The organism is Microbulbifer elongatus, from assembly GCF_021165935.1.
GTDB lineage: Bacteria > Pseudomonadota > Gammaproteobacteria > Pseudomonadales > Cellvibrionaceae > Microbulbifer > Microbulbifer elongatus.
In genome coordinates, this window is record NZ_CP088953.1 from 573,636 (window position 1) to 630,797 (window position 57,162).

Consider the following 57,162-nt stretch of genomic DNA (forward strand, 5'->3'; position numbering starts at 1 on the left):
AGGGGGTTGAAGTTTCGATGGTGATATTGCCCGGTTCGACATGCCGACGGTTTGACTGACCGCACGCAACTCTTCACAGATAAACGACTCGCTAATACGAATGACCACTCGCAAGGGCACACCGGATGCGGCAGAAGTGCCAGGCGGGGATCGTTCAACTTGAGGAGTTTGCGCCGGAGAGGCTGCGTCAGCAGCGGGGTTGGCGACTTGGCTCAGGTCTGGACTGAACAGTTAATTTGATTACTAGGCAGTATAACCGCAGTTCGGCATCCTGCAAGGCCTAATTCTTATACATTCCGGCCCTTAAAACGGCAGGCGAGGCGCCCAGGGCGCCCCGCTCGCGGAGATCAGATCTGGCTGTCGATGAATTCGGTCAGCTGTGCGCGGGACAGCGCCCCGACCTTGGTGCCTTCCACATTGCCGCCCTTGAACAGCAGCAGGGTGGGGATACCACGCACGTTGTACTTGGCGGCGGCTTCCTTGTTGGCATCCACGTCCACTTTGACGATTTTCAGCTTCTCGCCGTAGTGACCCGCCAGATCTTCCAGCACCGGTGCGATCATCTTGCAGGGGCCACACCATTGTGCCCAGAAGTCCACCAGTACCGGGCCTTCCGCCTTGAGTACTTCAGCTTCAAATTCTGCATCGGTTACGTTGACGATGTTCGCGCTCATAGTGCTTTCCTGTGATTCGGTTTCTTTAGGCCCAGCGGCTGTGCCGGCAGACATGACAGACTGCGCAGGCAATCGTGAAGCGGCCGCGCCGGAAGTCATGATAAGTACCGCCCGCAGGCCCCGCAAGGCAAATGGTCTCGTCGCCACTGGCAATTCGTCCCATTATAAGGGCGTGTTATTGCAGCAGATTGGCATTGCGCTCTATATGAGGGCCGCGGCCGCCATTTCAAGGGCCCGGTTGCACCGGTCACTCTTCCGGCAGAAATCGCTGCAGAATGTCGTCCACATAGTCATAGCCGAAGGGCGTGGTGGCGATGCTGGGCCCCAGAGGGCGGACCAGCTCCATAGCCTGAAGACGGCCCCATTCTCCGGCCAGGCTCTCCAGGGTCAGTCCGGTATAACTGGTATAGGTCTCCGCCGGCACGCCCTCTTCCAGGCGCAGGGCATTCATCAGGAATTCCAGCGGCCGCTCCGGTGACTGCACTTCTTTGACTTTCGGCAAGGGAAAGGCGTTGCCGCCCTCCCCGGTCTCGCACCCCAGTGCCAGATAATGCTGTGGCGCCCGGGTGCGCTGGGTGCGGAGGATGCGGCCGCTTTCGGGAAGAGTAAATTTGCCATGGGCGCCGGCGCCGATGCCAATATAGTCGGCAAACGACCAGTAATTCAGGTTGTGACGGGCGGCGAGCCCGGCGCGACCGTAGGCGGAGACTTCGTAACGCTGGTAGCCCTCGCTGGCGAGATAGGCCCGCCCCGCCCGCTGGATCGCGGCAATCTGTTCCGAGCCCGGGGTGACCGGTGGCGCGGAATAAAAGGCGGTGTTGGGTTCGATGGTGAGCTGGTACCAGGAAATATGCTCGACGCCCAACGCCACCGCTCGCTCCAGATCCCTCAGCGCATCCTGCTCCCCCTGCCCCGGCAGGCCGTGCATCAGGTCGATATTGATATTGTCGAAACCCGCCGCCCGGGCCTGACTGGCGGCAATCCGGGCCTCATCTCCACTATGAATCCGGCCCAGATTCTGCAGCTGCAGCGGGTCGAAGCTCTGTACGCCGATGGACAGACGGTTGACCCCGGCACGGTGATAGCCCGCAAACTTGGCCTGTTCAAAGGTGCCCGGGTTGGCCTCCAGAGTAATTTCAATGCCCTCCTCGAACCCCACCAGCGATTCCGCCAGATCGAGAATCCGGCCGATGGCGAGGGGCGAGAACAGGCTCGGGGTACCGCCGCCGAAGAAGATCGAACCCAGCTTGCGGCCCTGGATCCACGGCAACTGGCTGCGCAGATCGCGCTCCAGCTGATCCACGTATTCCGCTTCCGGCAAATGCCGCTCGCCGGCAGTCTCCCCTTGCGCGTGCTCGATCGAGCCCGCCACACTCTGTTGAGTGCCTGCGGCGAAAACATGAGAGTTGAAATCGCAATAGGGACACTTCCGCACACACCAGGGAATGTGTACATACAAGCTGAGCGGGGGTAATTGCATGGGCAGCGATGCGGCGCTTTGCGGGCTCTTCAACACGGATCAGAACAGCTTCTTGCCGGCATCGGCCTGGTGCTGCTGCGGCAATACCATTTCTCCATGCCACAGCTGCTCGAATTTCCACACTGCCAGAGCACGGTGACTGAGGCGATTTTTCACCTCCCGGGGTAACTGTGCAGAAGTGAGTTTTTCAGACGCCACGTAAAACAGCGGGTCGTAGCCGAACCCCTGATCACCGGCCGGGCGCGTGAGGATTTGTCCGCTCCAGCGGGCAGTACATATCAGGGGCACCGGGTCCTCGGCGCTGCGGACAAATGCCAGCGCGCAGTGAAAGCTCGCACCGCGCTTTTCCATGGGTACGCCGTCCAGCGCTTCGAGCAATTTCTGGTTGTTGTCCGCATCCGAGGCGCCCGCACCGGCATAGCGGGCGGAGTAAATACCCGGAGCACCGTCGAGTACATCCACTGCGAGACCGGAGTCGTCCGCCAACGCCGGGAGGCCGCTGGCTGCGCTGGCGTGACGCGCCTTGATCAGGGCATTCTCGATAAAACTGAGCCCGGTTTCTTCCGCTTCTTCCTGCAAAAAGTCCGACTGCGGCAACACCGCAATCTGCCAGCCGGAAAACAACTGGGAGAACTCTTTCAACTTGCCGGCGTTGCCGCTGGCGAGAACAATTCTATCCATGAATGCTCAGTATGATCGTTGCCGTCAGAGGCCGTCAGTTTTTATGCAACTGGCGACGAAAGGTCAGCTCCTGGGTGCTGCCGTCAGGCATGACCAGGTCAATGTTGAAAGTAAGGCTCTCTTCGTGCTCGAAGCGGAACGGTGCCAGATAGTACACCGCCCCCTGATCGCGAATTTCCTTGAATTCCAGCGCGCGGGATTGTTGAATCAGGTTGGTTGCATTGCCTGAGACCCCAGCGCTGGTACCCTGGGTTTCGCCAACTTTGCTGACGGAGATATTGACGAAGGCGCGGTCCCGGGCGCGCACCAGCTTGTAGTGCTGCGCAATTTCCGGAGAGATAAAGTCGCTGTTGAATACCGAGTAGGAGACCCGGTAATCGCCAAAGACCTTGTGGTTCTCGATGGTTTTCGCACCCTGGGCCGCGGCGGCTGTAGCCCAAAGCAACAGGGCTATGGAAATAAATGCTGCAAAATAACGTTTCACGGCGTTCTCCTGTAGATCGGCTTCTTTGGTTTCTCGGCGGCGCCAGAAACAACCTTCTGCTACCAATATTAGCGAGTCAGATGGTAAATCGCTGTTTCACCGAAGAGATTCGGCAAAAAATCCTTCAATACCCCGGATACTGTGGATTCTGAGACCACCTGGCGATGCAGTATTTTCCAGCGGTGCTGGCGACAGAGCACTTCAAAGTCTCTGAAAGTACAAAAGTGAATATTGGGTGTGTCGTACCATTCGTAGGGTAATAAGTCCGATACCGGCATACGACCGGAAACGGCCAGATGCCAGCGCGCTTTCCACTGACCAAAATTCGGGAAGGTGATAATACACTCCCGCCCTACCCGCAGCATTTCTTCCACAACCAGGTGCGGAAAGCGCAGGGTCTGCAACGCCTGGGTCATCACCACGGTATCAAAACTGTGATCGGCAAAATTTTTCAGACCGTTATCCAGGTTCTGTTCGACGACATTCACACCGCGCTCGACGCACTTCTGGATCTGCTTCGGATCAATTTCCAGGCCGTAACCGCTGACCTGTTTTTCTCTGGTCAACCGCTCAAGCAGGGTGCCATCGCCACAACCAAGGTCGAGCACGCGGGACTTTTCCGGTACCCAGTCGTAGATGATATCCAGGTCCTGACGAATCATTTGGCCACCCCACTGGTAATCTCTGCACTGTGTTCGCGGGCGACATTATTCATATAGGCCGAGAAAAACTTTTCGTAGCGCTCATTGGGTAGCAGAAAGGCGTCGTGCCCCATGGGAGATTCCACCTCTGCGTAAGTCACGGGAATATTTGCGTGCATCAGCGCATCGACAATCTCCCGCGAGCGCTCGGGGGCGAAACGCCAGTCCGAGGTGAACGAAACCAGCATAAATTTGCAACGTGCGTGGGAGAACGCTTCCACCGGGTCATCGTTGTATTCCCGCGCCAGGTCAAAATAATCCAGTGCGCGGGTCATCAGAATGTAGGTGTTCGGATCGAAGCTACCGGAGAAGGTATCGCCCTGATAGCGCAGATAACTCTGCACCTGAAATTCCACCAGTTCTTCGACGCCCTGCTCAAAAGTACCGGAGCGCAGCTCGCGACCAAACTTTTTCCCCAACCCGTCGTCGGACAAATAAGTGATATGTCCGATCATCCGCGCCACCGAGAGACCGTGGCGTGGCAGAGTTTTCTCTTCCAAATAGCGGCCATCGCGAAAATCCGGGTCCGAAGTGATCGCCTGACGGGCGGTTTCGTTGAACGCAATATTTTGTGCGGACAGTTTCATCGCCGAGGCGATTACCACACAGTGACGCAACCGGTCCGGGTACTCCAGGGACCAGCGCATGGCCTGCATTCCACCGAGGCTGCCGCCGACCACTGCAGCCCACTGCTGGATGCCGAGCAAATCCGCCAGTCGCGCCTGACTGTGCACCCAGTCCCGCGCGCGCAGTGGTGGGAAATCCGGGCCCCAGGGTTTACCGGTTTGCGGGTTGACGGAAGATGGGCCGGTGGAACCATGGCAGCCGCCGAGGTTGTTGACCGCGACCACAAAGAATTTGTTGGTGTCGATGGGTTTGCCGGGGCCGATATAGTGATCCCACCAGCCGGGGCGCTTGTCGGTTTCGCTGTGGAAGCCGGCGGCATGGTGGTGGCCGGAGAGCGCGTGGCAGATCAGGACGCCGTTGCTTTTGTCGGCGTTGAGGGTCCCATAGGTTTCATAAACGAGCGTGTATTCGTCGAGTACGCGGCCGCAGGCCAGTTTGAAGGGGCCGGGGAAGGTATGGCTTTTCGGCTCGACGATGCCGACAGAGTTTGCGGGCAATCCTGCCGGTTTTCCTGATTGGGGCGTGTGCGCTTCCGTGGTCAAAATCTTTCGCATGTGGTTACTGGGCGGGGCGCCAAGTTTACGAAAGCTGGGGGCGGGAGTACACCTGTTAACTTTTGTGGTACTTCGTCTTGTGGTATCTCGCCGCCCTGCCACCGGGTACTGCTGCGCGAGACACGAGCTAGGCGCCCCCCCCTCAACCCATCCATGGGGGGTCTTCCGCGAGGTCCCTCTCGCAGACAAAACGTAAGTTTTGGACGCCAAAGGCGCCCGCAGGGTGAGGGCAGGCACTGCCCGAATCAACGTCTCGCGCAGCAGTACCCGGCGTCAGGGCTACCCGCGAGACTTTGCAACAACTTAGGTGGTCGCCGGGGCTTTCAGTGGAGTCACGTTGTTCGCTACCGGCGCCGGTGGAATCGGCTGGGGGGCTGCGTGGGTGTGCCTGAGCAGGTCTTCCAGCGCACCGAGGGCACTGTGGTTGCGCACCAGCTCTTCTTCCAGCGCGCGCAGGTCGGTGCGTTTGCTGCGAGTTTTCTGCTTGAGCTCGGTAAGCTTGATCAGATGGCGGTTCAGCAGGTGTTTCTGGTACTGAACGTGTTGTTTCAGCGGCTCCAGAACCTGTTCGAGCCAGCCGTCCACAGAGGAGATCATCTGGCTGTACATACGCCCCACTTCGTTGGCGAGGGTCGCTACGAAGCGTTCGGTAAGACGGTTGCGACGGGCCAGCAGCAGTTGCGGTGAACGGCGCAGCTGTGCGGCCTGACGGTGCAGGCCGCGCAGGGCAGCGCGGAAGCCGGCAATATCGAAGTGCTGCTCGGCGGAGATGATGTTGTTCAGGGTGGAGCGGTCATAGATCGCGTCCACGAGACGGTTGGCCTGGTCCACTTCCCGTTCCAGATTCCCCAGCTGGTGTTCGACACCGCCCATAAAGCCGTCGATGGCGCGGGCCAGACCGAGGGGAGACCAACGTTCGTTGAGGGCGGCGCGGGTTTCGTCGATCAGCTGCTGCAATTGCTGGCTGGAGACCGGGGCCAGCAGGGAGCCTCGCTGACGGGACAGCATGCGCTGGCTGGATTTCAGGGTCAGCAACTCCTGGTGACAGTACTTGTGCTGTTCCTTGGCGGTGGTATGCAACTGCTTGAGCTCTTCAATCTGATCCGGGCTGGTGGCGCCCTGGCGCTTCAGATGATCGAGGGTTGCGCGGCCGCTGTTGAGACGGCGCTTGAGCAGATCGCGGGTATCCGCCATCAGGGTCAGCGCCTGATGCAGGGAGCGGTGGTTGGCGACCTTGTCGCGGTGCTCGAGCAGACGGTGCACCAGTAGTTGCTCGAAATCGCCAAAACGGCTCTGCTGCAGCATAACCGGATCGCGCTCGGCGCGGGCCAGCAGTGCTTTTTTCGCGGAAACGCCGACCACATTTTCCTGCGGCAGCGCCAGCAGTTTGCTCACTTCCGCGCGCATCTTACGCAGCATCTGATCCGCATCCTCGTCCGGATCGTCCCACAGCACATCGATTTTGTTCAGCAGTGCCATCACCGCGGTACCGCGGTGTTCCTTCAGCGGCACCAGGTGGGTTTCCCACATATTCAGGTCGGTACCGCTGACACCGGCGTCGGCGGAGAGCAGGAAGGCCACGGCCTGGGCACCCGGCAGGGTGGACAGGGTCAGCTCTGGTTCGTTGCCGAGGGCGTTCAGCCCCGGTGTGTCAATAATCCGCAGGCCCTGGGCCAGCAGCGGGTGCGGCAGGGAAATCAGCGCGTAGCGCCAGGCCGGGATCTGGACCAGGTTGCCGTTTCCATCCAGGTGGCGACGGTCGAAGCCGTAGCGGGCGGCCTCTTCCGGGGTGACCGCTTTGGTGGCGGCGACCTTCATCAGCGCGTCGCGGGTGGCCTCCGCATCGTCTGGGTCGAAATCAAAGTTGACCCATTTCTGCGGAATCCGCCGGAAACTCTCCAGACTGGTGTTGGTGGCCAGGGTCTCGATGGGCAGCAGGCGTACCGAGGCCTGTTCGGTGCCATCACTGAAAATTTCCGTGGGGCACATGGTGGTGCGACCGGGGCGCGACGGCAGCAGCCGCTTGCCGTAGGTGTGGGACAGCAGTGCGTTGATCAGCTCGGTCTTGCCGCGGGAAAACTCACCAACCAGGGCGACGGTGAACTGGTCTTCCACCAGCAGCTGGCGCGCCTGCTGAACGACCTGGCGGGCACCGGCGGAGTTGGGGAAGTGTTCTTCCAGCCAGTGGCTGAATTGACTGAACTGGGTGTCCAGCCCCTTCTTCCAACGGTCGTAATCGGCAATATGCTGGCGCAAGGTCGCTTCTTCCATGTTTAGTGTTCTTATTGAGTACTACTTACGGATTTAGCTGCCATTCTCCAGCAAGCCGCCATGGAGTTAAACCCTGACACCACAATTTCGCGAACTGGCGCGAACTGGATAGACAGAGAAAGAAGAAATAAAGAAGGGGAGTGAGCGGGAAGCGAAAAAGATGACAGTTAAGACAGTTCTGAGGAGTGCGATAAGAATCGCTGCAGAGCGTAGCGAGCAGGCCTGTGGTGGATTCGTCGGAGCGCATTGAGCGGAATGTACACGCAGTACATGAGCACCAATAGCACCGCCGGATTCGCCACAGGCTTGCGCAGTAGCTCTGCGGTGATTCTTAGAAGGGGATGTGCCAGAACAGGTTATACACCAACTGCGGCATATTCGCGCTCTGCGCGAATCCCACCAGCAACTTATCCACAACCGTCAGCAGGATAAACACAAAAATCGGGCTGATATCGATCACCCCCAACGGTGGAATCACCTTGCGCACCGGCGCGTAAACCGGCTCCAGCAACTGGCGCAGCAGTATCAGTGCCGGGTGGGAGCTCTGTGGTGCGATCCAGCTGACCACGATGGAAATCAGCATACCCACAAACAGGATGGCAATCAGCGTCATCAACACGCCAAGGAAGGCCCACAACAGTGCGCTCAGGGGATTGAGCATTCCAGCACCGGCCAGGAAGCCGGCGCCGATAATCATGACCCAGGCCACCAGCAGTGCCAGCACCAGGGAGGCCATATCGATACCAAACAGGCCCGGTACGATTTTGCGCAGTGGGCGCAGCAGCGGGTTAGTGACTTTGACAATGCCCTGAGAAATCGGATTGTAAAAATCCGCCCGCGCCAGCTGCAGCATAAAGCGCAGCAGCACCGCAAACAGAAACAGGATACCGATGGTGGCGAGAATAAATACGCCGATGTTGCTGAAGGTGTTGACCATCAAAAGTCCTTTCTTTGCAGTCTGTTATTTGTCGAGTTCGTTGGCCATCTCCGCGGCACGCGCCGCGCAATCGCCCATGGCCTGCTCCACCAGTTGTGGCAGGCCACCCTCCTGAAACCGTTTGATTGCACGCTCGGTGGTGCCATTGGGCGACATGACATTGCGCTTGAGTTGCGCCACATCCACATCCGCGGCCACCGCAAGTTTCGCCGCGCCCAGTGCGGTTTGCAAGGTAAGGCGTTCGGCATCCGCCCGATCCATGCCAGCCTTCTCTGCCGCATCGATCATGGATTCCATAAACTGAAAATAGTACGCCGGGCCGGAGCCGGATACCGCGATCACCTGGTCAATGCCGGATTCCTGCTCCACCCACAGAGCGATGCCCACCGCATCCGCCATCTGGGTGGCCACCGATTTGTGTTCGTCGGTAACGCCATCGCCGGCGTACAGGCCGGTCACACCGGTACCCACAAGCGCGGGTGTATTGGGCATGGCGCGCACGATGGGCACCCCGGCACCCAGCCAGCGTTGGTAAGCCGCCAGTGGAATACCTGCGGCCAGAGTGATCACCAGAGGTTTGCGGGCGCTCACTTCTTTGGCAATGGTCTCACACAGTGCCTTCATCATCTGCGGCTTGACCGACAGCACGATGACATCCGCGTCCTTGATCGCGCTCAGGTTGTCGGTACTGCCGTGTACGCCGGTGCGCTTGCAGAAAGCCTTCAGCTTCTGCTCGTCGCGACCAGTGGCAACAATCCGGTCCGCTGGGTAGCCACTGGCCACCATTCCACCAATGACCGCACCCGCCATATTGCCGGCGCCGCCGATAAAGACCATTTTGTGATCAGACATAAAATCCTCTGAATCCTGTTCCGTCATCGTTTCCGTGAACCAAAGATATCGGTGCCAATACGCACAATGGTGGCACCACTGAAGATGGCCGCTTCCATATCGCCGGACATACCCATGGACAGTGTGTCCAGCGGCTGCTCCGGCAGCTGCGTCCTAAGGTCTTTCAGCAACTCCGCCAGCTGCAGAAACGGCGTGCGCTGGTCGTCATTAGCAGCGCGGGGGGCGGGGATCGCCATCAGTCCGCGCAGTTGCAGGTTGGGCAGCACCGCCACGGCAGCCGCCAGCTCCGCCAGCTTCTCCGGGCTGACGCCGGATTTACTGTCCTCGTCATCAATATTTACTTGCAGACACACATTCAGCGGCGGCAGATCCGGCGGGCGCTGTTCCGACAATCGCCGTGCAATTTTTAGCCGATCCAGCGAGTGCAGCCAGTGAAAGTGCTCCGCCACATCCCGGGTTTTGTTGGATTGCAGCGGGCCAATGAAGTGCCAGGTGATCTCGCAGCCTTCCAGCGCCTCCTGTTTCTCCAGCGCCTCCTGCAGATAGTTTTCCCCAAAGTGGCGCTGCCCCGCGTTATACGCCACTCGCAGGTCTTCCGCCGGGCGGGTTTTCGATACCGCCAGCAGAGTGACGGTATCGGCTTGCCGGTCACAACTATCACAGGCTGTGACGATCCGCTCAGTGACGGAATTGAGGTTTTCGGGGATAGACCCTTTGCGCATATACTGGCACCCAACTTTTGCTCGGCGGGCATTCTATGCGCTCATTGCCCGCACGTCATATTGACGGTCCTATCAACAGAGCAGCGTAAGAGAAGAATAAAGGGTAGCAGTATGGACATTACAGAACTCCTCGCCTTCAGCGCCAAACAGAACGCCTCCGACTTGCACCTCTCTGCGGGCCTGCCGCCGATGATCCGGGTCGACGGCGACGTGCGCCGTATCAACCTGCCGCCCATGGAGCACAAGCAGGTGCACGGCCTGATCTACGAGATCATGAACGACAAGCAGCGCAAGGACTACGAAGAGTTCCTGGAGACCGACTTCTCTTTCGAAGTCCCCGGTGTGGCCCGCTTCCGTGTGAACGCGTTCAACCACAACCGCGGTGCCGGCGCCGTATTCCGGACCATTCCCTCCAAGGTACTCACCATGGAAGATCTGGGCATGGGACAGGTGTTCAAGCAGATCTCCGACACCCCCAGAGGCCTGGTGCTGGTGACCGGCCCCACCGGCTCCGGTAAGTCCACCTCGCTCGCGGCCATGATCGACTACATCAACGACAACAAGTACGAGCACATCCTCACCGTCGAGGACCCGATCGAATTCGTGCACGAATCCAAGAAGTGCCTGGTCAACCAGCGGGAAGTCCACCGCGACACCCACGGCTTCGCCGAAGCCCTGCGCTCGGCGCTGCGGGAAGACCCGGACATCATCCTCGTGGGTGAGATGCGGGACCTCGAGACCATCCGCCTGGCACTGACCGCCGCGGAAACCGGCCACCTGGTATTCGGCACACTGCACACCACCTCCGCCGCCAAGACCATCGACCGTGTTGTCGACGTGTTCCCCGCGGAAGAAAAAGCCATGGTGCGCTCCATGCTGTCGGAATCCCTGCAGGCGGTCATCTCCCAGACCCTGCTCAAGCGCAACGGCGGCGGCCGTGTCGCCGCCCACGAAATCATGCGCGGCACCCCGGCGATCCGGAACCTGATCCGTGAGGACAAGATCGCGCAGATGTACTCCGCCATCCAGACCGGCGCCAACGTGGGCATGCAGACCATGGACCAGTGCCTGCAGGACCTGGTCGAGAAGCGCATCATCAGCCGCGAAGTGGCGCGTGAGAAAGCAAAAATGCCGGAGAATTTCTAAACCTCCGCAAGCTGGATCCCGGTTCAAGGCCGGGATGACGAAGCCTGGTCATCCCGGACTCGATCCGGGATCCAGTGCTACGAAGTAACCACATACGATTCGAAGAAAACGACTAGCCCAGGCGGTAAATAACAAATGGAAATCGAACGACTCCTACAACTGGTCACCGAAAAAGGCGCGTCTGACCTGTTCATCACCGCCGGTGTACCCGCGTCCATCAAACTGCACGGCAAGATCGTCCCGGTCACCACCAGCCCGCTGACCCCGGAAAAAGCCCGGGAAATGGTGATCGGCATCATGAACGACCGCCAGAAAAAAGAGTTCGTTGAAAACAAAGAACTCAATTTCGCCATCTCCCTGCGCAACGTCGGCCGCTTCCGGGTATCCGCCTTCTTCCAGCGCAACCTGGTGGGCATGGTACTGCGTCGTATCGAGACCAAGATCCCCACCATCGACGGACTCGGCCTGCCGGAGCAGCTCAAAGAGCTGGCCATGACCAAGCGCGGCCTGATCATCTTTGTGGGTGCGACCGGTACCGGTAAATCCACCTCGTTGGCCTCCATGATCGGCCACCGCAACGAGAACTCGAAGGGTCACATCATCTCCATCGAGGACCCCATCGAATTTATCCACCAGCACCGCGGCTGCATCGTCACCCAGCGGGAAGTCGGCCTGGATACCGACTCCTTCGAGACCGCCCTGAAAAACACCCTGCGTCAGGCACCCGACGTGATCCTGATTGGTGAGGTGCGTTCCCGCGAAACCATGGACCACGCCATCGCCTTCGCCGAAACCGGCCACCTGTGCCTGTGTACCCTGCACGCCAACAACGCCAACCAGGCGCTGGACCGGATCATCCACTTCTTCCCGGCGGACCGTCATCAGCAACTGTGGATGGACCTGTCCCTGAACCTGCAGGCGATGGTCGCCCAGCAGCTGGTCCCCACTCCGGACGGCGACGGCCGCCGCGCCTGTCTCGAGATCATGATCAACACCCCGCTGATGTCGGACCTGATCCGCAAGGGCGAGGTGCACAAAATGAAGGAGCTGATGAAACGCTCCACCGAGCAGGGTATGCAGACCTTCGACCAGGCCCTGTACGAACTCTACGACCGCGGCGAAATCACCTACGAAGACGCCCTCGCCCACGCGGACTCCGCCAACGACCTGCGCCTGATGATCAAGCTCAAGTCCGAATCCGACGCCGAGTACCTCAACAGCGCCGCCGAGGGACTGAGCCTCGCCAGCGACACCGATACCGGCAGCGGCCCGCAGATCTATTGATCGATCCCCCGAAGAGGTACCGCTTTGACACTACTGAGTGCCCTCGCCCTGTTCAGCGCCATGGTCGTGCTGGCTGCCATTCCCGGTCCCGGGATCTTTGCGGTGATGGCGCGCTCGGCCAGTGGTGGCATGCCGCACGGTATGGCAACCTCCGCTGGTATCGTACTGGGTGACTATATTTTTATTGCGCTGTGCCTTTCGGGCCTCGCCTATGTCGCGGATATGATGGGGAGTGTATTTACCACCATCCAGTATCTCGGCGCGGCCTACCTGATCTGGCTGGGGGTTAGCCTGCTGCGGGCGCGGTCTACAAAGGCCAGGGTCGCGCCCACGTCGACAAACTCACTGGCCTCCAGTGTGTTGATCGGGCTGACCATCACCCTCGGGAATCCCAAAGCGATTCTCTTCTACCTCAGCTTCTTTCCCGCGTTTCTGCCGCTGGCGGAAATCACGCTTACCGATATGGTGATCATTTTTGCCATCACGACAGTCAGTGTGGTCGGCGTCATGCTGATATACGCGTGGATCACGGTACACGCACACTCTCGCGTACAGCAGCGCGGTGCAGGAAAGGCGCTCAATAAGGTGGGTGGAGTTTTACTGGTGGGCAGTGGCCTGTGGATGGTATTGCGCAGCCTGTAGACCGATACCGACAGCACCCGCTTATATCAGACCATTTCTTCCAGCAGGGCTTTCACCGGCCCGAGCAGACGACGGGATACCGGCGGTGTCTGCTCGGTGCCACTGAGCGTGACCACCGTTCCCGATGCCTGCTTGCGCAGACCGGTAATATACGCCACTGCAACAATCGCGCCGCGATGTACCCGCACAAAACGCTCGCCGAATTCAGCTTCCAGTTCCTTGAGGGATTCATCCAGCACCGTTTCGCCACCAGAGTGATGGGCGATGACGTACTTGTCTTCGGCGATAAAGCAGCGGATATCGTCCACATCAACCAGCTGCACACCGCGGCGGCTCACCGCCTTGATCTGGCGGCGGCCACTACTTGCGGGTGATGGTTTTGGTTCGGCTTGCAGGAGTTGCGGTTTGCTCAGTCTTCGCGCCTGGGCAATCGCCTGTGCCAGTTGCTCCACATTGACGGGCTTGAGCAGGTAACCCGATGGAGCAACCGCAAAGGCAGGGAGCGCAAACTCGTCGTGGGCGGTGCAGAATATGATCGCAGGCGGGTTGGGTCGGTTGGTGATTTGGGTGGCGAGTTGGAGCCCGTTTTCTCCGGGCATTTCGATATCCAGTAACAACAGGTCCGGGTCGAGTGAATCCAGCTGTTGTAACGCGCTTTCCCCATCGGCAGCTTCTCCCAGCAGTTGGCAACCATGAATAGTCTGCAACTGTCGGGCCAATCTGGCCCGTGCCAGCGGCTCGTCGTCGACGATCAACACACCCAGCGGGCGTTCAGAGGTACTCATTCGACCACCTCGGTAACGACTCCGCCGGAAGGCACTGCTACTGGCTCAGTTGTTCTGGCTTCTGCACGGGCGCTTAACGGCAGCCGTATTTCTACGACATATTTTCTACCTCGCTCCCCTTCGCACTCTTGTGCAGTAAAGCGAAAGCGGTCTCCGTAAAACGCACTGAGACGCTGGCGAATATTTTCCATCGCCATACCGTTGCCCACATGGGCCAAACGGTTTTTTTCCGCCTCAGTTTCTGCTTCAAAATCTGCAACAGGATTATGAATCGACAATAGCAGTTCGCGGGACGCTCTGCCAATGACATTTTGACGACGGCGAAATTTACTCGGCACGGTGATTTCACCAATAGAAATTTCGATAGTGCCGCCGCGGCGCAACCGCGCCACACCGTGCAGCACGGCGTTTTCCAGCAGGGGCTGCAACAGCATCGACGGGATCTCGGCGGGCCCCGACAATGGCTCTACATTCCACGATTGATGCAGGCGATCCCCGAGACGCAGGGATTCAATTTCCAGATAGTGTTTCGCCAACGCAATTTCCTGCTCCAGCGGCACCATTTTTGAGTCCGCCAGAGAGGCGCGGAACAGGGCGGACAGATCTTCCACCAACTTCTCCGCACGCGCCGGATCCACCGCGATCAGACTGGCGAGGCTGTTCATACTGTTGAACAGAAAGTGCGGGCGGATGCGGGACTGCAGCGCCTCGATACGCGCTCCCAGCTCCGCCTGTTGCTGGTTGTGCAACTGCTGCTGCACATAGGCGTAACGCAGCACTACCCCCGCGCAGATGGCACCGACCAGGAAATTGGCCAGTAGCGACAGCCAGTCAATCGGGCCACCAAGCATATCCGCCGCCCACCAGTGCTGCGCCACAAGCACCCCCAGCAGAACCGCAAGCACCGTCGAGTAACTGAGCGCTGCGGCAAGGTTGTGGGACAGGCGGGCGAGAAAGGGGCGCATTCGGCACAGGATGGCGGCAGACGGCAGTATCGCCCACTGCACGGTCAGGGACACCAGGCCCAGGCGCTGCCAGTTGAAGGGCGCCAGCCCGTCGGTGCCAAGCACCAGCACCAGCGCCAACAGCTCACCCATCAGCACCAGAGCGGCGACACCGGTCACGCTACACAGATTGGGGAGGAAATGGGGCGAGTCGTGGAGAGAGTGGTCATCCACGGCATTGCCAAAGCGCGGGCGCGCAGAATCTTTGCCATCGGGGGCAATTTCGCGAACTTGCTGCGCTATAATGCCCGCCGCTTGCGCGGGCCGGGAAGATGTCATACCACGTTATCTTTATTCTGGACCTGCCAATTAGGCAAAGAAGATACCGCCATCCCGGATCGACTTCCACATCACCATTCACAAACCCAATCCACTTTCGACCAGAGGCAGCATGAGCAACGATAACTCCTCCGCAAACAATGGACAGAACCCGGCAGCCAAGCTGTGGGGCGGCCGCTTCAGTGAAGCCACCGATGCGTTCGTGGAGCGCTTTACCGCCTCGGTGATGTTCGATCAGCGCATGGCACTGGAAGACATTCAGGGCTCTCTGGCCCATGCGCAGATGCTGTCGGAAGTGGGTGTACTGACCGCGGACGAGTTCAAGCAGATCGAGGGCGGCCTCAAAGCCATCGCCGAGGAGATCAAGGCCGGCGAATTCCCCTGGTCAGTGGCGCTGGAAGACGTGCACATGAACATCGAAGCACGCCTGACCGACCGCATCGGCGCCACCGGCAAGAAGCTGCACACCGGCCGCTCCCGCAACGACCAGGTGGCCACCGACATCCGCCTGTGGCTGCGCAACCGCATTGACCAGATAGCCTCTGAGCTGACGCGGTTACAGACCGGCCTGGTCGATCTGGCCGAAAAAGAGGCCGACACCATCATGCCGGGCTTCACCCACCTGCAATCCGCCCAGCCGGTCACCTTCGGCCACCACCTGCTGGCGTGGAACGAGATGCTGACCCGGGATTACGAGCGCCTGATGGACTGCCGCAAGCGCGTAAACCGCTCACCTTTAGGTGCAGCCGCACTGGCCGGTACCAGCTACCCGATCAATCGCGCGCGCACCGCCGAACTGCTGGGCTTTGATGCGCCCACCGAAAACTCGCTGGATTCCGTGAGCGATCGTGACTTCGCCATCGAATTCTGTGCCTTCAGCGCCCTGCTGCTGACGCATCTCTCCCGTGCCAGTGAGGAGCTGGTGCTGTGGACTTCCAGCCAGTTCGACTTTATCGACCTGCCGGATCGCTTCTGCACCGGCTCTTCCATCATGCCGCAGAAGAAAAACCCGGACGTCCCGGAGCTGGTACGCGGCAAGACCGGCCGCGTGAACGGCCACCTGATTTCCCTGCTGACCCTGATGAAAAGCCAGCCACTGGCCTACAACAAGGACAACCAGGAAGACAAGGAACCGCTGTTCGACGCCGCCGACACCGCACTGGACTGCCTGCGCGCCTTCGCGGACATGGCGCCGGCACTGAAGCCAAAGAAAGAAAATATGCTCGCCGCCGCGGCCAAGGGTTTCTCCACTGCCACCGATCTGGCGGATTACCTGGTACGCAAGGGCGTGGCCTTCCGCGATGCCCACGAGATCGTCGGTCAGTCCGTGGCATTTGCCATTGAGAAAGACTGCGATCTGGCGGACCTCAGCCTGGAAGAATTGCAGAAGTTTTCCGATGTGATTGGGGAAGACGTGTTTGACGTGCTGACCCTGGAAGGCTCCGTGGCCGCCCGGGATCATATTGGCGGCACCGCGCCCAATCAGGTGCGTGCGGCCTGCGAGCGTGCGCGCAAGTTGCTTGCCTCGCGCTAAGTTTTCTTGGTTTAGGCCGGGCCACGCCCGGCTGCGTGGCGAAAGCCACGCGCTGGATCCCGGCTCAAGGCCGGGATGACGAGTGAAACCTTATAGCCCCAGGGAAACCGCACTCCCCTGCTGTTCGGTCAGCACTCGATCCAACAGCGTCGGCAGGTCTTCGCCGGTGGTTGTGCATTTCCAGCCGGGCATTTCGAATTTCAGGTGGTAACCGCCGGAGCGCGCCGCCACCCACAGCTCCTGCACCGCGCTCTGGCGCGAGAGGATGACCTGGGTGCCATTGTCCTCCAGGGTGATGGTCAACACCGAGTCCGATCGCTCGTAATCCATATCCACATCGCAGTTGTCGAGGGCGTCTTCGACGGCAATCAGGGTTTCTTCGATGGCGGCGTTGTACGCGGGCTGGGAATCGGCCTGGGTCATGGGTGGTTACTACTGTTACTGTGTTTTTGGGAAGCTCGGGTCGCTATACTAGCAGGCTTTTCCGGTCTTCTCGTCCCGCTTGCACGGGGCAGGTACACTCAAGGCAACCCCGATGCGCACACCCCTGCTCTCCCTGGTCACCCTCTCCGCCATCACCCTGGCGCTGAGCGCCTGCGGCCAAAAGGGGCCGCTCTACCTGCCACAGGATCCCGCGGCCCCCTCCGCTGGCACCACTGGCACTGTTCACAGCCAGACCACGCCAGCGCAGCAAAACAGCCAGACCGGAACAGAAACCGAATCGAACACTGATCGACAAACCGAGCAACACACGGAAGCAGAAGCAGTATCCAAATGAGTGAATTCTCTTATCAGCAGGGAAGCCTGTGGGCCGAGGGCGTGAGCCTGGAGCAGATCGCCGAACAGTTCGGCACTCCCACATATGTCTACAGCCGCGCCCACTACGAGCGCCAGTATCGGGCCTACGCCGATGCGCTGGGGGACCACCCCGGGCTGATCTGCTACGCCATCAAGGCCAACAGTAACCTCGGTATTCTGTCGGTACTGGCGCAACTGGGGGCGGGTTTCGATATTGTCTCCGCCGGTGAGCTGGAGCGGGTATTGATGGCCGGTGGCGACCCGGGCAAGGTGGTGTTTTCCGGCGTGGGCAAGACTGCCGAGGAGATGCGCCGCGCCCTGTCCGTCGGCGTACACTGTTTCAATGTGGAATCCGAAGGCGAGCTGGACCGCCTGGAAGCGGTGGCCGCCGAGATGGGAGTCAGCGCCCCGGTTTCCCTGCGGGTGAACCCGGATGTGGACGCCAAGACCCACCCGTATATCTCCACCGGCCTGAAAGAGAACAAGTTCGGCATCGCCATCGAGCGTGCGCCTGCGGTGTACGCGCGCATTGCCGACTCGCAAAGCCTCAATGCAGTGGGCGTGGACTGCCACATCGGCTCCCAGCTCACCGAGATTTCTCCCTTCCTCGACGCCCTTGAGCGCCTGCTGGCGTTGATCGATGAGCTGGCCGAAGACGGCACCAAACTCAAGCATCTGGATCTGGGCGGCGGCCTGGGTGTGCGTTACCGCGGTGAAGAACCGCCGGAAGTGAGCGATTACCTCGGTGCGGTGAAAGAAAAACTTGCCGGCCGCGACCTGGGTCTGGTACTGGAGCCGGGCCGCTCCATTGCCGCCAATGGTGGCGCCCTGCTGACCCGGGTGGAATACCTGAAACGCACCGATGAGCACAACTTTGCCATCGTCGACGCCGCCATGAACGACAACCTGCGCCCGGCGCTGTACCAGGCGTGGCAGGATATTGTCGCGGTGACTCCGTCCAACGGCGAGACGGAAAGCTGGGATATTGTCGGCCCGGTGTGCGAGACCGGCGATTTCCTCGGCAAACACCGCCCGCTGGCACTGGAGCAGGGCCAACTGCTGGCCATGCTGTCGGCCGGCGCCTATGGCTTTACCATGAGCTCGAACTACAACTCTCGTACCCGCGCTGCGGAGGTACTTGTGGATGGGGACAAGACGTACCTGGTGCGCGCGCGGGAAACCCTCGCGGACCTGGTACGGGGTGAGACGACGGTGCCGGCGAAGGATTGATCATTAATAGTGGGAGTGTCACAGGCCCCACCTGGTAGCACTGGATTCCGGCCTGCGCCGGAATGACAACACCCAGCGTCATCCCGGCGGCGTCATGCCGGATTTGATCCGGTACGGGATCCAGACACGGAAGAGAAACAGAATGCGGCTTAAATTCACCAAAATGCACGGCCTTGGCAACGACTTTGTCATGGTCGACGGGATCACCCAGCGGGTGAAACTGTCGCCAGAAAAAGTCCGTCAGATCGCCGACCGCCACACCGGCATCGGCTGCGATCAGCTGTTGCTGGTGGAGGCCCCGCGCAATCCCGACGTGGACTTCCGCTACCGCATCTATAACGCCGATGGCAGTGAAGTGGAGAACTGTGGCAACGGCGCGCGCTGTTTCGCGCGCTTTGTGCGCGACCGCCGCCTCACCAGCAAAGAACAGATCCTGGTGGAAACCGCAGCCGGTGTCCTCGAGCTGAAGGTACGGGAGAAAGACCAGGTCAGCGTGGATATGGGTGAGCCAGTTCTGGAACCGGCAAAGATTCCCTTTCAGGCGGACATCCAGGCGGAGACCTACCCGCTGGACGTGGAAGGTGAAACCTACACCGTCGGCGCTGTCTCCATGGGCAACCCCCACGCGGTGCTGCTGGTGGATGATGTCACCAAGGCGCCGGTGGAAACCCTCGGTGCGGCCATCGAGTGCCACCCGCGCTTTCCCGCCCGGGTGAATGTGGGCTTCCTGCAGATCGAGGCCCGCGGCAAGGCGCGTCTGCGGGTGTTTGAACGGGGTGTGGGCGAGACCCGCGCCTGCGGTACCGGTGCCTGTGCGGCCATGGTATCCGCGCGCCTGCGCGGCCTGGTGGACGAAGAGCTGCAGATCACCCTGCCCGGGGGCACCCTGACGATCCACTGGCCGGGACCCGGCGAGCCGGTTACCATGACCGGGCCCACGGCGGCGGTGTATCACGGACAGATCGTGCTCTGAGGCCCTGCTTGCCCTCAGCGCCCCGAGCACAACCCGATAAAAACCAGAAAACGACCCGGACCATGACCGATCATAGCGACGCTCCTCTGCTCGACAGCGAAGTCGAGGCCAACCTGGACCGCCAGGAAGCCGCCGACAGCGAAAACCAGCGCAACAAAAAGCTGTTGTCGCGGCAGGTGGCCCGCTACCTGATCCAGAACCCCACCTTCTTTGCCGAAAATATGGAACTGCTGGAGACGATCCAGCTGCCCAGAGAGTCCGGCAAAACCGTGTCGCTGATGACACACCAGACCAACCTGCTGCGCGAACGCAATATCGAGATGCGCCAGCGCCTCGACCAGCTGTTGCAGGCGGCACGGGAAAACGATCAGCTGTTCAGTCACAGCCGTCAGCTGGTGCTGGCGCTGCTGGAGGCGTGCACGGTGGCAGAGGCCGGGGAAGCACTGCTGAAAAGTTTCAAAGAAGACTTCCAGGTGGAAACCACGGCACTGACGGTATTCGGGCCCCTGCCCGGCTCCGCCAGCAGACTCGGCGCCGTCCGCAGCAGCAGCCGCGCCAGTGCGGAAAATGCCATCGGCTCCATTCTGCGTAACGGCCGCACCGTGTGCGGTACGCTGCGCCCCTCGGAAACCGCCTACCTGTTTGGGGATGCCGCCGACAAGGTCGCGTCCGCGGCCGTGGTGCCGCTGGCGGACCAGCTGGGTATCCTGGCGGTCGGCTCCAGCGATCCCAATCACTACCGCTCCAGCCTCGGCACCATGTTCCTGTCGTATATCGGTGAGGTGCTCGAACGACTGTTGCCGGACCTGCTGTCACGCAGCTGATCCCGTTCGGTCTTTATCGTCAGGCTTGAGAGTGCACCCTGGAATCGGGTTTCGGGGAGGGAACTGGACCCCGGCATTCGCCGGGGTGACGGATTGCATCGCCAGGCAGCGCTCCGCGCGGAGCGCTATCCCTTGATTTTTTCGCCCTGCCGGCGGAGCCGGCACCCAGTGTTTTCCTTCGTTCAGCGCGCCTAGTCGTTCGCGACTAGATAGGCCGGCTGCCGTACTTCGGCTGCGGCTTGCGCGGAGGGTCTGCAGTTACATCCGGCGCCACCTCATCGATGGCACCACCTCTGGCGAGAAAAGCCTCGACTTCGGCACTCAGTTGGCTGCGGGCCCGCTGGCGGGAGGAAAGCGTGCGCTCTTCTGCAAAATCCTCGGTGTCTTTCGCTCGAGCACTGGATTGGTCGTCTTTCATGTCATTTACCCTGTAACTTGATACCCCTTGTTACAGAGGGAATACCCCTGCTGCCACAGCAAGCCTCTGGCGAACGTCCTGTTCCACCGGCGGGTCTTTCACTTTTCACAGTTGCTAACACATCAGCCACCGCGAAAACGGCAAATAAAATCCGCCGGGCAGAAGATTTCCTGCGGCGAAATATTTATAGGCAGTGTCCAACCAGCCTGCCAGAAAAGGTTCCCAATTCCGGTAGAGTTTTTTTGTGCGGTTTTTGCCCGATTTATTGCTGTTGGTTATGCTTTTTTGGGCGCCACACTTATGACGTCACACTCGAGGCAGAGAGGCTTTTCGCGCCTTAAAACCTGAGTCCACCGAGCGATTTATTCCGGGCACAAAAAAGCCCCGCAGAGCGGGGCCAAGGGCCTGTTCACTCTAAATTTGATGGTCGCGACGAAAACCGTTTTTTCGCAAAGCCAGGCGCAGTGAGCGCGGTGTGGTTATTCCACATAAGCGAACTGCAACGCTGCATTGCGGAAAAACGGTTTCGTCCCTCCGGGTTGCGCCCCAAACTGGGCCACCCAGCGTTGCTCGTCGTTCATTTAGCTCGCTAAACATCTCTCCTCACGCCTTGCTTGGCCCAGTTTGGGGCGGCAACGCGGCTATCAAATTTAGAATGAACAGGCCCTAGACACTGTGTCCGATTCTTTGATCAGACCGCTTCGCTGCCGGTTTCCCCGGTACGAATACGGATAACTTCTTCGAGCGCAGTGATAAAGATTTTACCGTCACCGATTTTACCGGTCTGTGCCGCTTTGGTGATGGCTTCAACGGCGCTGTCGACCATGCTGTCGTCCACCGCCAGTTCCAGTTTTACCTTGGGCAGAAAATCCACCACGTATTCGGCGCCGCGGTACAGTTCGGTGTGACCCTTCTGACGGCCGAAGCCCTTCACCTCGGTCACGGTCATGCCCTGCACGCCGACTTCGGACAGCGCGGTGCGCACGTCGTCCAGTTTGAATGGCTTAACCACAGCCGTAATCAATTTCATTCACTTATCCCCTGATTATGGTTCTTGCGGGTACCGGCCCGAAAACCGGTACCGGAAGATTATTTTGCCGCCAGCGGGGAGTGGTCCCGACACTAGCGGCTACCTATGAGCACTTATTTGCTCATAAATTCCGGATAAGCTTCCATTCCGCACTCGGCCAAGTCAATACCTTGCTGCTCTTCTTCCTCGGTAACACGGATACCGGTGATGAGCTTGAGGGCGTACCAGACCGCGAAGGAGGCGGCGAATACCCATACGAAGATGGTGGCAGCGCCAATCAGCTGGCCGCTGAAGGAGGAACCGTCGTTGGTAACCGGTACCAGCAGCAGACCCAGCAGACCAACCACACCGTGCACGGAGATGGCGCCAACAGGATCGTCGATCTTCAGCTTGTCCAGAGTCAGGATGGAGAATACCACCAGGATGCCGCCCAGGGCGCCGAACAGGGTTGCCTGCAGGGCAGTCGGGGTAGAAGGCTCAGCGGTGATCGCTACCAGGCCAGCCAGTGCGCCGTTCAGCAGCATGGTCAGGTCGGCTTTGCCGAACAGGATACGGCCGGTGATCAGAGCAGCGACAGCACCACCCGCGGCAGCGGCGTTGGTGTTCAGGAAAACCATGGCCACGGAGTGCGCGTTGGCAGCGTCGCCCAGCTTCAGCACAGAACCGCCGTTGAAACCGAACCAGCCCATCCACAGGATGAAGGTACCCAGGGTTGCCAGCGGCAGGTTGGCACCGGGGATGGCGTAGATTTCGCCGTTCGGGCCGTATTTGCCTTTCCGTGCGCCCAGCAGCAGTACCCCAGCCAGAGCAGCGGCAGCACCCGCCATGTGCACAATACCGGAACCGGCGAAGTCGGAGAAGCCCAGGTCACCCAGGTTATACAGACCGAATACTTCCGCACCGCCCCAGGTCCAGGAACCTTCCATCGGGTAGATGAAGCCGGTCATTACAACGGCAAACACCAGGAAGCTCCACAGGCGCATGCGCTCGGCAACCGCACCGGAAACGATGGACATTGCGGTAGCAACGAACACGACCTGGAAGAAGAAGTCGGAAGCACCGGAGTAAACGGAGTCACCTTCAAAACCGTTTTCGGCAGAAGCCGCCAGTACCTCATCCATGCTGAAGGCTTCGATGCCACTCAGCAGCCAGCCGCCGTCGTACATGATCGCGTAGCCACTGACCAGATACATGGTGGACGCAATCGCAAACAGCGCTACGTTTTTGGTAAGAATCTCGGTGGTGTTTTTAGAACGCACCAGGCCAGCTTCGAGCATGGCAAAGCCCGCTGCCATCCACATGACCAGTGCACCACACACGAGGAAATAAAATGTATCAATTGCGTACTGCAATTGAAAAATTTGATTTTCCATTTTTCGCTCCGTTTAACCCAAACTATCCCGAGTCGCCCCGGCAGTTATTGTCTATTGATCAAAGAATCGTTCTGGCAATCTGTTCTATTAATTAGATCGCTTCCGCGCCGGTCTCACCGGTACGGATACGGATTGCCTGCTCAAGGTTTGCAACAAAAATCTTGCCGTCGCCGATCTTGCCGCTTTGCGCCGCAGTGCCGATAGCTTCCAGCACGGCGTCAACCTGGCTGTCTTCAACGGCGATCTGCAACATGGTTTTGGGCAGAAAATCCACCACATACTCCGCTCCGCGATAGAGCTCGGTATGCCCTTTCTGACGGCCAAAACCTTTGACTTCACTCACGGTAATGCCGCTGACGCCGGCTTCAGCCAGCGCATCGCGCACTGCGTCGAGCTTGAATGGTTTAATGACTGCGGTTACCAGTTTCATGGTCTCCCCCCTTATAGGTGAGCCCACACAAGGCGGGCTCAATACGTTTTGCTGTTACCAGCTGTAAGAAGCACCTGCCAATACGGTTGGTTCGCACCAGTCGGTGTAGAAACATTCCTTGTCGCTTACGTCAGTTCCCACCAGAGAAGCACTCAGGGCCAGGCCACCAAACTCCTTGCCAACAGACACGGAGTAGTCGATGTAGGAATCAGATCCGTCCAGGAAAATTTCCTCGTCAAATAGGTTGAGGCCAGCGCTCAGGTCCAGGGAAATATCGTTGGCCAGGCTGAAGGAATAGCCGGCGCTCAGGTAATAGAAAGCACCACTTTGCAGCCAGTAGTCATCGGAATAGGCAAAGCCCAGTGACGCGTCGCCAAAGCTCAGGCTGCCGTAGACTTCCTGATAGTCTTCGTCCCAATCGCTACCGTGGTACGCGTAGTAGATATAACCAACGTCGTAGCCAACGCCACCGGCAGTTTCACCGGCATAGCCGCCGTAAAAGTCCTGTTCGAATTTGGTTTCGTCAGCGCCGTAAGCGAAATCCACCTGAGAAGCCCAGGTACCCAGGTAAACACCGTTACCCAGATCCAGGTCTAAACCACCCTGAACGGCAGGGCCGGTGTCTGTCTGAGAAATACCGCGGAAGCGATAGTCACTCACCACGCCAACGTTTGCACTGAAGCTGGGGCCTGATTCTTGCGCAGTCACAGCGCTGGAAACCGCCATGGCCAACACGCTTCCGGAAACAATCGCTGCAACTTTTTTATTGAAATTAAAATCCACTTTTTGGTTCTCCTAGATCTCTGTGTGAAGTACTCGTCTTTTTTTTATGTACTGCGGCTTCGACTTCGCCGGGGATACGGCACTCGCCGCACTCGCCCAGGCACTTCACTGAAGACCTATCCCCTGCCTGCATTGCCAGGGCGATTTGCACAGGGGTACTTGCAGAGATGGTGCCAACTTTGAAAAGACGCTGAGAATTCAACGGTTTAGGCGGGATTTACAGAACAGAGCGCAGGCATTTCAGCGAGACCGCTTGGGTCACTGCCCGATTACGGTGCGCACCAATTTGGAACCTGCACCGCAAGCGGGCACGGTAGTGGTGAGGGCAGGTCAGGGGCGAACCAATTCAGCGCACAGCGTTCACGCCTTGGTGGTCAAACCCGGCTGCGGTACTATTTACAGCTATTGAAATTGGTTTTCGTAGTGGAGAATTGCGCTTGGCAGCGGAAAAATTGCAACAGTTACTCGATGAACTGCAACAACAAGGGGCAGTTATCACCAGTGACCTGCGGGACGCATTGGAAGTGGCCCTGGGGAAATTGCCTCTGGTGAGCCAGCGGGAATTTGATGTCCAGGCCGCCAAGCTCGCCCGTGCGGAAGAAAAACTCGCACAGATGGAGACCCAGGTGCGCGAGCTGGAAAACAAGCTCGGCGACTGAATACCAGCGGGTCCACCGCAGGACCCAGAAAAGATCACGGAAGACAATTTTCAGGGAAGAAAATGAGCCTATCCATAGCCTATGCCCGCGCCCAACTGGGAGTGCAGGCGCCACTGGTGACCGTTGAGACCCATCTGGCCAACGGATTACCCGCCTTCAATATTGTTGGCCTGCCGGAAGCCGCGGTACGTGAAAGCCGCGACCGGGTGCGCAGCGCCATCGTCAACAGTCACTTTGAATTCCCCCAGCGGCGCATCACCGTCAATCTGGCCCCGGCAGACCTGCCCAAGGCCGGTGGCCGCTACGACCTGGCCATCGCCCTCGGCGTACTCGCCGCTTCCGGCCAGATTCCCGGGGAAACCCTCGAGCAGTTTGAATTTATTGGCGAGCTGGCGCTTTCGGGCAGCCTGCGCCCCATTCCCGGCGCCCTGCCCGCGGCCATCGCCTGTGGCGACAGCGGACGCACCCTGGTGATCGCGTCCGAGTCCGCCGCCGAGGCGGCGCTGATCAAGGCGCCAGTAAAAGCCGCGTCCAGCCTGTTGCAGGTGTGCGCCCAGCTACACGGGCGCGAACCGCTGCCCGACGCCCTGGTGGACGATACCCAGGAGGAAGTGCTCTGTGCCGATCTGGCGGACGTGCGCGGCCAGCTCAAGGCACGGCGGGCGCTGGAGGTCGCCGCCGCAGGCAGCCACAATCTGCTTTTTTACGGTCCACCGGGAACAGGAAAAACCATGCTCGCCAGCCGCCTGCCGGGCATACTGCCACCACTGACCGAGCGCGAGCTGATTGAAGTGGCGGCCCTCTATTCCAGCGCCGGACTCAGCCGCATTCGCCAGCGCCCGTTTCGCGCGCCCCACCATTCCGCCTCCCCCACCGCACTGGTGGGTGGGGGTAGCAACCCTCGCCCAGGGGAAATCAGCCTGGCCCATCGCGGTGTGCTGTTTCTCGATGAAATGCCGGAGTTCCCGCGCTCGGCGCTGGAGATTTTGCGGGAACCACTGGAAAACGGTGAGGTGCGCATTTCCCGCGCGCGCGCCCAGGTCACCTTCCCTGCAGACTTCCAGCTGGTCGCGGCAATGAACCCCTGCCCCTGTGGCTATCTCGGCGAAGCACGCTGCCGTTGCACGCCCGATCAGATCGACCGCTACCGCAATAAACTCTCCGGCCCGCTATTGGATCGCATTGATATGCAGGTGGAAGTGGCAAGTATGAGCGCGGCACAGTTGCAGGAAGCCCCGGCCGGGGAGAAGTCAGCGGTGGTGCGGGAGCGGGTGCGCAACGCGCGGGAAATCCAGCTGCAGCGCCAGGGAAAAATCAACGGCGAGCTGCAGGGCAGAGAACTGGATGAACACTGCCGGCTGGGTAAAACAGAAAGCGCTTTGCTGCGTGCGTCGGTGGAAAAACTCGGTCTGTCTGCGCGCAGCTATCACCGGGTGTTGAAAGTGGCGCGCACCCTGGCGGATCTGAATCAGCAGCAAGAGATTGGCACCGGGCAGATCGCCGAAGCGCTGGCCTACCGCAATCTGGATCGTAAAACTATCGTGCCGGCCTAATCAAACGACTTGTAGGAGCCTGCTTGCGACCGCCATGGATGGCGGGAATACAGATTTTGCAGGAGCGAAAAACGGTCAGGTGAACTGTCTGGAACACTTTCATAATCGCCTGCAAGGCAAGCTCCTACAGTGGGTTTCTCAGGCGATAGAGCACGTGCTCCTGCATGGAGTGTCCCTCCGGTAGCCCCGGATGCTGAAACCGTTCGCCCTGAACCATTCCCAGTTTTTCCATTACTGCACGAGAACGGACATTTCCGGGCACGGTAAAGGAAACAATTTCATCTAACCCCAATTGTTCGAACGCAACCTGCAAGCTCGCGTTGGCTGCTTCGCTGGCATAGCCTTTCCCCCATGCGGAGCTAGCCAACCGCCAGCCAATTTCCACCGCTGGTGCAAACGGCATATCGCCGGTAACATTCTTGATTCCGACAAAGCCTATAAACCGTTTGTCAGAGAGCATCTCTACCGCCCAGAACCCCCAGCCGTATCGATTGATATGTGCGATCTGCCGGTCGATACCCGCGTCGCTCTCTTCTCGGCTCAACAGTGCCGGAAAAAATTCCATCACTGCAGAATCGGCATTCATTGCGGCAAAAAGCTCGCGGTCGTCATCGCACCATTGACGTAACTGCAGGCGTGCAGTTCTTGGTTCAATCACCTTGACCATTCACACCTCCTAAGCGCTCATATCTTCATTCTGGTGCACAGGGGCCACCATGTAATGGCAGATTTCCAGACTCGGCTCAGGTTCCGGGTATTCACAGGTGCGAAAACCTAGGCTTTGATACAGCTCTTGAGCCCCAGCGTTAGATTTGAGTACAAACAATGACGCACGGGTGAGCCCCAGCTGGCGAGAGCCCTCAGCAACCAATTTTACGACCAATTGCGCACCCAGCCCTTGTCGACGGTTCCTCGGAGACACGATCAGGCGCGCCAGGTGGCAACAATCCAGACGCTTGTAGTACTGCCCAAACGCTAGCATCAGCCCGTCATCGTCTCGTAGTACATAAGTCGGCATATCCTGCCACCGGCAATCACGAGAGAACGTCTGTTGATTAAATGGGTATTGAAACCAGCTTCCAGCCCAGACTCGGCAGGCCTGTTCGCTATCGATCCACGCCATCAGCTCCGGCATATCGCTTTGCTGGAAAGGGCTCAATGTGGTTTTCATCGGCTCACCAAATCACACTATCTATTGTTTACCCGCACCAACCACCGATCCAGCTGATCCGCAAACGCCTTGCGCTCCTGCTGCCCCAGCGGCGGTGGCCCGCCGGTGTGCACACCACTGGAGCGCAGGGTCTCCATAAAGTCACGCATATTCAGGCGCGCGCGAATATTGGCTTTGGAGTACTTTTCACCGCGGGGATTGAGCGCGGTGGCGCCCTTGTCGATCACCTCTGACGCGAGGGGAATATCCGCGGTGATGATCAGGTCCCCTTCGCTGCAGCGCTGAACGATCTCGTTGTCGGCAACGTCGAAGCCGGAGGAGACCTGTAGGGCGCGAATAAACTTCGATGGGGGTACCCGCACAGGCTGGTTGGCAACGAGGGTCAATTCGGTTTCGGTGCGTTCGGCGGCGCGGAACAGGATTTCTTTGATGACGGTGGGGCAGGCATCGGCATCCACCCAGATTTTTGGCATTAATCGGATTCTCTTGATACTGAGGGTGGCTGGTGGTCGGCGGGCGCGCCCTGGTCACACTTTTTGCATTCGAGCTCAAAACCCAGCATTTCCCGGCGACCCTCCACCGTGGTCACCCAGGGGCGGTTTTGCCAGGGTGGATCGTGGCGCACGTGCTGGTTGTGACCGCAGGCCAGCTGCGCCACCCAGTGGTGTTCTTCATCCCGATGATAACCGGTAATGGCCTGCCGCATGGGGTAGAGTCTCCTGTTTTGCGCGCGCTGATCGACGGTGCAGTCAATATTATCCCACAGCGCGACGCAGCCAATTTATGTTCCGGCTGATAGAATCCGCCCTTCGTCCTTTTCCGTCTCTTCCACTGCAGTTGTACCCATGACCAAACTCAATCCGCGCCAGGCGGAAGCAGTCAAATACATCGATGGTCCCTGCCTGGTACTGGCCGGCGCCGGCTCCGGCAAGACCAGCGTAATCACACGGAAAATCGCCTATCTGATCGAACAGTGCGGCTATCAGGCACGAAATATCGCGGCCCTGACGTTTACCAACAAGGCCGCGCGGGAAATGAAAGAGCGGGTCGGCAAGCTGATCACCGGCCCCGACGGCAAAAAATCCAAGGCCTCCCACGGTCTCACCGTGTCCACCTTCCACAACCTGGGCCTGAACATCCTTCGCAAGGAATACCGCGCCGCCGGCTTCAAGCCCGGCTTCTCGATCTTCGACTCGGAAGACGCCCGTGGTCTGATCAAGGAGCTGATGCTGCGCGACGGCGATCTGGACACCGACCTGCTGGACCGGGTGCAGAATCAGATCTCCGACTGGAAGAACGATATGCTGCCCCCGAAGAAGGCCCTGGAAACCGCCCAGAGCCCGGGAGAGCAGGCCATGGCCGTGGCCTACGGGCGCTACTGCGACGCCCTCAAGGCCTACAACTCCGTCGACTTCGACGACCTGATCATGATCCCGGTGCAACTGTTCGACACCGACCCTGAACTGCTGCAGCGCTGGCGCCGCAAGATCCGCTATCTGCTGGTGGACGAGTACCAGGACACCAACAGCTCCCAGTACCTGCTGGTGAAAATGCTGGTGGGCAGCGGCGGCGGCCTCACCGTGGTGGGGGACGACGACCAGTCCATCTACGCCTGGCGCGGTGCGCGCCCGGAGAATATGAGCCAGCTGAAGCAGGATTACCCCAACCTGCGCCTGATCAAGCTGGAACAGAACTACCGCTCCACCAGCCGTATCCTCAAGGTGGCGAACCACCTGATCGCCCACAACCCCCACGAATTCGACAAGGCCCTGTGGTCCGATCGCGGCCTCGGCGACGAGATCCGCGTGCTCAAGGTGGCCAATGAGAACGAGGAAGCCGAGCGCGTCGCCAACGAAATCTTCCTGCAGAAGGCCCGCCGCGGCTGCCAGTTCAAGGACTTCGCCGTGCTCTACCGGGGCAACCACCAGGCGCGCCTGATCGAGATGAAACTGCAGGAAAACCAGATCCCCTACCAGCTCTCCGGCGGCACCAGCTTCTTCGCCCGCGCCGAGATCAAGGACGTGATGTCCTACCTGCGCCTGCTGGTCAACCCGGACGACGACAACGCCTTCCTGCGTATCATCAACACCCCGCGCCGACAGATCGGCACCAGCAGCCTGGAGGCGCTGGGCAACTACGCCAAGGGCCGCGAGATCTCCATGTTGAGCGCCTGTTCGGAACTCGGCTTCAGGGAGCACATTACCGAAGCGGGCTACGAGCGCCTCAACCGCTTCGCCCACTGGCTGGAAGGCGTGGCGCGCAACTGCCGCGACAATAGCCCGGAGTCCGCACTGCGGGAAATGCTCGACGATATCGACTACGCTGGCTGGCTGTCCCAGAACGCCAGCAGTGAGAAGGTCGCCGAGAAGCGCATGGAAAACGTTTACTGGCTGCTCGACAGCCTGATGAAAACCATGGAAGGCACCGACGACGAGCTGGAGCAGGATGTGCGCCTGGAACAGGCCATCTCCAAACTGATCCTGCGCGACATGCTCGACCGCCAGGAAGAAGAAGAAGCTACCGACAAGGTCAGCCTGATGACCCTGCACGCGTCCAAGGGTCTGGAATACCCCCATGTATTCATGATCGGCATGGAAGAAAACCTGCTGCCGCATCGCAACAGCATCGAAGACGACAATATCGAGGAAGAGCGCCGCCTCACCTACGTAGGCATCACCCGCGCCCAGAAGACCCTGACCATGACCCTGGCGGGCAAGCGCAAGATGTTCGGTGAAAACCAGGACACCACCCCCAGCCGCTTTCTCGAAGAGCTGCCGGAGGAGGACTGTATCTTTGAAGGGTTTGGCAAGGCGAGTCCGGAGCAGAATCAGGCCAAGGGGGCGGAGACGCTGGGGTCGTTGCTCAGCATGTTTGATTGACCGGGCAAATACCCACTACTGCCCGGCCATTTTCCATGATCCGTGTCACTGAGAGATCACCACCAGATCGCTCGTCTCTGGATCCAATTCAGCAACAAAGTTTGGATTATTGGCAATTGCAAACAACCGACCATCCACCCCGATCAATGCAGATAGACTATTTTGACTGAAATAAAAATCGCCATCGGGAAAGAACTTATTCTCAGATTTCAGTAAATCGAGGTCGATTTCGTAATATCGATCCCACTCAAATCTGGCGGTGAGCATCAACTTGTTGCGCACTGGATCATAGGACATGGCCGTCGCGCCAGGAAACGTTTGCCCTTCGAAATCACTCAACAGCAACTCCCGGTCGCCAGTTTCGAGATCAATTCTGTATAGCACTGCAGGATCGCCACCACTCCACTTGAGACCATAGGCATAACCTGCCTCAAAGTCCGACGCCAGGGCGCCAATGTCTTGTATCTCGTTCCCCGCCTCGTCTGAAAGAAGCGCTCGATTTCCCGTCATCAAATCAAGAGTGAGCACGCGGTTCCCATCCAGTAAAACTGCTTTGGTGCCGGCTGGATTAACTTCGATCCCCGTTGGACTAGTAATCGCCTCACAGCAACCAACTAACTCACTCGCAACAACAGTTCGATTACCCGAGATTGGATCAACTTTTTTAATCGAAGTATCGCCTTGATCGACAACGTAAATATCACCGCTGGCAGAGGTCGCAAGATGAATAAGCTGGGAGAAAGCAGGTCCCGAACCACGCTCTGGGCCAGACAATATCTGGCGATCACCGCTCTCCAAATCCACACCCATCAGCTTACCAGCGCCCATCGACCAGGGCGACGACGAGAAAGTCAGCAGCCGGTTATTTACGCTATCGTAGGCCAGTGCGTTATCGACTCTATCCCCCGATAAGGGCGGCCCCTCTCCACGGAACTCAGAGGAAACCTGGGAAACCTCTCCAGAATCCAGGTCAATCGTATACAAATGATCGGTACTTTCGCTGAGCACATACGCGAGATTGCCTAGATGGTCTATCTCAAGGCTTGCCGACTCCAAGTCCAACGAACTATCGCCATTCACGGACATATCAAAGATTTTGTCTATTTCTCCGCTGGCGAGATCAATTCGGTACAGGTGTTTGACCCAGTCCTGCGCCAGCTCAGACTTAGCAATGATGTATATATATGGCTGTGTGGGGTGTGAAGCAGCAGCGATGATGCGGGTGATCTTGTGTTCAGAAACGTACAGGTCCCTAAACAAGATTCGATCTCCAGTAGATGGATCCACTTTCAATAGCGGCGTACTGACCTCGCCAAAGCTGACTATATAGGTCAGCAAATAGATATCCTGGTCGTTGACCAGAACCTGAGACCAATTTCCGACACCCAGCCCGGTGCCCCTCACCGCCCCAGAAATGTGCTCCGTTACACCCGAGGCCGGATCCAACGCATAGATTTCACCGAGGTTATCCCAGTAGATTTTTCCAGATGCCTCATCCACTTCCAGGCCCTTGGCATATTCAACATTGACCAAAAATTCCCGGAGAATTTCGCCACTCTCTGGTGAAATTTCTACGATTTCATCGTCTATCCGCGCATACCAGTGGCTGCGCGTTGTATCGAAAACCATTTCCGATACAGTCTTGGGTGTATTTTCGTACGGGTGAAAGCTGAAGGTGCTCAGGTCAATCCGACTGGGATTAGGCCCGGCAAACAGCCTATTCCCCTGAACATCAATCGCCATTGATCCCGTGGCCCGATACCCGTGATAGGCATTAATTTTTAGCGGCGCCAGCTCTGCTGTATTTCCGTCCACATCAACGACTGAGACTTCAAACTCGGAAAAAGGCTGAGCTACCGCTACCTGCAATTGCCAATTGGCAAACTGGTCTTCCGTGTCAGCAAGCTCGCCGTTGATATAGACGGCCTCAATACCTCGGTTGTCCGACGCCACCCCCCGAATGATTACATTGGGCCGGTACACCCAAGTATCTTGCAGGACGGGAAACAGAATCGAGACCTCGGGGGTCACTTCGTCAGACCGGGTCACAACGTCAAACTGGTCGCTTATCCCGCCCACCGTAAGAGTAGCAACCGTGAGAGATTCCAAGTCTTCTGACGACTTGACCCGTATTCTGACCTCATCGTTTGTAGTGACTTGTCCTTCACCTTCGGTAAATTCACCGCTGTTAATGGAGTATTGCCCGCCTTCGACGGCGATACTTGAGGGTGAATCAATTCCGGTAATGACGACGGGTTGCGAGGTGATCAGGGTGTCGGTGGGGGCATTATCAACATCGATAATGGTAAATGTATCCGGCGTTGTATCTGGATTAGATTCTGGCAAGCTAGCCCCACTGGATCCCGAGCCTCCGCCACTACAGCCAACCAGACACAACGAGGCAATCGCAACCCAAGCCCAATTTTCAAGTTTCATTCTTATTCTCATTAAGTCATGGGCGATCAACGTGCCGCCCTTCTAGAGCAAGCTCGCACACTCCCAAGGGGTCTCACAGCGACGCTCGACGAACCACCGGTCACAAAAAAGCCGCTCAGTGAGCGGCTTTTTCGGCGAATAAGCAGTCGCTTACTTGCTGCCTTCCACCATATGGTCAACGGCAGCCTTCACCTCATCGTCAGAACAGGTCATACACAGACCTTTTGCCGGCATGGCGTTGAAGCCATTGATCGCGTGGGTGTAGAGCGTGTCCATACCTTTTGCTACGCGTGGACCCCAGGCACCGGCATCACCCATTTTCGGCGCACCAGCAGCACCTGTTGCGTGACAGGCCGCACAGTGGGCGCTGTATACGTCGCTGCCGCTGCGGGCTCCACCAGATGAGGCGGCCGCTGCGGGCGCTGCCGCTGCACACTCGTCACCCTTCATGCAGGTCTCGCCTGCCGGCGCGATGCGCTCTGCAATCTCTTCGTCTACAGAAGACTGGGCCACAGCTACTGCCGCGCCAGCCGCTACGGCCAGCGCCGCGATAAAACTCAAAACACCTTTCATCCATTCCCCCTAAAGGCCCAAGCCGGCCCGTAGATTCCGGCGAATTCGCCATAAACCTCTTCTGAACAGCCGCGCATTATAAGCATAGCGCCCGCCTCTGCGAAGGCCCGTGCACCATAACTGGACCAATCCCCCAATTTCCTTTGCCCTGCCACAGCCCTTCTGTATAATCCGCCTCCGCGTCGGGGTTCTCTAAGCCCTTGATTTGGCGCAGATTCCGCCCCTAGCTCAGCTGGGTGAGGCAAGCGCTTGCAAGGCATCGCCTTGCGCGCAGCCGAACGACACCCATCTATGATGGGTGGCCGGTCCCGAGCAAAGCGAGGGGAGCGTCGCCGGAAGCCGCAGGCTTCCCGCCCTGACTCAGGCACGACGCGAATTCAAAATCAGAGTTTTCCGCCCCTAGCTCAGCTGGATAGAGCGTCGCCCTCCGGAGGCGAAGGTCAGAGGTTCGAATCCTCTGGGGCGGGCCATATAAAAGAAAGGCCACCCAACGGGTAATGCTGTTCACTTAAGCATTGCAGCCTAAGGTGGGGCCCCGGAAAATCCGGTTTCCAGATCAGGAAACCGGATTTTTTTGTGTCTCTTCAGCAGTCTCTCTTCGATATTGATGCCCTCCAGTCCTTCTGTGACCTGAGTACCTTCACCCAGAACATTCCCGTTGAATGGGTGGATTCCGCTCTGCAGTTATCCTCGCAAGCCACTATTCGCCGCCGTCGACTTCCCGCCGATCAGGTACTCTGGCTCGTGCTGGGCATGGCCCTGTTCAGGAATGAACCGGTCTCAGAAGTTGCCCGCAGGCTCAACATCTGTGCTCAGGGGCTCGCGAACGATAGCCTGTTGGCGCCAAGCGGGGTATCAAAGGCGCGACAGCGTCTTGGTGCTAACCCCGTTCAGTGGCTATTTCAACGTACCGGGGTGCACTGGGGGCATGAGCGTTACCCAGAAGATGAATGGCAAGGATTGCAAGTTCTCGCTGTCGATGGCGCGCTGTTGCGCACTCAAGATACTCCTGAGCTGCGAGATCATTTTGGCTCCGGTAACACGAGCACAAACCGGCAAACTCCGTACCCTCTTATGCGCCTGGTTGCTCTAATGAACGTACGTTCACATGTACTTCTGAATGCAGAGCTAAGCCCTTACCGACGCAGCGAAATACGCCTGGCCGATGAGTTTATGAATCAGGTGCCGGAAGCCTCCGTAACCCTGTTTGATAAGGGTTTTTGGAGTGCAGACCTTTTGCTGCGGTGGGCGGATCAGAACACGCAACGCCACTGGCTGATCCCCGAGCGCAAAGGCCTGGTCAGTGAGACAGTGGAGGTCTACAACAAAAATGATCGACTACTGCGAATGAAGGTCTCCCCCCAGGCTCGGAAGCGCAATCCGGCCCTTCCCGAGTACTGGGAAGTTCGAGCAGTGAGCTACAAGCATAATGGCAAAAACAAAACGGTATTTACCTCGCTACCGGCAGATACTTACGGCACTAAAGCCGTCGCGAAGCTCTACCAAGAGCGCTGGGAAATCGAAATCGGCTTCCGTGACATCAAAAGTTCCATGCAGCACAACGCCGTCACCCTACGTAGCAAGACCGTGGAACTGGTTTATCAGGAAGTGTGGGGGCTACTGTTGGCGTACAACGTGATACGTCGAGAGGCAAGCCAGGCAGCGGTCGCTCACGGGGGAAACCCAGCCAGGATACGCTTTAAGTTCGCATGCCAGTATATTGCTGCGCAGCTGATTGTCATGGCCGCGGCTCAGCCATTATCAAGGACTGGAGCGCGCTTATCGGAGCTTAGGGCGGGGATTGGGAACCTGTTTTTAGAGGACCGTCCTCGGCCTTCTAGGCCGAGGACGGTAAAGATCAGCAAAACCCGCTATCCGGTGAATCGTCGTGCTGCTCCGCTTAAGTGAACAGCATTACACCCAACGGGTGGCCTTTCTTTTATATAGTCCCAATTCCCAGGTTCGACTCGCAGGCGCACAGCGCCGGAGAGCAGCGAGCCCAAAGAGCGAAGCTAATCCTCTCGGGTGCCACTTCTTTATACTGTCCCAAGCCCCAAGGTTTTGCCCAATTCCCAGGTTCGACTGTCAGGCGCACAGCGCCGAAGAGCAGCGAGACAAGAGGGCGAAGCTAATCCTCCCGCTCACTGATCCTTTCAACACTCAGATTCCAAATAGCACAAATCTCCCCAAGTTCATCCAGTGCCCTAGCTGCACAATCATCCCCTATCGTTACCGCGACACATTGTGTACAGACCACAACTTTCTCACAGCCCGCAAGCGCCGATAGCCGTTCATAAAAAATTGCCTCTTCCTCTCTACAGCGGAAAACCGGTGCGGACAGTTCAACATTCAAAACTCACCCCCTTCTCCACTACCACCAGCTCCACTTACTCAAAATTAAGCTTCTCAATATACTCTTTCAGTACACGCGCGTGATTATGTTCTTCATCCTTGGCACCGTAGAGCAGTACCAGCGGCTCACCGGAAACTTCTTCCAATTGCGCTTTGACTTCGTCTTTATTCTGTTTTAATTCAGAGAGATATTTTTTCCGAAAGCTTCCCCATTTCTCGGGATCGTGGTCGAACCACTGCCGGAGTTCATCGCTGGGCGCCAGGCTCTTCCAGTGATCATCCAGATTCGCCTCCTCCTTGGAGATCCCACGCGGCCACAAGCGGTCTACCAGGACGCGATAGCCCCCGGTAGTCCCGTCTTCGTATATGCGACACGTTTCAATCTGCATTCTTTCGGCCTCCTCAGCGTATCGACTCCCCTACACGGCGTTGTAGCCTTTCAATGCGCTTACGGCCACCTGACTGCAGTGGTAGTCGACAAGCTGTTCAGTGGTTTTCTCATCACGCCGGTCAAGCAGACTGAAGATACGGCTTATTTAAAGTCGATGTGGATATATCCCCGTCTGCGCACACGGTTATCCACAATCAAGTTCCCCACAGTTTCCCGGGGTAGACCTGTGAATATCTGCTGGATATCTCTCACCAGCCCAACGGGGTCGTCGCCATGGGCGCGGCGATCAAAATAACGCCAGCCAGCTATCGTCCGGCAAAAGGCTGTTGCGAACGAATGTCATAGTTCGGTCACAGCCTCGACGCATTTGCTCTCTAACATCCGGCTTTTTGCATAGACCATCAACGCTGGAGTCACCATGAATCATCTTTTCCGGGGGAAATTTCCCGTTTCCATCCTCGCTACCCTGATCGCGGCCTCTGCCGCGCCTGCAGTGGCGCAGACCGCGCCGGAAGACATCGAGGAAGTGATTGTCACCGCGCAAAAGCGCTCCCAGTCCATCGTGGACGTGCCGGTAACCATCAGCAGCCTGGATGGGGATACCCTGGAAGCGCTGGGTATCGACCGCTTCGACACCCTGTCGGATATGGTGCCCGGCCTGGTGGTGCAGCAGCAGAGCGTCAACAACAACGGCTATGTGATCCGCGGTCTCACCTCGGACGACGGCAGCGCGCCAGGTGCCGCGCGGGTTTCGGTGTACCTGAACGGCACCGATGTGTCGCGCTCCCGCGCCTCCTACTTTGAGGTGTACGACATGGAGCGTATCGAGGTGGTGAAGGGCCCTCAGGCCACCCTGTTCGGCACCGCGGCCTCCATCGGCGCCATGAGTTTTATCACCGCAAAGCCCCAGCAGGAATTCGCCTCGTCCCTGACGGTGGCAGCGGGCAACTTCGACATGCAGAAAGTCGAGGGCATGGTGACCGGCGGTAATGACACGGTCCAGGGGCGCGTGGCCTTTACCAGCCGCGAGCGCGCCGGGTACGTGAAAAATACCAGCGACGAGGCAGATCTGAATGGCTATGAACGCCAGGCGTTTCGCCCGAGCCTGCGCATCACCCCCAGCGACGATCTGACCATTGACCTGGTCTACAACCACGATGAAGCCACCGATCCCGGTACTGCGTTTGTCAGCCGCGAGCTGCTGTTCACCGACAACGCCGCCCTCAGTGTGCCGGACAATAACGTACTGGGCATGAACGACGTGGGTGTGGACCGCACCGTAAGCGATTTCAATGCGACGGTCAGCTGGGACCTGAACGACCAGCTCGCGCTCACCTATATCGGCGCACAGCGCGATTACGACTCTCTGGAAGCCTTCGACGCTGACGGCACCGGGTTTGAGATGCTGAACTTTTCCGAAGACGCCACCGGTGACCAGACCAGCCACGAACTGCGCCTGAATTTCAGCGGTGACAAGATCAACGGCTTTGTCGGCGCCAGCTATTTCGCAGAAAGCGCGCAGCAATCGGTGGGTTACGCCAGTGACGAAGGCACCTTCCTGAGCTGTTCCGGCGGTCTCGCCGCGGCTGGCATTGCCGGCTGCAACGCCGATACTACCGCCCTGCTCACTGGTGGCGCAGTATCTGAGCTGCTGTATGAAAGCGAGTTCACCAACACCGCCGACAACAGCAACCTCAACCTGTTCGCGGACGTCGCCTATCAGATCAGCCCGCGTCTCGAGGCCACCGCCGGCGTACGACTGGTGCAGGAAGAGCGCGAGTCCGGTTATGTCAGCACCCTGCCCAATTCCATGCTGCTCGCAGCTCTGGGCATCGACAGCGACCTTTTCTTCGGCCTGCTGCCCAACACCGATGGCATCCTCATTCAGGGGGATACCGACAACTCCGCCGTGCTGCCGCGCTTCAACCTGCTCTACAGCGTCAGCGACAACATGAATGTTTACGGCACCGTATCCCGCGGCGAGCGCTCTGAAATTGTGGATATGTCCTCCGGTAGCGAAAGCATTCTGCCTTCAGAGGAGATCGACAACTACGAGCTGGGTATCAAGGGGCGCCTGGGCGATACACCACTGGATTACACCCTGGCGGCTTTCTACCAGAATTACGAAAATTTCCAGGTCAACGTGGTGGATCAGGAAAGCGGCCAGAGCCGCACGGAAAATGCGGGCTCCGCGACCAACACCGGTCTGGAAGCGGAACTGCGCTGGTACCCCACCGATCAGCTGCAGGTCCTGGCCAACGCCGCGTGGATTGATGCGGGTATTGATGACGATTCCGGCAACGGGACCTATGCGGGCAACCAGTTCCGCCTGCAGCCGGAGCTGACCGCCGCACTGGGTTACGTGTATGAAAGACCGATCAATAGCGCACTGCTGTTCACCAGCAGCGGCAACTGGAGTTATCGCTCTTCCGTCTACTTCGATATCGCCAATCAGTACGAAGAAGATGCAGTGGATCTGCTGAGTCTGCGCGCGGGCATTGCCGCCAGTGATCGCAACTGGGCACTTACGCTGGCGGCCAGCAATCTGCTGGACGAGGAGTACATCATGGACGCGGGTAATACCGGCGGCGCCTTCGGCTTCCCCACCTACATCGAGGGTGCACCCCGTATGGTCAGTGTGGAATTCAACAAGCGTTTCGGCGCATTCTGATTCCCTGTCTGGCGGAGTCCAGACGCCAGACCACAAAAAAGCCAGCACCCCGGTGCTGGCTTTTTGCGTTTGTGACAGAATAAATTGCTGATCGGGAAGCTACACCAGTTTGTGTGTCACCCGGTGGCTGTCGACCTCGGCAAACTCGGTGCTGTCGATATTGTCGATATATTTCCACTCCGCCTCGACACCATCGCGGCGGAAGGTGAGCGCCATAAAACCCCGCTGGTGCAGGTTGCAGTACTGCAGATCATCCACCAGCACCGACATGCCCCGCGCCAGCTCTTTCGCGGACCGTTCATCCAGTTTCAGATAGGTTTCCATACCCGGCGAAGTCACGCTGGGGGTTCCGAACTCGAGGCCCACCATGCGGCCATCGTTGTCTTTCAGGTGGTTATACCAGGCGTTGTGCGTATCCCCCGCGACCACTACCAGATTCTTACCCTGCTCGCGCACCTGCTGGTACAGGGTTTCCCGCTCTACCGCATAGCCGTCCCAGGCATCGAGGTTGTAGGGCACCGCATTCTGTAAACGCTGTAGCTGCTGTTCGCTGAGCTGCTCACCGCGCAGGCTTGCGGCTTTCAGTCCAATCAGCTCCGCGGTCAGGTTTTTGTCTCCGCCACGGTAGAAGCTGGTCATCAGCTCCACCGGCAAATGCATACGGCCCATCAGTACCTGCTGGCCCAGTACCTGCCAGTGCCCATTGGACCGGGCCAGTGTCTTGCGCAGCCATTTGCGCTGTTCCTCCCCCAACAGGGTGCGGCTTGGACTCGCCACATCCAGACTGAATGCGCGGGTATCAAAATTCCCTTTCTCGTCCATGTAGTTGGCAAACTGCAATTGCTGATCGCGACCGATCACCCGGGTGTCCAGCATATGCAGATCCAGCAGATCACCAAACTGGAAGCTGCGGTAAATCTGGGGATTGGTCTCACCCATGGGTGGGCGGATGGGCAACCACTCGTAGTACGCCTGCACCGCGGCAGCGCGGCGGGAATAGAAATCCCCTTCATCGGCACTGTGGTTTTCGGCACCGTCTTTCCAGGTGTCGTTGGTCACCTCGTGGTCGTCCCACACCGCAATAAACGGCGCGGCGGCGTGCAGTGCCTGCAGGCCGGCATCGGTGCGATAGAGTGCGTAGCGTTTGCGGTAATCCGTCAGCGTCAGGATCTCGCCGCTGTTGTCTTGCGGCAGCGCGCGGCCGATCTTTGCGGCGTTCTGCGTGGCGTAGCCGCCATCGCCGTATTCGTAGATGTAATCACCAAGGTGCAGTACCGCATCCCAGTCATCCGCCTGGGCGGCCAGCTGATACACATTGAAATAGCCCGCGGGATAATTTGAGCAGGAGAAAATCGCCAGTTTTACCTGGTCGACACCGTGCTCCGGCAGAGTTTTGGTGCGACCGACCGGGCTCTGTTCACTAGCACCGCTAAAGCGATAGTAATAACGGGTATCCGGCTTTAGGCCGCGCACATCCACCTTGGCGGTATAGTCCCGGGCCAGGTTGGTTTCCACGGTGCCGGCACGCAGTACGCGGGTAAAGCCCGCGTCTTCCGCCAGCTCCCAGGTAATTTTTATCGGACCGGTGGGATTGGCATCCAGCGGTGTCGCCCGCGTCCATAAGATCACCGCGTCGTGCAGGGGATCACCACTGGCCACGCCGTAATCAAAGGAAATGTTGGACGGTAATTCCGGCCGGCTCATGGCCTGCAGTGGTGTGGATACGGCAACACTGCCGGTAGTGGCCAACGCAGCCTTGATAAAGCTGCGGCGCTTGAGATTAGTCACGATGACGGCTCCCTTGTGAAGAAATCTGGCCCGCCAGCCTAACGTGACTTTATGACAGAAAAGGAAAAGTACTGCGACAAATGCCCCGGGCGCTGCGGTCTACTCGTCAATATTCAACACAATCTTACCCACAGAGCGGCCACAGCGCAGCTGTTCGATGGCCGCATGGGCCTGAGTGAAAGAGAAGGCATGCCCGATATGGGGCGCCGGTAAACCGAGTGCCGCACACCCTTCCAGCAGCTCGTCAAACAATGCCTGCTCCTGCCACAACCAGATCAGATTGAAGGCCAGCACCGCGCGGTTGCTGCTGATCATATCCATCACATCGTAGCGGGGACGCCGCAAGTATCGCCAGGCGGCTTTGAGCCAGTTGGGCCTGTCACCGGGGGTGAACTCTGCGGCTCCAAATACGACAAGGCGACCGGTTGGCGAGAGCGCGGCAAAAGACTGCTTCTGAATCTCTCCGCCGATGCCGTCGAGCACGCAGTGCAACGGCCGCCCGTCGAGCCGCTGCTGCAACTGATGGGCGAAGTCTTGCCCGCGCACAATAATTTCATCGAAGCCCTGCTGAGCCAGAAATTGTCGCTTGCTTTCAGAGCTGACGGTGCCAATGGGGTTTGCTCCCATCTGTCTGGCCATGCGCATCGCCTGCAGACCGACACCGCCGGCGGCGCTCTGCACCAGTACCTGTCGCCCGGATTTGACCGCACCGAGATGTGTCAGTGCGTAGTAGGCGGTGAGGCTTTGCGCGGGAAACGCGGCGCCCTCGGCAAAGCGCCAGCGGTCGGGAAGTCGCCGGCAGTGTTGCGGCGGCACATCCACCACGGTGGCGTAGCCGCCAAAACGGGTACAGCCGTAAATACGATCGCCCACCCGCAAATCTGTATTCGCCGTTGCACCCACCTGCGTGACGACGCCGGCAAATTCCAGCCCCGGAATAAAGCTGCCCTTGGGCGTAGCCGAGTAAAGCCCGGTCAGGGCGAAAATATCCGCGAAGTTCAGCCCCACCGCGCGCACCGTGACCCGAATGTGCTCCCCGTGTAACGCATCCAGTGGCTCCTCCCGCAGGGTCAGGTTGCTGATGGCACCAGCCTTGTCGGTGCGCCATACCTTTCTTACTGCAGGACTTTTTGCAGATGCTGATGCAGGTGGTGATACCGGGATCTTGTGGTGGGCCTTTTCCATGGGCAGTCCTGTCTGTTGCGTCAGCGGGCAGCCTACCGGGCAATCCGACTATTCGCCAGCGGGCTATCCGTGACCGCTGTGACCGCAATGGCCAGCCAGTCGCACCCGGGTTTGTTCCGTCTCCGCCCATGCTGTATAACCATACAGCACCGAACCGCCCGAGTACCCGACTCCCCTATGGCCGACCCCGTTGAACTGGCACCGGATTATTACCTCAGCAACTTCCACTCACTGGTGGATTTTGTGGTGTCCCGTTATGGGAAGTTGCTGTCCCAAGAGGAACAGTGCTTTTACCAGACCTTTCGGCAGCTGCAGCCCGACAGTCAGCGGCTGTATGTACGACTGCTGTCGCGCAAGGGGGTACCTTCTTCCATTGGCGCCCTGTTCCGGCAACACAGACTGACGTACACCGAGATCGGCGATGTGCCCGCAGCGGTGGATGAACTGGCCAGCGCCCGCCTACTGACCCGCGATCCGGCGCTGCCGCTGGATGAGCTGTTGCCACTGTTCACCAAAAGCGAACTCCTGAACCACAGCCTGGAGCCGCTGCCGAAGGCCCTGAAGCGCCCCGCCCTGGAACAGGCCCTGCTGGAGCAGGACCACGCGACGATCCAGCAGCGGTTGATGAAAGAACCCTTACTGGCGGTTCAGGCGGAACAATGCTTCGCCACCTTCAAGCTGCTGTTTTTCGGCAACCTGAATCAGGATCTCACCGACTATGTCCTGCGCGACCTGGGATTGTTCCGCTACGAAACCTATCCACTGGAACGGGCACAGCTGCCGTTTCAGACACGCGTACAGATCGAGCAGCACCTGCGTTACTACCAGTGTCTGCGGGATGCGGAAGAGGCACTGGGGGCGGATGCCAATGCCATCACTACGCTGGCCACCCAGTTACCGGCGGGCATCGACGGCGACAACACCCTGCAGCGGCGCCTGGACCGGTTGCGCCTGACACTGGCGCGACAGCTGGAACGATTTGACGCTCTGGAAGATGCCGAGCAGCTGTACCGGCAGTGCCAGCGTCCACCGGCGCGGGAAAGACGCGCGCGCATTGCGGTGGCTCGCGGCGATACCGACACAGGCCTTTCCCTGTGCCGGGAAATACTCGCCAATCCCTACAACGAAGCAGAGCGAACCTTTGCCGAGAGTTTTGCCCATCGCACGGCGAAAAAGACCGACGCGGCCCATCAGTGGCCCGCGCCAAGGCGGCACAGTCCGCTCACCGAAACCATTGCACTGGCACAAACCGGCGCGCGGGTCGAACTGCTGGCCGCCGAGCACCTGGCGCAGGTGGCGCCGGAAAGTCAGTGTCACTATGTGGAAAATACCCTGTTCAACGGCGTGCTGGGTCTCGCCATCTGGGATATTGTGTTCGCGCCGATTCCCGGCGCCTTTTTCAATCCCTTCCAGGTGGCACCCAGCGATTTCCGCACCGCGGATTTTTACTCACAGCGAAGCGACGCCTTCGCCCGGCGACTCTCCGAGTTTGAGAGTGGCCAACTGGCCCATTGGGTATGGCGGCACTTTCACGCAAAGCGCGGTATCGCCAACCCGCTGGTGCACTGGGAGGCGCTGCCCGAGCCACTGATCCGACGCGCGCTGGAAAGAATTCCCACCGATCACTGGCTGGCGATTTTCCGCCGCCTGCTGGGCGATATTGCCCACCACCGCAGCGGCCTGCCGGATCTTATTCTGTTTCCCGGGTCCGGTGGCTACGAGCTGGTGGAAGTGAAAGGTCCCGGGGATCGCCTACAACAAAACCAGCAGCGCTGGCTGGCCTACTTTGCCAAACACCAGATTCCCCACCGGGTACTGCATGTGGAGTGGCAGCCTTGAGCGCGGAAAAAACAGCCTTGAACGAAGCGCTACCGGAAAAAATTCAGATTTCCGTGGGCGAGCTGGTGGATTTTGCCTGCCGCAGTGGCGACCTGGTATCCACCCTGTCCGGAGGACCCACCGCTCAGGAAGGCATTCGTGCACACCAGAAGCTGCAGAAAAAGCGCCCCGCGGGCAGTGAAGCGGAATATCCCCTGCAGGTGGAAATCGAACAGGACGGGCAATCGGTCGAACTCAACGGACGTGTGGATATTCTCCATCCACAAGCGGATCTCCACCGCCCGCCGCAACTGGATGAAATCAAAACCACCTATGTGCCGCCACAAAAACTGCCGGATTCAAACCGCGCCTTGCACTGGGCGCAATTGAAAATATACGGATTCTGTTACGGCCTGCAGCAGCAGTTTTCCGACGATACGCCAGTGGCGCTGCAGATGCTCTGGCACAACCTCAAGGAAAAGAAAACCTACCCGGAGCTGCAGGAATTTTCCTGGGGCGAGCTGGCAACATTTTCCCGCGGGGCGCTTACCCGGTATCTGCAATGGCATCGACGCTGGCAGGCGCATCGGCAAGCGGTATGCGCCTCGGCGAAGGCCCTGGAATTTCCATTCGGACGCTACCGTGACGGGCAACGCGCGCTGGCGGTAGCGGCCTACCGCTGTCTGCGCGATGGCGGTGAACTGGTGGCCGAGGCGCCCACCGGAATCGGCAAAACCATCAGCACCCTGTTTCCCGCGATAAAGGCGATGGGAGAAACGGGCCTCGATCAGCTGGTATATCTCACCGCAAAAAATTCCGGCCGCCAGGTGGTGCGGGAAACCGCAGGCCGACTGCATCAGCAGGGGCTGAAACTTTCCGTGCTGGAACTGCAGGCCCGCGACAAGACCTGTGCCTGTAGCCTCGGGCTTTGCAGCCGCGACGAGGATGGTATCTGTCCACGCACCAAAGGATTCTATGATCGCCTGCCGGAAGCCCGTCAGGCACTGCTCGCACAACCGCTACTCACTCCTGAGGTGATCGCACAGGAAGCGGACCGATTCCAGCTGTGTCCGTTTGAACTCTCGCTGCAGATGCTGCCCTGGGCAGATCTGGTGGTGTGCGATTTTAATTATGTATTCGACCCTCTGGTGCAGATGCACAACCTGCGCGACAACCGCCGCCGGCGTGCACTGCTGATCGACGAGGCACACAACCTCGGGGATCGCGCGCGCAGCATGTTCAGTGCACATCTGACACGCAGTGATAGCCGCCGCGCAGCGGCCGAGTGCAAAGGCTCGCACCCGAGCCTGCGCCGCGCGATACAGTCGCTGGTACGAGCGCTGGATAAATGGGTTATCGAGCAGCGGGAATCGCGAACGCGTCAAAGCCACCCGTCCGAGCCAGTGCCTGCAAAATCCGAACTGTGGATAAATCAGCTCGATGACCAGGTACCCGCTATCGTCAACACCGCGATACAGAAAGTGCTGACGGTGGCCAACCAGCTGTGGGAGGCCGCACAACCGCCGCCGGACGCCATCGCCGACTGGCTGAAAAACCTGTTCCGTTTTCAGGCGATCGAACAACTGGCGGGTGAAGAACACCGCTATATCACCCGCGCGCAGCGCTCCAGCAATCCCGAGAGCCACTGGCAGGAACAGGAGCTCGAAATACTGTGTCTGAACGCCGCGAAATATTTACAGCAGGCTTACCGACTTTTTTACAGCGTGATCGTATTTTCCGCCACCCTGCGCCCGGCGCACTTTGTGTACCGCCAGCTGGGACTGCCGGCGGATGCGCCCTACCTGCAGTTGCCATCGCCGTTTCAGCCGGAGCAGCTGGGGCTGCTGGTGTGTCCTTATGTGGATACCCGTTACCGCGCGCGCCAGGGCGCGACCAATACACTGGTGGATATGATCGGCCGCACCCTGCGCAGTCGCCCGGGTAACTACCTGGTATTTTTTCCGTCCTATCGTTTTCTACAAGAAGTCGCCACCGCCTTTAGCGAGCGCTTTCCGGAGGTTGCGCTGATACAGCAGGAAGCCGGCAGTTCGGAGCTGGATCACTTTCTCGCGCATTTTCAGCCCGGCCGGGAAACCCTGGGGTTTGCGATTATGGGCGGTATTTTTGGCGAGGGCATTGATTACGTGGGTGAACAGCTGGTGGGAACCATTGTGGTGGGCACCGGCCTGCCGCAGGTCAATGAGGAACAGGAACTGCTGCGCAGCGCCAGTGCGGCGCGCGGAGAAAACGGTTTTGATATCGCCTACCGCTACCCGGGCCTGACCCGCGTACTGCAAACTGCGGGGCGGGTGATCCGCAGCGAGCGCGACCGCGGCGTAGTCATTCTGGCAGACTACCGGTTTGCCGATGCGTTTTACCGCCACCTGTATCCCCAACACTGGCATCCCCGGATCTGCGACAATGGCGAGGCACTCAGTGCCGCACTCGATCAATTCTGGGAAACCCCTTAATCCGCCATGGTATTAGACCGAAAGTTTTATCGCCGCAGCCCCCACCAGCGCACCGAGCAGGATAGCGGGCAACGTGTGAGCTTTGTCGATGTGCGCAAGCGTTTCGACTTTCGCGGTATCAAGATCGGACGCTGGGTAACCGAGGCGGAAAAGGCCCGTGCCGCCGGACTGTTTTACGATGCGCTGGTGGATCTGATGACCATTTTGCAGGGGCCGGAATTGCTGGTATCCCTGCGCGGCACCCTCGCCTTTCAGTACGGCAGTGGCGGTCGACCGGGTATATCCGCCCACTACGAAATCGGTTCGCGTACCTTTGCTCTGGCAAAAAATGCCGGCCCCGGCGCCATTGCCCACGAATGGTTTCACGCGCTGGATCACTATCTCTCGGACAAAGCCTTCAGCGATGCACCCGGCAATATGTTTGCCTCCGAAGCCTGGCTGCGCGACGCTACACCCATTCCTCATCCGATCAACGATCTGCTGTTTGCCTGCTTCCGCGCGGTGATGCTGGATGAAAGCGGGGAAAACCCCAGCGACCTGTTTCGCGCATCCAAGGCCGCAGACAAGGCCAACGGCTGCATCTATTACGCCGACCCCGCGGAAATGTGCGCGCGCGCGTTCGAGGCGTTTGTACAGGACGCGAGTATCTCCAATAATTTTCTGGTGGCGGGGACCAAGGCAACGGAAGAGGCGAAGATGGGGCTTTACCCCGGGGGAGCACAGCGGGAGCGGATCAACGCGGCCTTCCGCCGGTATTTTTCCGCACTGGGACGCGCACTTATTCAGTCCGCGTAGAAAACCAGCCGCGAATCATTCCCACCTGATAAAACGGAACGACAGGCTCAAAGCCGGCGGACTGAATGATTGCCTGCAATACCTGCGGTGTCAGCACCGCAACGTCACGGTCGTAGACCTCGCGCATCCGTTGCACATCCTCAATGGATGTTTCTCCACCTCGCATAACCCGTATCCAGAGATCGAGCAGCTGATCCTGCGCTGTGGAATTTTCCTCCGCGCACAGATCCGTGCTCACCAGCTTGCCCGCAGGGCGCAATCGCCGTGCGATGTCGGCAAAGAAATCGGCTCGCTCGGCGCGTTCTAGAATAAACTGTGACACCAGAAATGCACTTGCGCCGTGAAACCTTTCCTTGTCTGGCAGTGATTCCACATAACCCTGATGAAACTCACAGCGGGCCGCAAAGCCCTCTGCGTTGGCATGTTGCCGGCAGATTTCAATCATGGATTCCGCGGGTTCCACCACGCTGAAGCGCCAATCGGGAAACTGGCGGGCGAGAAAGCGCAGCTCCGCGCCGGTGCCCGCGCCGACACACAGGAAGTTCGCTTCTTGTGGAAGCCCTGCCAATAGGCTCTGCATCAACAGATGCAACGCATCATTAAACAGAGCCAGTCTTTGCCACTGGATATCGTAGTTCGCTGCCTGTTGTTCGAACAGGTTTCGTATTCTTTCCCGTTGCATTCGGCCTACCCCGCTACTAATCACTCGCTGCAGTCAATTTTTTCAGAGGCCATCAAACATCAGCGAACGGTGTGCCGCGATACCGGCCATAGCGCCATCCGCCATGGCAAAGGTCACATTGCCCGCGCCGCGGGCGACATCACCACAGGCGAAGACACCTGCAACCGTTGTCGCCTGCATGGCGTCGGTCTGGATCACCGGGCCCACCGGCGTCTCCTCAAACGCGCACTCCAGCTGTTCCGCCAGCGGCATCGGGTGCTCCAGCCGCGAGGCGACAAACAGTCCGGCCAAGTCAAACTTGCGCCCGTCCGCAAGGTGTACGACAGCTCGTTCCCCGGCAATTTTTGCCACCGGTGTCTGCTCGATACACACATCGCGTAAGGAGAGCTGACGCAGCTGCTCTGCATCCGGCTCGAACGAGTCGTTGATAAAAAATACCGTCGGCCCCCAGTCCGGCAACATCAGCGCATGATGCATGGACACCTCGCCAACCCCCAACACGCCGATGGGCTGCCGTTGCAGTTCATAGCCGTGGCAATAAGGGCAGTGAAAAACCGAGGTGCCCCAGCGTTCCTGTAAACCGGGTACCTCGGGTAACACATCGCGCACCCCGGTGGCGAGGATCAGGCGCGCCGCCTGGTAGCGCTTACCTTCATGGGTGATCAGATGAAAACCATCGCCCGCTTTATCCACAGACTCCACCGTTGCCTCCACCCAGCTGACGGTCGGGTACTCCCACAATTCTGCGCGGCCATCTTCGGCGATTTCCGCCGGCGCACGACCATCCTGACCGAGCACCCCATGCGCATGTGCGGCAAAGCGATTGCGTCGCTGACCGCCATCCACCACCAGTACCCTGCGGTGCCCCCGCGCCAGTTGCATGGCTGCACTCATGCCGGCGTAACTACCGCCGACAATCGCTACGTCAAACTCAGTCCCATCAATCGTCGCCATCACTACAGTTCCTCATATGGGCGGCCTCACTCAGTGCCTGCTGGGTAATGCCACGCTGATCCAGTCGCTGGTGAAAATCCCGGCTCAGTGACGCCAGGGTGATTTGCTGAAACTGGGATAACAGCAGTGCCTCGGCCGCCTCAAACGCTTCACCCATGGCACTGTTCACCGCCTGCTCCACCAGACAACCGGGGGCTTCGGTGCGGTGCCCGAGGGCCAGAACACCGGGTGCGCCCAGCGCCAGGTGGATGTCGTAGAGGGTGACGCTTGCCAGGTCTTTGGCCAGTCGCCAGCCGCCGCCGTGGCCTTTTTCCGAGTGCACCAGTCCCTCCTTGCGGAGCCCCGCCAGGATGCGGCGGATCACCACAGGATTGGTCTGCATCATGCCCGCCAGGGCCTCGGAGGTAAGGGGCCCATCGAACTCCGCCATATGCAGAAGTACGTGGAGTACCCCGCTCAGTCTGCTGTCTCTTTTCATGTAACTCACAATATTACATGAAATGGCCGCGCGCAACTCTGCCTGCCCAGTCAGCTTTCTCCGGCTGTGGGGTTTGCGGGTCGGGTGCGAGGTGATAGGAGTCCGGGGTATGGCGGATGCGCGGAGCCGGGAACGCATCCAGGGAAGTTCGGGCCCCCGTGAGACGGGGACCCGTGGAGTCAGGTTAGCGGCTGTGTTGTACGATAAAACGCGCCATCTGCCGCTCCAGCAACGCCATCGGTACGGCACCATTCGCCAGGACTGCGTCGTGGAAAGCGCGCAGATCAAATTGATCCCCTAACTGTTGTTCCGCTTTTTTGCGCAGCTCGCGAATTCTGATCTCTCCCATCTTGTAGGACAGCGCCTGCCCCGGCCAGGAGATATAGCGGTCCACTTCCGCGCGTACGTTGCCTTCCGACAGAGAGGTGTTTTCCGCGAGATAGTCCAGCGCCTGCTGGCGAGTCCAGCCCTGGGAGTGGATACCGGTGTCGATCACCAGGCGCGCAGCGCGCCACATTTCGTAGCTCAGGCGGCCAAACTGCTGATAGGGGGTATCGTACACCCCCATCTCCACACCCAGGCGCTCGGTGTACAGCGCCCAACCCTCGCCAAACGCACTCAGATACAGGTTCTTACGGAAATTGGGCACATTCTCCAATTCAAGAGAAAGTGCGCCCTGCAAGTGGTGACCGGGTACCGCCTCGTGCAGGGTCAGCGCGACCAGTTCGTAAAGCGGGCGCTGATCCAGGGCGTAGGTGTTCACCCAATAGGCGCCGCCACGGGTTCCGCCGATGGCAGCGGGGTTGTAGGAAGCGGTGGTGTAGTTGGGCGCGATTTCATCGGGTACCGGCACCACACCGTAGGGCAGGCGCGGCAATTTGCCGAAAAACTCCGGCAGACGGTAATCGATTTTTTTTGCGATATAGGAGGCTTCTTTCAACAGTTCTTCCGGAGTTTTGGCATAGAACTGGGGGTCAGTGCGCAGGAATTCGGTGAATTCCTCAAAGCTGCCATCGAAGCCACTGTCTTCGATCAGCTGGCTCATTTCATTGCGAATACGTTTGACTTCCGCCAGGCCAATCTTGTGAATCTCCGCCGGATCCATATCCAGGGTGACGTAAGTGCGGATGGCATGGCGGTAATAGTCCTCGCCACCGGGCAGTTGCTCAGCGCCGAGACTGTCCGTTGCGGCGTCCATGTAATCGCCCTCAAGAAAAGTGGCCACGCGATCAAATGCGGGAATGGCCTGCTCGCGGATCGCCCGCTTGCCCGCCTCGCGCAATCGCTGCCTGTCGCTTTCAGAGAAGCTTTCGGGAAATTTTTTGAATGGGTCGTACAGGCTGCTCTTGGTCGGATCCTCGTACACCTGAGCACGTACAGTGGGTGCGATACCCTCCACAACGATCTTTGGCAGCACAAAGCCATCGTCGATACCTGCGCGCATATTCGCAATATTTTCGTCAAAGAAACGTCCCGTTTCCTTGATCCGCTGAATGTAGTTCTCGTAGTCCGACACCTGCGGCATATTGAGGCCACGACTGGCACTGAGTGCGGTATTCCAGAAACTGTAAAAGGTGTTGACCGGGATGCGCGCCAGATAGAGCGCATTGGATTCAATCGAGTTGTTCAGCACCCACAGCAGCAAATCCCGGTTGACCTGGGCATCCGCATCCAGCTGACCCCCGTCGATCTTTTCCAGTCGCGCGACGAACTGCTTTTCTGCATTCAGCCGGCGCGCGCGATCTTTTTCGGAAACACCTGGCAGACGATCGTTATAGCGCCTGTCACCCATGCGGCTGGCACTGGTGGGATTTTCTCGCAGATAATATTGCCAGTGGTCATCGATCACCCGCTGTAACCGATCACCGGGAGAGTCCGCCCAGGCTGACGAAACCAGAAACCCGAAACAGGTCATCAGCAGCAGAAAATAACCATGCCGGCTTAGCGAACGTCTTGCGATTGATGGTCTTGCCATTGAGGATCTCCCGGACGGTAATGCTTAGCTATTGGCCATAGGCCAGCCGCCAACCATACCACGGGATGGTGCCACACTACCGGCGGTTCACCGGGCTGGGCGGGGATCCACCGCATCGCGCGAGATCAGAACCGGGGCGGCTTCCCCGCTCCCGGGCTACTTCACGGTTCCAAAATAGTCTTCCCGCAGATCCATGATCAGACCCTGTTCATGGGCGGCGATGATTTCGATGCTCAGCGGGCGGGCGAGAGAACTTCCTTTCGGTACTGCAAACGCATACTTGTCCGGATTGAACAGTTTGCCCACCAGGCGCAATCCGAGCTCGGGATTGTTGAAGGCAAAATAGGCGAGCACCGGGCTGTCTCCCACAATGGCGTCAACCTCGCCGGCGTGCAACGCGGCCACCGCCTGTTCGGTACTGTCAAATCCGTGGGTACTGATGCCGTTTTCCCGTATATATTCCTCCGCCACACTACCGGCAAGCACGCCCACGGTTTTTCCCGGCAGATCCCGCAGCCCGTTAATCTGGGAAGTCAACGCAAGTGAGGTCATCACGCTGGTGATCGATGCGGTAATAAAGGACACCACGGCGACCCCGCACACCAGCCAGATGCCCGCCCAGATTTTTCCCACCCAGCCAAACAGGTTTTTGCGCTGCGCATTTCCGGAAGTTGCGATGGACATCACCGAGTAAAAGCTCTCGGCCAGTCCGTCACGCCAGCGACGGGGAAACTCACGATCAAACTTGCGGTAGAACAGGGTAAACGCGAGCGTCGCCAGAACAATGACCCCCAGAATCCAGAGGTAGCTGGCCAGCATTCCGGTCTTCTTCAGTCCCTGTAAAATATCCGAAATACTGGTGCGTCGTTTTTTTCCCACCATTACCCGCAGCCCCGCATCAAACCACGGTTGGGTAAAGTCGATCTTGCGCGCGCGGGCCTCGGTAATTGTCAGATTGGTGACCGCCACATCTATCTCACCCCGGTGTACGCCGTCTACCAGACTTTTAATATCTTTATACACGCGGTATTGGGAACTGAGATTCTGCTTTTGGGAAATATTCTCCCAGAGCTCCACGGACATCCCCGAAAGTTTTTCCCCTTCCTGCATGACAAACGGCGGGCTCAGATAGACACCTACATTCACCTGCCTGGTATTGCCGCCACCCTGGCCATACGCCTGTATAGCCGCCGACCACAACAGAAAGAGACCTATGCAGAACCCTGGTGGTTTTCCCATCAAAAGAAATTACCCTGTACTGTAGAATGCGCACCAGAACAGCATAGAACATGCGTGTTTGTATCGGCTGGCAGGGGAAAAGTGGTGCACCGTGAAGGGCCAAAGCGGAAAAGCGCGCACCTCTGCCCATCAAACCATGGCCCATCAATCCGCGGAATCGAACCTTGAAAGATTTAACGGTCGCCGCCCTGCAAATGGTCAGTGGCGAAGACGTGGCAGCGAACCTGGCACAGGGCTATCGCCTGGCACAAAAAGCCGCAAGCGAGGGCGCGGAAATCGCCTTGCTGCCGGAAAACTTCGCCCACCTGGCGGACCAGGGAAGCTATTCCGCAGCAGAAACCTTCGCCAGTGGTGACGCCTGCCCGCAGCAACAACCTATACAGCACGCAGTACAACACTGGGCACGGGAGTTGGGAATCTGGCTGATCGCTGGCGCGACGCCACTGCTGGACAGGCCGAACGGACAGCCCACAGCGGGACGACGCTGTCGTTCCGCCTGCCTGGTGTACGACAACCACGGCCGCCTGCACGCCCGCTACGACAAGATACACCTGTTTGATGTGGACGTTGACGACGCGGCGGGCCGTTATCGGGAATCCAACAGCATCGAACCCGGTGACGCTCCCTGCACCATCTCCACGCCATTTGGGAAGCTCGGCCTGAGCATTTGCTTTGATCTACGTTTTCCCGAGCTGTATCGCACACTTGCGTCCGCCGGTGCCGAGGTAATCGTAGTGCCCGCCGCATTTACCCACGCCACCGGGCAGGCGCACTGGCTGACGCTGCTGAAGGCACGGGCCATTGAAAATGGCTGCTATGTCATAGCGGCCAATCAGGGGGGCCAACATTCCGCCAAGCGCCATACCTGGGGCCACTCGGTGATCATCGACCCCTGGGGCGATGTTCTGGCGGAAGCGGGCGAAGGGGAAGCAGTCATTACTGCTACCCTGAGTAGCACAACGCTTGAAAAGGTGCGCCGGAATATGCCACTGCTGTCCATGCGGCGACTGTGAAAACGGTCGCCTCCGTTTCTACAATCAATGGCGGATGACCATGTCAGCGGTCACCGTTAAGCGACGGACTTACTGGACCGCCCAGCCATATCAATACGGTCACGCCCAAACCTATTGCACAACACACCCCATGAAAGGCGACCTCCATGCAAAAACTTTCTCTACGTATCGATATTGTTTCCGATGTCGTCTGCCCCTGGTGTGTCATCGGCTACTACCGGTTGCAGAAGGCGTTGAATGACTTCACAGACACCGTTGAACCGACCATCAACTGGCTCCCCTTCGAACTGAATCCGGACATGCCCACCGAAGGGCAGAATCTACGGGAGCACATTGCCGAAAAATACGGTACAACACCCGAAGAGAGCATCGCAGCCCGTAAGCAGCTCACGGCCCTCGGCGCCGATGTGGGTTTCACCTTCGACTACTTTGACGATATGCGTATGGTCAACACATTCCATGCGCATCAATTGCTGCACTGGGCAGCAAACGAAGGAAAGCAGAACGCGTTAAGCCTGCAGCTTTTCGAGGCATTTTTTAGTCAGCGCAAAGACGTCAGCAGTTTTGATGTGCTGATTGCCGCCGCGGACAAGGTAGGACTCAACACCTATGCCGCCCGCGACGTGTTGGCAAAGCAGACTTATGCAGACGAGGTGCGTCAGCTGGAACGGGCCATTGTGGATAAAGGTGTACATGGCGTGCCGCTATTTATCTTCAATGGCGAACACGTAATCAGTGGTGCCCAGGAGATAGCGGCAATCAAGGGGGTGCTTCAGCAGTTTCTGCAATAACCTGCAAGTAAGTTCACGCAGCTTAGAAAATGGATTCCACAAAAAAGGCCATCACAGGATGGCCTTTTTTGTGATTAGGGTGTCTTTCAGCTTACGCCTGTTCTACAACCTGCTCGATACGACCGAAAATCGACTGGCCGCGCTCATCCAGCATTTCGATGGCAATCCGGTCACCGAACTGCATAAACGCCGTGCTCGGTTTACCGCTCTGGATGGTTTCGATCATGCGGATCTCGGCGATACAGCTGTAACCCACACCACCCTCTTTCACCGGTTTACCCGGGCCGCCATCGAGCTTGTTCGACACGGTGCCGGAGCCGATGATGGTGCCGGCACCCAGTGGGCGGGTTTTGGCGGCGTGGGCGATCAGTTGACCGAAATGGAAGGTCATATCAATACCCGCGTTGGGCTCGCCAAATTTTTCACCGTTCAGCTCGGAAACCAGCGGCAGGTGCAGCTTGCCGTCTTTCCAGTTGTCACCCAGCTGCTCGGGAGTGACACACACCGGCGAGAAGGCGCTGGACGGCTTGGACTGATAAAAACCGAAGCCCTTGGACAACTCGTTGGGAATCAGACCGCGCAGGGAAACGTCGTTGACCAGCATGACCAGTTTGATGTGCTTCAGCGCATCTCCCGGCGAAACGCCCATGGGTACGTCGTCGGTAATCACTGCGATCTCGGCTTCGAAGTCGATGCCAAAGCCTTCGGACTGCGGCATTTTGACCGGCTCGCGGGGTGCGAGGAAGGTGTCGGAACCGCCCTGATACATCAGTGGGTCCGTCCAGAAGCTTTCCGGCATTTCGGCGTTGCGCGCCTTGCGCACCAGCTCCACGTGATTGACGTAGGCTGAGCCATCCGCCCAGTGGTAAGCCCGCGGCAGAGGTGAGTGACATTGGGTCTGGTCGAATGGGGTCCCTGCGGTTTCGCCGTTGTTGAGTTGTTTTTGCAGATCTTCCAGTTGCGGAGAAACGCTCGCCCAGTTATCCAGGGCGTGTTGCAACGTAGGGGCAATTTCACTGGCGTCCGCCATGCGGGCCAGGTCATCGCTGACCACGACGAGTTTGCCGTCGCGGCCGCTTTTCAGGCTGGCTAACTTCACTGTGCCTTCCTCTTTGAACAAATGAATTTACGGATCAACCGCTTTGAACTCTTCTTCGCCGTGCATCCAGGCGGCGTGGCGTGGTGCCTTCTTGGTACGGGACCACTCTTCCAGCATATCTTCGGCCACACGCTTCAGCTCCTTGTGCATACCGGGCTTGGCGGTATTGGCGGCGAGCTCGATACGGTGGCCGTTCGGGTCAAAGAAATAAATGGATTTGAAGATGGTATGGTCGGTAGGGCCGAGCACCTCGATACCGGCCTCTTCGAGCTTCTGCTTCATTGCCAGCAGTTCGTCCATGCTCTCCACTTCCATCGCGATATGCTGCACCCATTGCGGGGTGTTCTCGTCGCGGCCCATATCCGGTGAATTGGGCAGCTCGAAAAACGCCAGAACATTGCCCTGCCCCGCATCCAGAAATACATGCATGTACGGATCCGGTGCCCCGGTGGAGGGCACCCTGTCTTCGGCAATGGCGAGCTGGAAATCCATGCCGAGAAGATCGCGGTAAAATTCCACGGTCTCCTTGGCATCGCGGCAACGGTAGGCCACGTGGTGGATACGTTGTATTGCCATGGTTGGCCTCCCGGTTTTTATTCAGGCTGGGTCAGTCATCGCGGCGCGTTACGCCGCGTCTTCGCCCTTGGCCTTATCGCCAATCACGCCGCGCTGCAGCTGGTCGCGCTCGATGGATTCGAACAGTGCCTTGAAGTTACCCTCGCCGAAACCTTCATCTTCTTTGCGTTGAATAAATTCAAAGAACACCGGTCCCAGCATATTTGCGGAGAAGATCTGCAGCAGCAGACGCGGCTGGCCGCCCTCGGTAGTGCCGTCCAACAGAATACCGCGCTTCTGGAATTCTTCGGTGGGTTCACCGTGGCCCGGCAGGCGCTCTTCCAACATTTCGTAGTAAGTGTCCGGGGGCGGAGTCATAAATTGCATGCCCTGGGCCTTCAGGCGGTCCCAGCAGGCCAGCAGGTCGTCGCAGGCAAAGGCGATATGCTGGATACCTTCACCGTTGTACTTCATCAGGAACTCTTCGATCTGGCCGCCACCTCCGGCCGCCTCTTCGTTCAACGGAATACGGATCTTGCCGTCCGGTGCGGTCATCGCCTTGGACAGCAGGCCGGTGTATTCGCCCTTGATGTCGAAGTAGCGGATCTCGCGGAAGTTGAACAGGTCTTCGTAGTAGTTGGCCCAGTAGTCCATGCGGCCGCGATACACGTTGTGGGTCAGGTGATCCAGGGTGTGGAAACCACAGCCTTCGGGGTGACGGTCTACGCCTTCCAGCCAGTGGAAGTCGATGTCGTAGATGCTCTCGCCTTCCTTATAGCGGTCGATCAGATACAGGGTGGCACCGCCGATGCCCTTGATCGCCGGCAGACGGAGTTCCATAGGGCCGGTTTCCACGATCACCGGCTGGGCACCCTTCTTGATGGCTTCGTTGTAGGCGAAGGTGGCATCCTTCACGCGGAAGGCCAGACCACAGGCGGAGGGACCGTGTTCGCGGGCATAGTAGTCCGCGTGGCTGCCTTTCTCGTAATTGGTGATGAAGTTGATATCGCCCTGGCGCCACAGTTCGACATCTTTGGTGCGGTGGCGGGCCACCTTGGTGAAGCCCATGGCCTCGAACACGCTCTCCAGGATGCCCTTCTCCGGCGCGGTGAATTCCA

The 57,162-nt window shown here is 58.7% G+C and carries 53 protein-coding genes and 1 tRNA gene (1 of these 54 cut by a window edge); 19 read left to right on the forward strand and 35 right to left on the reverse strand.

All coding sequences use genetic code 11. From position 1 onward, the window contains the following. Positions 1–347: 347 nt before the first annotated feature. The 10 genes from trxA to LRR79_RS02355 all read right to left on the reverse strand — a co-directional run bounded on the left by trxA (position 348) and on the right by LRR79_RS02355 (position 9,983). Entirely contained in the window at positions 348–674 is a 327-nt protein-coding gene (gene trxA, locus LRR79_RS02310) for a thioredoxin TrxA (protein ID WP_043320505.1), read from the reverse strand. Positions 675–921: 247 nt separating this feature from the next. Further along, on the reverse strand, positions 922–2,154 hold the full coding sequence (gene hemW, locus LRR79_RS02315) for a radical SAM family heme chaperone HemW (RefSeq protein WP_231758811.1): 1,233 nt from the start codon (positions 2,152–2,154) through the stop codon (positions 922–924). A 39-nt stretch (positions 2,155–2,193) separates the two neighbouring features. Beyond that, positions 2,194–2,835, reverse strand: coding sequence for an RdgB/HAM1 family non-canonical purine NTP pyrophosphatase (rdgB, locus tag LRR79_RS02320; protein ID WP_231758812.1), 642 nt, complete (start codon positions 2,833–2,835; stop codon positions 2,194–2,196). A 34-nt stretch (positions 2,836–2,869) separates the two neighbouring features. Then, positions 2,870–3,319: a DUF4426 domain-containing protein gene (locus LRR79_RS02325; RefSeq protein ID WP_231758813.1), complete on the reverse strand. Its 450-nt coding sequence runs from the start codon at positions 3,317–3,319 to the stop codon at positions 2,870–2,872. Between the two features lie 68 nt (positions 3,320–3,387). Next, a complete protein-coding gene (gene metW, locus LRR79_RS02330; RefSeq protein WP_231759968.1) occupies positions 3,388–3,978 on the reverse strand; it encodes a methionine biosynthesis protein MetW in 591 nt (196 codons plus the stop codon). Beyond that, on the reverse strand, positions 3,978–5,201 hold the full coding sequence (gene metX / locus LRR79_RS02335; RefSeq protein ID WP_231758814.1) for a homoserine O-succinyltransferase MetX: 1,224 nt from the start codon (positions 5,199–5,201) through the stop codon (positions 3,978–3,980). The genes metW and metX overlap by 1 nt, the downstream gene beginning before the upstream one ends. A 303-nt stretch (positions 5,202–5,504) precedes the next feature. Beyond that, positions 5,505–7,472 carry a dynamin family protein gene (locus LRR79_RS02340; RefSeq protein WP_231758815.1) on the reverse strand — a complete coding sequence of 656 codons (1,968 nt, stop codon included), beginning with the start codon at positions 7,470–7,472 and terminating at the stop codon, positions 5,505–5,507. A gap of 331 nt (positions 7,473–7,803) precedes the next feature. After that, positions 7,804–8,409 (reverse strand): YggT family protein, encoded by a 606-nt coding sequence (locus LRR79_RS02345; RefSeq protein ID WP_231758816.1) that lies wholly within the window; start codon positions 8,407–8,409, stop codon positions 7,804–7,806. A 24-nt stretch (positions 8,410–8,433) separates the two neighbouring features. Continuing rightward, positions 8,434–9,261, reverse strand: coding sequence for a pyrroline-5-carboxylate reductase (gene proC / locus LRR79_RS02350; protein WP_231758817.1), 828 nt, complete (start codon positions 9,259–9,261; stop codon positions 8,434–8,436). A gap of 23 nt (positions 9,262–9,284) precedes the next feature. After that, entirely contained in the window at positions 9,285–9,983 is a 699-nt protein-coding gene (locus LRR79_RS02355; RefSeq protein ID WP_231758818.1) for a YggS family pyridoxal phosphate-dependent enzyme, read from the reverse strand. Positions 9,984–10,094: 111 nt separating this feature from the next. Between LRR79_RS02355 and LRR79_RS02360 the strand changes: the two genes are divergently transcribed. From LRR79_RS02360 to LRR79_RS02370, 3 genes are all read left to right on the forward strand, one after another. Further along, positions 10,095–11,129, forward strand: coding sequence for a type IV pilus twitching motility protein PilT (locus LRR79_RS02360; RefSeq protein WP_010133748.1), 1,035 nt, complete (start codon positions 10,095–10,097; stop codon positions 11,127–11,129). 135 nt (positions 11,130–11,264) lie between these two features. After that, positions 11,265–12,413, forward strand: coding sequence for a PilT/PilU family type 4a pilus ATPase (locus tag LRR79_RS02365; protein WP_231758819.1), 1,149 nt, complete (start codon positions 11,265–11,267; stop codon positions 12,411–12,413). A 24-nt stretch (positions 12,414–12,437) separates the two neighbouring features. Continuing rightward, positions 12,438–13,055, forward strand: coding sequence for a LysE family translocator (locus tag LRR79_RS02370; RefSeq protein WP_231758820.1), 618 nt, complete (start codon positions 12,438–12,440; stop codon positions 13,053–13,055). A 26-nt stretch (positions 13,056–13,081) separates the two neighbouring features. On the opposite strand, the gene LRR79_RS02375 is transcribed toward LRR79_RS02370, so the two are convergent. Both LRR79_RS02375 and LRR79_RS02380 read right to left on the reverse strand, forming a co-directional pair. Further along, entirely contained in the window at positions 13,082–13,840 is a 759-nt protein-coding gene (locus tag LRR79_RS02375) for a LytR/AlgR family response regulator transcription factor (RefSeq protein WP_231758821.1), read from the reverse strand. Beyond that, positions 13,837–15,123 carry a sensor histidine kinase gene (locus LRR79_RS02380; RefSeq protein WP_231758822.1) on the reverse strand — a complete coding sequence of 429 codons (1,287 nt, stop codon included), beginning with the start codon at positions 15,121–15,123 and terminating at the stop codon, positions 13,837–13,839. The genes LRR79_RS02375 and LRR79_RS02380 overlap by 4 nt, the downstream gene beginning before the upstream one ends. A 112-nt stretch (positions 15,124–15,235) precedes the next feature. Between LRR79_RS02380 and argH the strand changes: the two genes are divergently transcribed. After that, complete coding sequence (gene argH / locus LRR79_RS02385) at positions 15,236–16,657, forward strand: argininosuccinate lyase (RefSeq protein WP_231758823.1); 1,422 nt, start codon at positions 15,236–15,238, stop codon at positions 16,655–16,657. A 90-nt stretch (positions 16,658–16,747) separates the two neighbouring features. Here the strand turns inward: argH and cyaY are convergent, their stop codons facing one another. Further along, positions 16,748–17,080, reverse strand: a complete 333-nt coding sequence (gene cyaY / locus LRR79_RS02390; protein ID WP_231758824.1) for an iron donor protein CyaY — start codon at positions 17,078–17,080, stop codon at positions 16,748–16,750. A 112-nt stretch (positions 17,081–17,192) separates the two neighbouring features. On the opposite strand from cyaY, the gene lptM reads away from it, so the two are divergent. The 4 genes from lptM to LRR79_RS02410 all read left to right on the forward strand — a co-directional run bounded on the left by lptM (position 17,193) and on the right by LRR79_RS02410 (position 20,482). Further along, positions 17,193–17,435: an LPS translocon maturation chaperone LptM gene (gene lptM, locus LRR79_RS02395; RefSeq protein WP_231758825.1), complete on the forward strand. Its 243-nt coding sequence runs from the start codon at positions 17,193–17,195 to the stop codon at positions 17,433–17,435. Beyond that, the gene (lysA, locus tag LRR79_RS02400) at positions 17,432–18,685 is read left to right on the forward strand and encodes a diaminopimelate decarboxylase (RefSeq protein WP_231758826.1); all 1,254 of its coding nucleotides are present in this window, start codon (positions 17,432–17,434) and stop codon (positions 18,683–18,685) included. Before lptM ends, lysA begins: the two co-directional genes overlap by 4 nt. A 142-nt stretch (positions 18,686–18,827) precedes the next feature. Continuing rightward, positions 18,828–19,658, forward strand: coding sequence for a diaminopimelate epimerase (gene dapF, locus LRR79_RS02405; RefSeq protein ID WP_231758827.1), 831 nt, complete (start codon positions 18,828–18,830; stop codon positions 19,656–19,658). Between the two features lie 62 nt (positions 19,659–19,720). Continuing rightward, positions 19,721–20,482 (forward strand): DUF484 family protein, encoded by a 762-nt coding sequence (locus tag LRR79_RS02410; protein ID WP_231758828.1) that lies wholly within the window; start codon positions 19,721–19,723, stop codon positions 20,480–20,482. A gap of 205 nt (positions 20,483–20,687) precedes the next feature. Here the strand turns inward: LRR79_RS02410 and LRR79_RS02415 are convergent, their stop codons facing one another. The 5 genes from LRR79_RS02415 to LRR79_RS02435 all read right to left on the reverse strand — a co-directional run bounded on the left by LRR79_RS02415 (position 20,688) and on the right by LRR79_RS02435 (position 24,516). Next, positions 20,688–20,900 (reverse strand): hypothetical protein, encoded by a 213-nt coding sequence (locus LRR79_RS02415; protein WP_231758829.1) that lies wholly within the window; start codon positions 20,898–20,900, stop codon positions 20,688–20,690. Between the two features lie 691 nt (positions 20,901–21,591). After that, the gene (locus LRR79_RS02420; protein WP_043319767.1) at positions 21,592–21,930 is read right to left on the reverse strand and encodes a P-II family nitrogen regulator; all 339 of its coding nucleotides are present in this window, start codon (positions 21,928–21,930) and stop codon (positions 21,592–21,594) included. A gap of 113 nt (positions 21,931–22,043) precedes the next feature. Next, entirely contained in the window at positions 22,044–23,303 is a 1,260-nt protein-coding gene (locus tag LRR79_RS02425) for an ammonium transporter (RefSeq protein WP_231758830.1), read from the reverse strand. A 91-nt stretch (positions 23,304–23,394) separates the two neighbouring features. Then, positions 23,395–23,733 (reverse strand): P-II family nitrogen regulator, encoded by a 339-nt coding sequence (locus LRR79_RS02430; RefSeq protein ID WP_043319769.1) that lies wholly within the window; start codon positions 23,731–23,733, stop codon positions 23,395–23,397. Between the two features lie 54 nt (positions 23,734–23,787). Continuing rightward, positions 23,788–24,516 carry a TorF family putative porin gene (locus LRR79_RS02435; RefSeq protein WP_231758831.1) on the reverse strand — a complete coding sequence of 243 codons (729 nt, stop codon included), beginning with the start codon at positions 24,514–24,516 and terminating at the stop codon, positions 23,788–23,790. 437 nt (positions 24,517–24,953) lie between these two features. On the opposite strand from LRR79_RS02435, the gene LRR79_RS02440 reads away from it, so the two are divergent. Then, entirely contained in the window at positions 24,954–25,175 is a 222-nt protein-coding gene (locus tag LRR79_RS02440; RefSeq protein WP_231758832.1) for an accessory factor UbiK family protein, read from the forward strand. A gap of 62 nt (positions 25,176–25,237) precedes the next feature. Continuing rightward, the gene (locus tag LRR79_RS02445; protein ID WP_231758833.1) at positions 25,238–26,728 is read left to right on the forward strand and encodes a YifB family Mg chelatase-like AAA ATPase; all 1,491 of its coding nucleotides are present in this window, start codon (positions 25,238–25,240) and stop codon (positions 26,726–26,728) included. A 124-nt stretch (positions 26,729–26,852) separates the two neighbouring features. On the opposite strand, the gene LRR79_RS02450 is transcribed toward LRR79_RS02445, so the two are convergent. The 4 genes from LRR79_RS02450 to LRR79_RS02465 are packed head-to-tail and all read right to left on the reverse strand — an operon-like array spanning position 26,853 to position 28,605. Next, the gene (locus LRR79_RS02450) at positions 26,853–27,395 is read right to left on the reverse strand and encodes a GNAT family N-acetyltransferase (protein WP_231758834.1); all 543 of its coding nucleotides are present in this window, start codon (positions 27,393–27,395) and stop codon (positions 26,853–26,855) included. Between the two features lie 9 nt (positions 27,396–27,404). Next, complete coding sequence (locus LRR79_RS02455) at positions 27,405–27,899, reverse strand: GNAT family N-acetyltransferase (protein WP_231758835.1); 495 nt, start codon at positions 27,897–27,899, stop codon at positions 27,405–27,407. Positions 27,900–27,916: 17 nt separating this feature from the next. Further along, positions 27,917–28,372: a YaiI/YqxD family protein gene (locus LRR79_RS02460; protein ID WP_231758836.1), complete on the reverse strand. Its 456-nt coding sequence runs from the start codon at positions 28,370–28,372 to the stop codon at positions 27,917–27,919. Continuing rightward, on the reverse strand, positions 28,372–28,605 hold the full coding sequence (locus LRR79_RS02465; RefSeq protein ID WP_231758837.1) for a DUF3565 domain-containing protein: 234 nt from the start codon (positions 28,603–28,605) through the stop codon (positions 28,372–28,374). The genes LRR79_RS02460 and LRR79_RS02465 overlap by 1 nt, the downstream gene beginning before the upstream one ends. A gap of 139 nt (positions 28,606–28,744) precedes the next feature. Between LRR79_RS02465 and rep the strand changes: the two genes are divergently transcribed. Continuing rightward, entirely contained in the window at positions 28,745–30,778 is a 2,034-nt protein-coding gene (rep, locus tag LRR79_RS02470; protein WP_231758838.1) for a DNA helicase Rep, read from the forward strand. A 45-nt stretch (positions 30,779–30,823) separates the two neighbouring features. On the opposite strand, the gene LRR79_RS02475 is transcribed toward rep, so the two are convergent. Both LRR79_RS02475 and LRR79_RS02480 read right to left on the reverse strand, forming a co-directional pair. Further along, the gene (locus LRR79_RS02475; RefSeq protein WP_231758839.1) at positions 30,824–33,214 is read right to left on the reverse strand and encodes an NHL repeat-containing protein; all 2,391 of its coding nucleotides are present in this window, start codon (positions 33,212–33,214) and stop codon (positions 30,824–30,826) included. 150 nt (positions 33,215–33,364) lie between these two features. Further along, positions 33,365–33,787: a c-type cytochrome gene (locus tag LRR79_RS02480; protein WP_043319775.1), complete on the reverse strand. Its 423-nt coding sequence runs from the start codon at positions 33,785–33,787 to the stop codon at positions 33,365–33,367. A gap of 393 nt (positions 33,788–34,180) precedes the next feature. On the opposite strand from LRR79_RS02480, the gene LRR79_RS02485 reads away from it, so the two are divergent. Then, a tRNA-Arg gene (locus LRR79_RS02485) sits at positions 34,181–34,257 on the forward strand. Positions 34,258–34,390: 133 nt separating this feature from the next. Then, entirely contained in the window at positions 34,391–35,695 is a 1,305-nt protein-coding gene (locus tag LRR79_RS02490) for an IS4 family transposase (RefSeq protein ID WP_407665236.1), read from the forward strand. A 479-nt stretch (positions 35,696–36,174) separates the two neighbouring features. Here the strand turns inward: LRR79_RS02490 and LRR79_RS02495 are convergent, their stop codons facing one another. Beyond that, positions 36,175–36,528 (reverse strand): DUF488 domain-containing protein, encoded by a 354-nt coding sequence (locus tag LRR79_RS02495; protein WP_231758841.1) that lies wholly within the window; start codon positions 36,526–36,528, stop codon positions 36,175–36,177. Positions 36,529–36,948: 420 nt separating this feature from the next. Here LRR79_RS02495 and LRR79_RS02500 point away from each other — a divergent pair, with 420 nt between their 5' ends. Continuing rightward, positions 36,949–39,201 carry a TonB-dependent receptor gene (locus LRR79_RS02500; RefSeq protein WP_231758842.1) on the forward strand — a complete coding sequence of 751 codons (2,253 nt, stop codon included), beginning with the start codon at positions 36,949–36,951 and terminating at the stop codon, positions 39,199–39,201. 99 nt (positions 39,202–39,300) lie between these two features. On the opposite strand, the gene LRR79_RS02505 is transcribed toward LRR79_RS02500, so the two are convergent. Both LRR79_RS02505 and LRR79_RS02510 read right to left on the reverse strand, forming a co-directional pair. Next, positions 39,301–40,989, reverse strand: coding sequence for an alkaline phosphatase D family protein (locus LRR79_RS02505; protein WP_231758843.1), 1,689 nt, complete (start codon positions 40,987–40,989; stop codon positions 39,301–39,303). A 99-nt stretch (positions 40,990–41,088) separates the two neighbouring features. Continuing rightward, positions 41,089–42,174: a zinc-binding dehydrogenase gene (locus LRR79_RS02510; RefSeq protein ID WP_231758844.1), complete on the reverse strand. Its 1,086-nt coding sequence runs from the start codon at positions 42,172–42,174 to the stop codon at positions 41,089–41,091. Between the two features lie 177 nt (positions 42,175–42,351). Between LRR79_RS02510 and LRR79_RS02515 the strand changes: the two genes are divergently transcribed. From LRR79_RS02515 to LRR79_RS02525, 3 genes are read left to right on the forward strand one after another with little or no spacing between them, the layout of a single operon-like run. Beyond that, a complete protein-coding gene (locus tag LRR79_RS02515) occupies positions 42,352–44,013 on the forward strand; it encodes a VRR-NUC domain-containing protein (RefSeq protein ID WP_231758845.1) in 1,662 nt (553 codons plus the stop codon). Continuing rightward, positions 44,010–46,463, forward strand: coding sequence for an ATP-dependent DNA helicase (locus tag LRR79_RS02520; RefSeq protein ID WP_231758846.1), 2,454 nt, complete (start codon positions 44,010–44,012; stop codon positions 46,461–46,463). The genes LRR79_RS02515 and LRR79_RS02520 overlap by 4 nt, the downstream gene beginning before the upstream one ends. 6 nt (positions 46,464–46,469) lie before the next feature. Then, positions 46,470–47,258 carry a CLCA_X family protein gene (locus LRR79_RS02525; protein WP_231758847.1) on the forward strand — a complete coding sequence of 263 codons (789 nt, stop codon included), beginning with the start codon at positions 46,470–46,472 and terminating at the stop codon, positions 47,256–47,258. Here the strand turns inward: LRR79_RS02525 and LRR79_RS02530 are convergent. From LRR79_RS02530 to LRR79_RS02550, 5 genes are all read right to left on the reverse strand, one after another. Then, on the reverse strand, positions 47,242–47,940 hold the full coding sequence (locus LRR79_RS02530; RefSeq protein WP_231758848.1) for a class I SAM-dependent methyltransferase: 699 nt from the start codon (positions 47,938–47,940) through the stop codon (positions 47,242–47,244). The genes LRR79_RS02525 and LRR79_RS02530 overlap by 17 nt on opposite strands. 42 nt (positions 47,941–47,982) lie before the next feature. Beyond that, positions 47,983–48,894, reverse strand: coding sequence for an NAD(P)/FAD-dependent oxidoreductase (locus LRR79_RS02535; protein ID WP_231758849.1), 912 nt, complete (start codon positions 48,892–48,894; stop codon positions 47,983–47,985). Continuing rightward, positions 48,881–49,372 carry an Rrf2 family transcriptional regulator gene (locus tag LRR79_RS02540; protein WP_231758850.1) on the reverse strand — a complete coding sequence of 164 codons (492 nt, stop codon included), beginning with the start codon at positions 49,370–49,372 and terminating at the stop codon, positions 48,881–48,883. The genes LRR79_RS02535 and LRR79_RS02540 overlap by 14 nt, the downstream gene beginning before the upstream one ends. Positions 49,373–49,556: 184 nt before the next feature. Beyond that, the gene (locus tag LRR79_RS02545) at positions 49,557–51,347 is read right to left on the reverse strand and encodes a DUF885 domain-containing protein (RefSeq protein WP_231758851.1); all 1,791 of its coding nucleotides are present in this window, start codon (positions 51,345–51,347) and stop codon (positions 49,557–49,559) included. A 156-nt stretch (positions 51,348–51,503) separates the two neighbouring features. Next, positions 51,504–52,586, reverse strand: a complete 1,083-nt coding sequence (locus LRR79_RS02550) for a transporter substrate-binding domain-containing protein (protein ID WP_231758852.1) — start codon at positions 52,584–52,586, stop codon at positions 51,504–51,506. Positions 52,587–52,750: 164 nt separating this feature from the next. Between LRR79_RS02550 and LRR79_RS02555 the strand changes: the two genes are divergently transcribed. Further along, entirely contained in the window at positions 52,751–53,599 is an 849-nt protein-coding gene (locus tag LRR79_RS02555) for a carbon-nitrogen hydrolase family protein (RefSeq protein WP_231758853.1), read from the forward strand. A 146-nt stretch (positions 53,600–53,745) separates the two neighbouring features. Further along, positions 53,746–54,390 carry a DsbA family oxidoreductase gene (locus LRR79_RS02560; protein ID WP_231758854.1) on the forward strand — a complete coding sequence of 215 codons (645 nt, stop codon included), beginning with the start codon at positions 53,746–53,748 and terminating at the stop codon, positions 54,388–54,390. 91 nt (positions 54,391–54,481) lie between these two features. On the opposite strand, the gene LRR79_RS02565 is transcribed toward LRR79_RS02560, so the two are convergent. The 3 genes in view from LRR79_RS02565 to hppD are tightly spaced (at most 48 nt apart) and all read right to left on the reverse strand, a layout consistent with a single transcriptional unit that may run on beyond the window. Then, positions 54,482–55,489 (reverse strand): fumarylacetoacetate hydrolase family protein, encoded by a 1,008-nt coding sequence (locus tag LRR79_RS02565; protein ID WP_231758855.1) that lies wholly within the window; start codon positions 55,487–55,489, stop codon positions 54,482–54,484. Positions 55,490–55,516: 27 nt separating this feature from the next. Continuing rightward, positions 55,517–56,065, reverse strand: a complete 549-nt coding sequence (locus tag LRR79_RS02570) for a VOC family protein (protein WP_231758856.1) — start codon at positions 56,063–56,065, stop codon at positions 55,517–55,519. Between the two features lie 48 nt (positions 56,066–56,113). Then, positions 56,114–57,162, reverse strand: partial view of a 4-hydroxyphenylpyruvate dioxygenase gene (gene hppD / locus LRR79_RS02575; protein WP_231758857.1) — the 3' portion only. Its footprint extends 49 nt past the window's final position; only the last 1,049 of its 1,098 coding nucleotides appear in the window; the start codon falls outside the window, past its right edge; the stop codon is at positions 56,114–56,116.

Bases quoted from the DNA above. Each gene is read 5' to 3' on its own strand.
- LRR79_RS02510 (WP_231758844.1), bottom strand. From the start codon at position 42,174: ATGGAAAAGGCCCACCACAAGATCCCGGTATCACCACCTGCATCAGCA.
- LRR79_RS02415 (WP_231758829.1), bottom strand. From the start codon at position 20,900: ATGAAAGACGACCAATCCAGTGCTCGAGCGAAAGACACCGAGGATTTT.
- LRR79_RS02530 (WP_231758848.1), bottom strand. From the start codon at position 47,940: ATGCAACGGGAAAGAATACGAAACCTGTTCGAACAACAGGCAGCGAAC.
- LRR79_RS02535 (WP_231758849.1), bottom strand. From the start codon at position 48,894: ATGGCGACGATTGATGGGACTGAGTTTGACGTAGCGATTGTCGGCGGT.
- LRR79_RS02375 (WP_231758821.1), bottom strand. From the start codon at position 13,840: ATGAGTACCTCTGAACGCCCGCTGGGTGTGTTGATCGTCGACGACGAG.
- LRR79_RS02525 (WP_231758847.1), top strand. From the start codon at position 46,470: ATGGTATTAGACCGAAAGTTTTATCGCCGCAGCCCCCACCAGCGCACC.
- LRR79_RS02360 (WP_010133748.1), top strand. From the start codon at position 10,095: ATGGACATTACAGAACTCCTCGCCTTCAGCGCCAAACAGAACGCCTCC.
- LRR79_RS02455 (WP_231758835.1), bottom strand. From the start codon at position 27,899: ATGAAAACCACATTGAGCCCTTTCCAGCAAAGCGATATGCCGGAGCTG.
- cyaY (WP_231758824.1), bottom strand. From the start codon at position 17,080: ATGACCCAGGCCGATTCCCAGCCCGCGTACAACGCCGCCATCGAAGAA.
- LRR79_RS02425 (WP_231758830.1), bottom strand. From the start codon at position 23,303: ATGGAAAATCAAATTTTTCAATTGCAGTACGCAATTGATACATTTTAT.
- LRR79_RS02430 (WP_043319769.1), bottom strand. From the start codon at position 23,733: ATGAAACTGGTAACCGCAGTCATTAAACCATTCAAGCTCGACGCAGTG.
- LRR79_RS02500 (WP_231758842.1), top strand. From the start codon at position 36,949: ATGAATCATCTTTTCCGGGGGAAATTTCCCGTTTCCATCCTCGCTACC.
- LRR79_RS02355 (WP_231758818.1), bottom strand. From the start codon at position 9,983: ATGCGCAAAGGGTCTATCCCCGAAAACCTCAATTCCGTCACTGAGCGG.
- metX (WP_231758814.1), bottom strand. From the start codon at position 5,201: ATGCGAAAGATTTTGACCACGGAAGCGCACACGCCCCAATCAGGAAAA.
- lysA (WP_231758826.1), top strand. From the start codon at position 17,432: ATGAGTGAATTCTCTTATCAGCAGGGAAGCCTGTGGGCCGAGGGCGTG.
- proC (WP_231758817.1), bottom strand. From the start codon at position 9,261: ATGTCTGATCACAAAATGGTCTTTATCGGCGGCGCCGGCAATATGGCG.
- LRR79_RS02480 (WP_043319775.1), bottom strand. From the start codon at position 33,787: ATGAAAGGTGTTTTGAGTTTTATCGCGGCGCTGGCCGTAGCGGCTGGC.
- LRR79_RS02570 (WP_231758856.1), bottom strand. From the start codon at position 56,065: ATGGCAATACAACGTATCCACCACGTGGCCTACCGTTGCCGCGATGCC.
- LRR79_RS02345 (WP_231758816.1), bottom strand. From the start codon at position 8,409: ATGGTCAACACCTTCAGCAACATCGGCGTATTTATTCTCGCCACCATC.
- LRR79_RS02495 (WP_231758841.1), bottom strand. From the start codon at position 36,528: ATGCAGATTGAAACGTGTCGCATATACGAAGACGGGACTACCGGGGGC.
- LRR79_RS02550 (WP_231758852.1), bottom strand. From the start codon at position 52,586: ATGGGAAAACCACCAGGGTTCTGCATAGGTCTCTTTCTGTTGTGGTCG.
- lptM (WP_231758825.1), top strand. From the start codon at position 17,193: ATGCGCACACCCCTGCTCTCCCTGGTCACCCTCTCCGCCATCACCCTG.
- rdgB (WP_231758812.1), bottom strand. From the start codon at position 2,835: ATGGATAGAATTGTTCTCGCCAGCGGCAACGCCGGCAAGTTGAAAGAG.
- rep (WP_231758838.1), top strand. From the start codon at position 28,745: ATGACCAAACTCAATCCGCGCCAGGCGGAAGCAGTCAAATACATCGAT.
- hemW (WP_231758811.1), bottom strand. From the start codon at position 2,154: ATGCAATTACCCCCGCTCAGCTTGTATGTACACATTCCCTGGTGTGTG.
- LRR79_RS02545 (WP_231758851.1), bottom strand. From the start codon at position 51,347: ATGGCAAGACCATCAATCGCAAGACGTTCGCTAAGCCGGCATGGTTAT.
- LRR79_RS02340 (WP_231758815.1), bottom strand. From the start codon at position 7,472: ATGGAAGAAGCGACCTTGCGCCAGCATATTGCCGATTACGACCGTTGG.
- LRR79_RS02450 (WP_231758834.1), bottom strand. From the start codon at position 27,395: ATGGTCAAGGTGATTGAACCAAGAACTGCACGCCTGCAGTTACGTCAA.
- LRR79_RS02465 (WP_231758837.1), bottom strand. From the start codon at position 28,605: ATGCGGCAGGCCATTACCGGTTATCATCGGGATGAAGAACACCACTGG.
- dapF (WP_231758827.1), top strand. From the start codon at position 18,828: ATGCGGCTTAAATTCACCAAAATGCACGGCCTTGGCAACGACTTTGTC.
- LRR79_RS02365 (WP_231758819.1), top strand. From the start codon at position 11,265: ATGGAAATCGAACGACTCCTACAACTGGTCACCGAAAAAGGCGCGTCT.
- LRR79_RS02540 (WP_231758850.1), bottom strand. From the start codon at position 49,372: ATGAAAAGAGACAGCAGACTGAGCGGGGTACTCCACGTACTTCTGCAT.
- LRR79_RS02515 (WP_231758845.1), top strand. From the start codon at position 42,352: ATGGCCGACCCCGTTGAACTGGCACCGGATTATTACCTCAGCAACTTC.
- argH (WP_231758823.1), top strand. From the start codon at position 15,236: ATGAGCAACGATAACTCCTCCGCAAACAATGGACAGAACCCGGCAGCC.
- LRR79_RS02475 (WP_231758839.1), bottom strand. From the start codon at position 33,214: ATGAAACTTGAAAATTGGGCTTGGGTTGCGATTGCCTCGTTGTGTCTG.
- LRR79_RS02460 (WP_231758836.1), bottom strand. From the start codon at position 28,372: ATGCCAAAAATCTGGGTGGATGCCGATGCCTGCCCCACCGTCATCAAA.
- LRR79_RS02380 (WP_231758822.1), bottom strand. From the start codon at position 15,123: ATGACATCTTCCCGGCCCGCGCAAGCGGCGGGCATTATAGCGCAGCAA.
- LRR79_RS02410 (WP_231758828.1), top strand. From the start codon at position 19,721: ATGACCGATCATAGCGACGCTCCTCTGCTCGACAGCGAAGTCGAGGCC.
- trxA (WP_043320505.1), bottom strand. From the start codon at position 674: ATGAGCGCGAACATCGTCAACGTAACCGATGCAGAATTTGAAGCTGAA.
- LRR79_RS02445 (WP_231758833.1), top strand. From the start codon at position 25,238: ATGAGCCTATCCATAGCCTATGCCCGCGCCCAACTGGGAGTGCAGGCG.
- LRR79_RS02560 (WP_231758854.1), top strand. From the start codon at position 53,746: ATGCAAAAACTTTCTCTACGTATCGATATTGTTTCCGATGTCGTCTGC.
- LRR79_RS02420 (WP_043319767.1), bottom strand. From the start codon at position 21,930: ATGAAATTGATTACGGCTGTGGTTAAGCCATTCAAACTGGACGACGTG.